The sequence below is a fragment of the Idiomarina sp. OT37-5b genome (genome assembly GCF_002968395.1).
In the GTDB taxonomy this organism is placed as follows: Bacteria; Pseudomonadota; Gammaproteobacteria; order Enterobacterales; family Alteromonadaceae; genus Idiomarina; species Idiomarina aquatica.
Window position 1 is genome coordinate 173,015 of record NZ_CP027188.1, and the last position, 56,071, is coordinate 229,085.

The 56,071-nt window shown below is 51.4% G+C and carries 59 protein-coding genes (2 of these 59 cut by a window edge); 29 read left to right on the forward strand and 30 right to left on the reverse strand.

Annotation, left to right across the window (positions count from 1 at the left end; all coding sequences use genetic code 11):
- The 3 genes from ftsX to C5610_RS00820 all read left to right on the forward strand — a co-directional run.
- On the forward strand, window positions 1-127 hold the 3' end of the coding sequence (gene ftsX / locus C5610_RS00810; RefSeq protein ID WP_105305440.1) for a permease-like cell division protein FtsX. The gene continues 863 nt to the left of window position 1, outside the view; the window shows 127 of its 990 coding nt (coding positions 864-990); the start codon falls outside the window, past its left edge; its stop codon occupies window positions 125-127.
- Between the two features lie 155 nt (window positions 128-282).
- Entirely contained in the window at window positions 283-1,143 is an 861-nt protein-coding gene (gene rpoH, locus C5610_RS00815) for an RNA polymerase sigma factor RpoH (protein ID WP_105305441.1), read from the forward strand.
- Window positions 1,144-1,212: 69 nt separating this feature from the next.
- A complete protein-coding gene (locus C5610_RS00820; protein WP_105305442.1) occupies window positions 1,213-1,464 on the forward strand; it encodes a YkgJ family cysteine cluster protein in 252 nt (83 codons plus the stop codon).
- Here C5610_RS00820 and C5610_RS00825 read toward each other — a convergent pair.
- The 3 genes from C5610_RS00825 to gpmI are packed head-to-tail and all read right to left on the reverse strand — an operon-like array spanning window position 1,432 to window position 4,912.
- Window positions 1,432-2,208 (reverse strand): divergent polysaccharide deacetylase family protein, encoded by a 777-nt coding sequence (locus C5610_RS00825; RefSeq protein ID WP_241970534.1) that lies wholly within the window; start codon window positions 2,206-2,208, stop codon window positions 1,432-1,434. The two genes, C5610_RS00820 and C5610_RS00825, sit on opposite strands and share 33 nt — an antisense overlap.
- A 1-nt stretch (window position 2,209) precedes the next feature.
- Window positions 2,210-3,370 carry a murein hydrolase activator EnvC family protein gene (locus C5610_RS00830; RefSeq protein ID WP_105305443.1) on the reverse strand — a complete coding sequence of 387 codons (1,161 nt, stop codon included), beginning with the start codon at window positions 3,368-3,370 and terminating at the stop codon, window positions 2,210-2,212.
- A 6-nt stretch (window positions 3,371-3,376) separates the two neighbouring features.
- Window positions 3,377-4,912 (reverse strand): 2,3-bisphosphoglycerate-independent phosphoglycerate mutase, encoded by a 1,536-nt coding sequence (gene gpmI, locus C5610_RS00835; RefSeq protein ID WP_105307658.1) that lies wholly within the window; start codon window positions 4,910-4,912, stop codon window positions 3,377-3,379.
- A gap of 164 nt (window positions 4,913-5,076) precedes the next feature.
- Here gpmI and C5610_RS00840 point away from each other — a divergent pair, with 164 nt between their 5' ends.
- The 3 genes from C5610_RS00840 to gpsA all read left to right on the forward strand — a co-directional run bounded on the left by C5610_RS00840 (window position 5,077) and on the right by gpsA (window position 7,115).
- Window positions 5,077-5,508, forward strand: a complete 432-nt coding sequence (locus C5610_RS00840; RefSeq protein ID WP_105305444.1) for a rhodanese-like domain-containing protein — start codon at window positions 5,077-5,079, stop codon at window positions 5,506-5,508.
- A gap of 78 nt (window positions 5,509-5,586) precedes the next feature.
- Complete coding sequence (gene secB / locus C5610_RS00845; RefSeq protein ID WP_105305445.1) at window positions 5,587-6,087, forward strand: protein-export chaperone SecB; 501 nt, start codon at window positions 5,587-5,589, stop codon at window positions 6,085-6,087.
- Between the two features lie 20 nt (window positions 6,088-6,107).
- A complete protein-coding gene (gene gpsA / locus C5610_RS00850; RefSeq protein ID WP_105305446.1) occupies window positions 6,108-7,115 on the forward strand; it encodes an NAD(P)H-dependent glycerol-3-phosphate dehydrogenase in 1,008 nt (335 codons plus the stop codon).
- Here gpsA and slmA read toward each other — a convergent pair.
- On the reverse strand, window positions 7,112-7,702 hold the full coding sequence (gene slmA / locus C5610_RS00855; protein WP_105305447.1) for a nucleoid occlusion factor SlmA: 591 nt from the start codon (window positions 7,700-7,702) through the stop codon (window positions 7,112-7,114). The two genes, gpsA and slmA, sit on opposite strands and share 4 nt — an antisense overlap.
- An 18-nt stretch (window positions 7,703-7,720) precedes the next feature.
- Window positions 7,721-8,935: a bifunctional phosphopantothenoylcysteine decarboxylase/phosphopantothenate--cysteine ligase CoaBC gene (gene coaBC, locus C5610_RS00860; protein WP_105305448.1), complete on the reverse strand. Its 1,215-nt coding sequence runs from the start codon at window positions 8,933-8,935 to the stop codon at window positions 7,721-7,723.
- Between the two features lie 115 nt (window positions 8,936-9,050).
- Between coaBC and radC the strand changes: the two genes are divergently transcribed.
- From radC to rpmG, 3 genes are all read left to right on the forward strand, one after another.
- Complete coding sequence (gene radC, locus C5610_RS00865; RefSeq protein ID WP_105305449.1) at window positions 9,051-9,725, forward strand: RadC family protein; 675 nt, start codon at window positions 9,051-9,053, stop codon at window positions 9,723-9,725.
- 542 nt (window positions 9,726-10,267) lie between these two features.
- Window positions 10,268-10,504: a 50S ribosomal protein L28 gene (gene rpmB / locus C5610_RS00870; RefSeq protein ID WP_053953199.1), complete on the forward strand. Its 237-nt coding sequence runs from the start codon at window positions 10,268-10,270 to the stop codon at window positions 10,502-10,504.
- Window positions 10,505-10,516: 12 nt separating this feature from the next.
- A complete protein-coding gene (gene rpmG / locus C5610_RS00875) occupies window positions 10,517-10,672 on the forward strand; it encodes a 50S ribosomal protein L33 (protein ID WP_008489399.1) in 156 nt (51 codons plus the stop codon).
- A 66-nt stretch (window positions 10,673-10,738) separates the two neighbouring features.
- Here rpmG and C5610_RS00880 read toward each other — a convergent pair whose 3' ends face one another.
- Window positions 10,739-11,368: a 2OG-Fe(II) oxygenase gene (locus tag C5610_RS00880; RefSeq protein ID WP_105305450.1), complete on the reverse strand. Its 630-nt coding sequence runs from the start codon at window positions 11,366-11,368 to the stop codon at window positions 10,739-10,741.
- Window positions 11,369-11,453: 85 nt separating this feature from the next.
- On the opposite strand from C5610_RS00880, the gene C5610_RS00885 reads away from it, so the two are divergent.
- Together C5610_RS00885 and mutM are read left to right on the forward strand one after the other, a co-directional pair.
- Window positions 11,454-11,948, forward strand: a complete 495-nt coding sequence (locus tag C5610_RS00885) for a hypothetical protein (RefSeq protein WP_158682634.1) — start codon at window positions 11,454-11,456, stop codon at window positions 11,946-11,948.
- 9 nt (window positions 11,949-11,957) lie between these two features.
- Window positions 11,958-12,770, forward strand: a complete 813-nt coding sequence (mutM, locus tag C5610_RS00890) for a bifunctional DNA-formamidopyrimidine glycosylase/DNA-(apurinic or apyrimidinic site) lyase (RefSeq protein WP_105305452.1) — start codon at window positions 11,958-11,960, stop codon at window positions 12,768-12,770.
- Here mutM and bioH read toward each other — a convergent pair.
- Complete coding sequence (gene bioH / locus C5610_RS00895) at window positions 12,767-13,534, reverse strand: pimeloyl-ACP methyl ester esterase BioH (RefSeq protein WP_105305453.1); 768 nt, start codon at window positions 13,532-13,534, stop codon at window positions 12,767-12,769. The genes mutM and bioH overlap by 4 nt on opposite strands.
- A gap of 36 nt (window positions 13,535-13,570) precedes the next feature.
- Between bioH and C5610_RS00900 the strand changes: the two genes are divergently transcribed.
- The 3 genes from C5610_RS00900 (at window position 13,571) to C5610_RS00910 (ending at window position 16,422) form a co-directional block, all read left to right on the forward strand.
- Complete coding sequence (locus tag C5610_RS00900; protein WP_105305454.1) at window positions 13,571-14,260, forward strand: ComF family protein; 690 nt, start codon at window positions 13,571-13,573, stop codon at window positions 14,258-14,260.
- A 68-nt stretch (window positions 14,261-14,328) separates the two neighbouring features.
- A complete protein-coding gene (gene nfuA, locus C5610_RS00905; protein ID WP_105305455.1) occupies window positions 14,329-14,907 on the forward strand; it encodes a Fe-S biogenesis protein NfuA in 579 nt (192 codons plus the stop codon).
- A 117-nt stretch (window positions 14,908-15,024) separates the two neighbouring features.
- Entirely contained in the window at window positions 15,025-16,422 is a 1,398-nt protein-coding gene (locus C5610_RS00910) for a DUF4397 domain-containing protein (protein ID WP_105305456.1), read from the forward strand.
- Here the strand turns inward: C5610_RS00910 and C5610_RS00915 are convergent.
- The gene (locus C5610_RS00915) at window positions 16,393-17,709 is read right to left on the reverse strand and encodes an MATE family efflux transporter (protein ID WP_262339939.1); all 1,317 of its coding nucleotides are present in this window, start codon (window positions 17,707-17,709) and stop codon (window positions 16,393-16,395) included. The genes C5610_RS00910 and C5610_RS00915 overlap by 30 nt on opposite strands.
- Before the next feature lie 37 nt (window positions 17,710-17,746).
- Between C5610_RS00915 and C5610_RS00920 the strand changes: the two genes are divergently transcribed.
- Window positions 17,747-18,838, forward strand: coding sequence for a polysaccharide deacetylase family protein (locus C5610_RS00920; RefSeq protein WP_105305457.1), 1,092 nt, complete (start codon window positions 17,747-17,749; stop codon window positions 18,836-18,838).
- Window positions 18,839-18,844: 6 nt separating this feature from the next.
- Here the strand turns inward: C5610_RS00920 and C5610_RS00925 are convergent, their stop codons facing one another.
- From C5610_RS00925 to C5610_RS00945, 5 genes are read right to left on the reverse strand one after another with little or no spacing between them, the layout of a single operon-like run.
- Window positions 18,845-19,462, reverse strand: a complete 618-nt coding sequence (locus C5610_RS00925; RefSeq protein WP_105305458.1) for an SCO family protein — start codon at window positions 19,460-19,462, stop codon at window positions 18,845-18,847.
- Between the two features lie 20 nt (window positions 19,463-19,482).
- Entirely contained in the window at window positions 19,483-20,379 is an 897-nt protein-coding gene (gene cyoE, locus C5610_RS00930) for a heme o synthase (protein WP_105305459.1), read from the reverse strand.
- 11 nt (window positions 20,380-20,390) lie between these two features.
- Entirely contained in the window at window positions 20,391-21,380 is a 990-nt protein-coding gene (locus tag C5610_RS00935) for a COX15/CtaA family protein (RefSeq protein WP_105305460.1), read from the reverse strand.
- 5 nt (window positions 21,381-21,385) lie between these two features.
- The gene (locus C5610_RS00940) at window positions 21,386-21,928 is read right to left on the reverse strand and encodes a hypothetical protein (protein WP_105305461.1); all 543 of its coding nucleotides are present in this window, start codon (window positions 21,926-21,928) and stop codon (window positions 21,386-21,388) included.
- A 2-nt stretch (window positions 21,929-21,930) separates the two neighbouring features.
- Window positions 21,931-22,602 (reverse strand): SURF1 family protein, encoded by a 672-nt coding sequence (locus C5610_RS00945; protein WP_158682635.1) that lies wholly within the window; start codon window positions 22,600-22,602, stop codon window positions 21,931-21,933.
- Window positions 22,603-22,651: 49 nt separating this feature from the next.
- On the opposite strand from C5610_RS00945, the gene C5610_RS00950 reads away from it, so the two are divergent.
- Window positions 22,652-22,867: a DUF2909 domain-containing protein gene (locus tag C5610_RS00950; RefSeq protein WP_105305463.1), complete on the forward strand. Its 216-nt coding sequence runs from the start codon at window positions 22,652-22,654 to the stop codon at window positions 22,865-22,867.
- A gap of 20 nt (window positions 22,868-22,887) precedes the next feature.
- Here C5610_RS00950 and C5610_RS00955 read toward each other — a convergent pair whose 3' ends face one another.
- The 6 genes from C5610_RS00955 to lexA form a co-directional block, all read right to left on the reverse strand.
- Window positions 22,888-23,763 (reverse strand): cytochrome c oxidase subunit 3, encoded by an 876-nt coding sequence (locus C5610_RS00955; protein WP_105305464.1) that lies wholly within the window; start codon window positions 23,761-23,763, stop codon window positions 22,888-22,890.
- A 12-nt stretch (window positions 23,764-23,775) separates the two neighbouring features.
- A complete protein-coding gene (locus C5610_RS00960; protein ID WP_105305465.1) occupies window positions 23,776-24,351 on the reverse strand; it encodes a cytochrome c oxidase assembly protein in 576 nt (191 codons plus the stop codon).
- Window positions 24,352-24,356: 5 nt separating this feature from the next.
- On the reverse strand, window positions 24,357-25,943 hold the full coding sequence (gene ctaD, locus C5610_RS00965; protein ID WP_105305466.1) for a cytochrome c oxidase subunit I: 1,587 nt from the start codon (window positions 25,941-25,943) through the stop codon (window positions 24,357-24,359).
- 10 nt (window positions 25,944-25,953) lie between these two features.
- The gene (gene coxB / locus C5610_RS00970; protein ID WP_105305467.1) at window positions 25,954-27,075 is read right to left on the reverse strand and encodes a cytochrome c oxidase subunit II; all 1,122 of its coding nucleotides are present in this window, start codon (window positions 27,073-27,075) and stop codon (window positions 25,954-25,956) included.
- Between the two features lie 316 nt (window positions 27,076-27,391).
- Window positions 27,392-27,844, reverse strand: coding sequence for an SOS-response cell division inhibitor (locus C5610_RS00975; protein WP_105305468.1), 453 nt, complete (start codon window positions 27,842-27,844; stop codon window positions 27,392-27,394).
- Window positions 27,841-28,458, reverse strand: coding sequence for a transcriptional repressor LexA (gene lexA / locus C5610_RS00980; protein ID WP_105305469.1), 618 nt, complete (start codon window positions 28,456-28,458; stop codon window positions 27,841-27,843). The genes C5610_RS00975 and lexA overlap by 4 nt, the downstream gene beginning before the upstream one ends.
- A 153-nt stretch (window positions 28,459-28,611) precedes the next feature.
- Between lexA and plsB the strand changes: the two genes are divergently transcribed.
- Window positions 28,612-31,080, forward strand: a complete 2,469-nt coding sequence (plsB, locus tag C5610_RS00985; RefSeq protein ID WP_105305470.1) for a glycerol-3-phosphate 1-O-acyltransferase PlsB — start codon at window positions 28,612-28,614, stop codon at window positions 31,078-31,080.
- Here the strand turns inward: plsB and ubiA are convergent.
- Window positions 31,073-31,927 (reverse strand): 4-hydroxybenzoate octaprenyltransferase, encoded by an 855-nt coding sequence (ubiA, locus tag C5610_RS00990; RefSeq protein ID WP_105305471.1) that lies wholly within the window; start codon window positions 31,925-31,927, stop codon window positions 31,073-31,075. The two genes, plsB and ubiA, sit on opposite strands and share 8 nt — an antisense overlap.
- Entirely contained in the window at window positions 31,920-32,507 is a 588-nt protein-coding gene (locus C5610_RS00995; RefSeq protein ID WP_105305472.1) for a chorismate--pyruvate lyase family protein, read from the reverse strand. The genes ubiA and C5610_RS00995 overlap by 8 nt, the downstream gene beginning before the upstream one ends.
- Before the next feature lie 118 nt (window positions 32,508-32,625).
- On the opposite strand from C5610_RS00995, the gene C5610_RS01000 reads away from it, so the two are divergent.
- On the forward strand, window positions 32,626-33,006 hold the full coding sequence (locus C5610_RS01000; RefSeq protein ID WP_241970533.1) for a flagellar basal body-associated protein FliL: 381 nt from the start codon (window positions 32,626-32,628) through the stop codon (window positions 33,004-33,006).
- Here the strand turns inward: C5610_RS01000 and C5610_RS01005 are convergent.
- Genes C5610_RS01005 through C5610_RS01020 form a run of 4 tightly spaced genes read right to left on the reverse strand, consistent with a single transcriptional unit; the run spans window position 33,000 to window position 36,399 of the window.
- Window positions 33,000-33,815, reverse strand: a complete 816-nt coding sequence (locus tag C5610_RS01005; RefSeq protein ID WP_105307660.1) for a rhomboid family intramembrane serine protease — start codon at window positions 33,813-33,815, stop codon at window positions 33,000-33,002. The two genes, C5610_RS01000 and C5610_RS01005, sit on opposite strands and share 7 nt — an antisense overlap.
- A gap of 5 nt (window positions 33,816-33,820) precedes the next feature.
- The gene (gene glpE, locus C5610_RS01010) at window positions 33,821-34,129 is read right to left on the reverse strand and encodes a thiosulfate sulfurtransferase GlpE (RefSeq protein ID WP_241970569.1); all 309 of its coding nucleotides are present in this window, start codon (window positions 34,127-34,129) and stop codon (window positions 33,821-33,823) included.
- Window positions 34,130-34,162: 33 nt separating this feature from the next.
- A complete protein-coding gene (gene tdh / locus C5610_RS01015; RefSeq protein WP_105307661.1) occupies window positions 34,163-35,188 on the reverse strand; it encodes an L-threonine 3-dehydrogenase in 1,026 nt (341 codons plus the stop codon).
- Between the two features lie 20 nt (window positions 35,189-35,208).
- Window positions 35,209-36,399: a glycine C-acetyltransferase gene (locus C5610_RS01020; protein ID WP_105305475.1), complete on the reverse strand. Its 1,191-nt coding sequence runs from the start codon at window positions 36,397-36,399 to the stop codon at window positions 35,209-35,211.
- Between the two features lie 149 nt (window positions 36,400-36,548).
- On the opposite strand from C5610_RS01020, the gene coaD reads away from it, so the two are divergent.
- Entirely contained in the window at window positions 36,549-37,037 is a 489-nt protein-coding gene (gene coaD / locus C5610_RS01025; RefSeq protein WP_105305476.1) for a pantetheine-phosphate adenylyltransferase, read from the forward strand.
- Window positions 37,038-37,150: 113 nt separating this feature from the next.
- Here coaD and C5610_RS01030 read toward each other — a convergent pair whose 3' ends face one another.
- Window positions 37,151-38,467 (reverse strand): sodium-dependent transporter, encoded by a 1,317-nt coding sequence (locus C5610_RS01030; RefSeq protein WP_105305477.1) that lies wholly within the window; start codon window positions 38,465-38,467, stop codon window positions 37,151-37,153.
- A gap of 203 nt (window positions 38,468-38,670) precedes the next feature.
- On the opposite strand from C5610_RS01030, the gene pckA reads away from it, so the two are divergent.
- From pckA to C5610_RS01045, 3 genes are all read left to right on the forward strand, one after another.
- Complete coding sequence (pckA, locus tag C5610_RS01035) at window positions 38,671-40,272, forward strand: phosphoenolpyruvate carboxykinase (ATP) (RefSeq protein ID WP_105305478.1); 1,602 nt, start codon at window positions 38,671-38,673, stop codon at window positions 40,270-40,272.
- Between the two features lie 116 nt (window positions 40,273-40,388).
- Entirely contained in the window at window positions 40,389-41,321 is a 933-nt protein-coding gene (locus C5610_RS01040; protein ID WP_105305479.1) for an ABC transporter ATP-binding protein, read from the forward strand.
- The gene (locus C5610_RS01045; RefSeq protein WP_105305480.1) at window positions 41,318-42,517 is read left to right on the forward strand and encodes an ABC transporter permease; all 1,200 of its coding nucleotides are present in this window, start codon (window positions 41,318-41,320) and stop codon (window positions 42,515-42,517) included. The genes C5610_RS01040 and C5610_RS01045 overlap by 4 nt, the downstream gene beginning before the upstream one ends.
- A 54-nt stretch (window positions 42,518-42,571) precedes the next feature.
- Here C5610_RS01045 and C5610_RS01050 read toward each other — a convergent pair whose 3' ends face one another.
- A complete protein-coding gene (locus C5610_RS01050) occupies window positions 42,572-44,599 on the reverse strand; it encodes an alpha/beta hydrolase family protein (protein ID WP_105305481.1) in 2,028 nt (675 codons plus the stop codon).
- A 47-nt stretch (window positions 44,600-44,646) separates the two neighbouring features.
- Window positions 44,647-45,201, reverse strand: coding sequence for an HTH-type transcriptional repressor FabR (gene fabR / locus C5610_RS01055; protein WP_241970568.1), 555 nt, complete (start codon window positions 45,199-45,201; stop codon window positions 44,647-44,649).
- Window positions 45,202-45,450: 249 nt separating this feature from the next.
- Here fabR and C5610_RS01060 point away from each other — a divergent pair, with 249 nt between their 5' ends.
- The 3 genes from C5610_RS01060 to C5610_RS01070 all read left to right on the forward strand — a co-directional run bounded on the left by C5610_RS01060 (window position 45,451) and on the right by C5610_RS01070 (window position 47,875).
- Complete coding sequence (locus C5610_RS01060) at window positions 45,451-46,584, forward strand: fatty acid desaturase (RefSeq protein ID WP_105305483.1); 1,134 nt, start codon at window positions 45,451-45,453, stop codon at window positions 46,582-46,584.
- Between the two features lie 87 nt (window positions 46,585-46,671).
- The gene (locus tag C5610_RS01065) at window positions 46,672-46,983 is read left to right on the forward strand and encodes a flagellar basal body rod C-terminal domain-containing protein (protein ID WP_105305484.1); all 312 of its coding nucleotides are present in this window, start codon (window positions 46,672-46,674) and stop codon (window positions 46,981-46,983) included.
- Between the two features lie 31 nt (window positions 46,984-47,014).
- Window positions 47,015-47,875 carry a putative metalloprotease CJM1_0395 family protein gene (locus tag C5610_RS01070; protein ID WP_105305485.1) on the forward strand — a complete coding sequence of 287 codons (861 nt, stop codon included), beginning with the start codon at window positions 47,015-47,017 and terminating at the stop codon, window positions 47,873-47,875.
- Between the two features lie 9 nt (window positions 47,876-47,884).
- Here the strand turns inward: C5610_RS01070 and C5610_RS01075 are convergent, their stop codons facing one another.
- Both C5610_RS01075 and greB read right to left on the reverse strand, forming a co-directional pair.
- The gene (locus tag C5610_RS01075; protein WP_105305486.1) at window positions 47,885-50,221 is read right to left on the reverse strand and encodes a Tex family protein; all 2,337 of its coding nucleotides are present in this window, start codon (window positions 50,219-50,221) and stop codon (window positions 47,885-47,887) included.
- A 63-nt stretch (window positions 50,222-50,284) separates the two neighbouring features.
- The gene (greB, locus tag C5610_RS01080) at window positions 50,285-50,764 is read right to left on the reverse strand and encodes a transcription elongation factor GreB (protein WP_105305487.1); all 480 of its coding nucleotides are present in this window, start codon (window positions 50,762-50,764) and stop codon (window positions 50,285-50,287) included.
- Between the two features lie 183 nt (window positions 50,765-50,947).
- Here greB and C5610_RS01085 point away from each other — a divergent pair, with 183 nt between their 5' ends.
- The 4 genes from C5610_RS01085 to C5610_RS01100 form a co-directional block, all read left to right on the forward strand.
- Window positions 50,948-51,331, forward strand: coding sequence for a hypothetical protein (locus C5610_RS01085; protein WP_105305488.1), 384 nt, complete (start codon window positions 50,948-50,950; stop codon window positions 51,329-51,331).
- 129 nt (window positions 51,332-51,460) lie between these two features.
- Complete coding sequence (locus C5610_RS01090) at window positions 51,461-52,654, forward strand: GGDEF domain-containing protein (RefSeq protein WP_105305489.1); 1,194 nt, start codon at window positions 51,461-51,463, stop codon at window positions 52,652-52,654.
- 155 nt (window positions 52,655-52,809) lie between these two features.
- A complete protein-coding gene (locus C5610_RS01095; RefSeq protein WP_105305490.1) occupies window positions 52,810-53,847 on the forward strand; it encodes an efflux RND transporter periplasmic adaptor subunit in 1,038 nt (345 codons plus the stop codon).
- A protein-coding gene (locus C5610_RS01100; RefSeq protein WP_105305491.1) for an efflux RND transporter permease subunit crosses the window boundary here: on the forward strand, window positions 53,840-56,071 show its 5' portion. 981 nt of this gene lie beyond the right edge of the window; the window shows 2,232 of its 3,213 coding nt (coding positions 1-2,232); its start codon is at window positions 53,840-53,842; the stop codon falls past the right edge of the window. The genes C5610_RS01095 and C5610_RS01100 overlap by 8 nt, the downstream gene beginning before the upstream one ends.

The window sequence follows — 56,071 nt, forward strand, 5'->3', positions numbered from 1 at the left end:
GCAGTTTCAACTGGCTGGCCTAAGCTTCAATGAAATGTTGTTCGTCTGGCTTATTGCGGTGGTGTTGGGATTAGCCGGCTCGTATTTGGCGGTGCGCCGTCATATTCGAAGTATTGAACCGCAATAGGGTTGCGATCGTACTGATCTTAGATATACTAAATTTTTGGCGAGCACAAAGAAGTGCGCCGAAAAACGGAACTTTTCTGTCAAAAAAGGGTCATAAAGGGCAGTTAAAGTAGCTATAAGCGTCTTTATACCGAAGTTTTAGCATAGAGGTAGTCGATGAGCACTGAATTACAAACCATGGCGTTGTCAGTCCCACAGGGGGGCGGTCTTGACGGTTACATTCAGGCTGTAAACCGCATTCCGATGTTGACTGCGGAAAAAGAGAAAGAGTTGGCAACTCGGTTGTATCACGAGGGCGATCTGGATTCAGCGCGAGAACTGATCATGTCGCACCTGCGTTTTGTGGTGCATATTGCCCGCGGCTATTCTGGCTATGGTTTACCGCAAGCTGATTTGATTCAAGAAGGTAATATCGGCTTAATGAAAGCGGTAAAACGTTTTAACCCTGAAGTTGGGGTTCGCTTAGTATCTTTTGCTGTGCATTGGATAAAAGCAGAAATTCATGAATACGTGCTGCGCAACTGGCGCGTTGTTAAAGTGGCAACCACCAAGGCGCAACGTAAATTATTCTTTAATCTTCGTAAAATGAAGAAACGTCTGGGTTGGTTCAGCCAGAAAGAAGTGGAAACAGTGGCGGAAGAACTGGGCGTATCAACCAAAGAAGTCATGGAAATGGAAGCTCGAATGAGCGCTCATGACCAGGCATTTGAGTTGAGCTCTGACGACGATGATGCGAAAGAAGGCAGTAATTATACGCCGGCCATGTATCTTGAAGACAAACGTTCTGATCTGGCAGAAGAAATTGAAGCGGAAGATTACGAAGCTCATACTCAGAAAAAGCTGTTTACGGCGATGAGTCAGTTGGACGAACGCAGTCAGGACATCGTGCAGTCACGTTGGTTAACGGACAATAAAGCCACCTTGCACGATTTAGCCGCCAAATATCAGGTATCGGCGGAACGTGTCCGTCAGCTTGAACAAAATGCGATGAAGAAGCTACGCACAGCAATGGCGTAATCACTAAACGTATTGTTAAAAGGCGCTGCATTGTCAGCGCCTTTTTCATATCTGCAGTAAGGAGTTCCTATGCAATGCCGAATGGGCTGTGGCGCATGCTGTATTGCTCCGTCGATAAGCTCACCCATTCCCGGCATGCCCGCGGGCAAGCCGGCCGGTGTGCGCTGCGTGCAATTGGATGAGAACAACCTATGCAAACTCTTTGGTCACCCGGATCGTCCGGCTGTCTGTGAACAGTTTGCTGCAGACCGTGAGGTGTGTGGCGATGATCGTGATCAGGCGTTGATCTTACTCACTGACCTGGAAGACGCGACGGGGTAATAACCCCGGTTGTTCGGTGGCCAGTTCACTGGCAAACACCAGCTCTATCCCTTGCTGTTTCAAGCGCGGAATCTGCTGTTTTAGAAACGCCAACGTTTCGGGGTAGGGATGCCCGATGCCCACCGCGTGCCCTTGACTCAGTGCCGCATCCAGCAGTAATTGCCATTGCTGTTCGAGGTACTCCGGAGTGATGTCATTATCCAGAAAAACGTGCCGGTGTGCGGTTGGGACACCAAAGTCCAGGGCGGTTTGCTCGGCGACACTAAACTCAGAGGTGCGACTGTCGATAAAGAAAAGTTGCCGGTGTTGCAACGTCTCCATAACCGCCTGCATGGCGTCTTCAACCTGAGTAAAGTAGCTACCCATATGATTATTGACGCCCGCTACATAGGGGATATCGTCTAACGCCCGCTGCAACTCAAGTTTGATCTCTGGCAGCGACATTTCGGTGGTTAACGCGCCAGGGCCTAGACGGTTGCCCCGAACGGCCTGCATCGGTGCGTGCAGCATAATTTGCTTACCCTGATGGTGGGCGCGCAAGGCAAAGGCGCGGCCATGAGGGGTAAAAGGCAACACCGCAAAGGTTAATCGGCCGGGTAACAGCGCGGCGTCAAGATCGGCACGACTGTTGCCCATGTCATCAATGATGATGGCAATTTTAGCCGGTTGTTTAGCGGCCTCGACTGTTGCCGAAAAGAGCACGATTAAAGCGAGGATAGACAGCAATAACCAACCGAGTCGCATACTAGTTAATCCATCGAGTTGGGTTTTGTGCATTGCCCCGGTATCGGATTTCGAAGTAAAGCGCTGCATCCGAGCGACCTCCGGACTGACCCATTAGCGCAATTTCCTCACCCATCTTAACTTCATCACCAACGTCTTTTAATAACGTTTGGTTGTGCCCATAGAGGCTCATATAACCTTCACCGTGGTCAATGACGGTGACTAAGCCAAAGCCGCGCAGCCAGTTGGCAAATAATACCCGGCCGTCGGCGATGGTGCGAACGGCCTGTCCGTTTGCGCCTTCGATCATCACGCCTTTCCAGCGCAGTGGCCCCTCACGGGACTGGCCAAAGAGTTTTCTCACGCGGCCTTGCGTTGGCCATTGTAAGCGAGATTTAACCGGCTCTAAACCGACCAGACGGACATCAGCCTTGAGCGCCTGTTCAATCGCTTCAATGACTTGTTCCAATTGCTCCCGGCTTTGCTCTAATTGCTGCAAGCGAGCCTGATCAGAACGCTGTCGTTGTTGCAGCTTGGCCAACAGCGTTTCCTGTTCCGCCTGCTGTTGCTGTAACGCGGTTCGTTGCTGCTGTTGTTGCTCCGCCAGACTGGCTAATGCCTCGTGTTGTTGCTCCAGAGTTTGCTGCAGCGCACTCAGTTCCCGCGTGACCGCTTTTAAGCGTTCGATTTGTTCAATACGAGCTTGGTTAAAATAGTGATAGTAACTGAGCATACGCTCGATATCGGCGGGATTCTGCTGATTCAGCAGTAGTTTTAAAAAGTCGTGTTCGCCGTTGGTGTAGGCATTGGCGACCTGTTGCTCGAGCGCATCGGCCTGCTGCTTCTGCTGTTGTTGCAGTTCGCTTTGTCGGCTTAGATTTGCATCAATGCGCTGTTGTAACTCGGCTTGTTCGCGACGTGTCTGTTGCAGGCGTCTGGCCAATTGTGCGGTCTTTTGTTCAAGTTCCTGCAGCTCACGTTCGCTACGAGTGAGTTGTTGTTGCCGCTGTTTCAGCGTATCCAGACGCTCCGCTATTTGCTCCTGAATCGCGTTTAATTCGGCCTGTTTGCGTTCTTTCTCTGCTTCGCTCGGCGTGGATTGTAGCCAAGCGTTTGCCCCGGTCGATATCAGCCACAGCGATACCGACGCAAGACAGCCAAGTAGGTTGCGGGGCAAACGCATGATGGCCTAGTCGCTCTTGAGTTGCATTAAGGTCTTGCCAGTCATTTCCTCGGGTTGCTCCATGCCCATCAGGTGCAACATGGTTGGTGCCACATCCGACAAAATACCGTCGCGTGCTGTTGCTTCGCGGCCGACATAGATAAACGGCACCAGTTCACTGGTATGAGCGGTATGTGCCTGCCCGGTGTTGGGGTCGTTCATCTGCTCAGCGTTACCGTGGTCTGCGGTAATCAGGGCTTCGCCACCAACCCGTTGCAGCGCATCGATGACACGGCCGACAGAACGGTCGACGGCTTCGCAGGCTTTGACCGCCGCATCAAAGTTGCCGGTATGACCCACCATATCACCATTCGGGTAGTTGCAAATGATGGCATCAAATTCACCGCTTTCGATGGCTTTGATGAGCTCGTCGGTAAGTGCCTCCGAACTCATTTCAGGTTGTAGATCGTAGGTTTTGACCTTGGGTGAGGGGATGAGCACACGTTGTTCGCCGTCGAACTCCTGCTCCCGGCCACCGCTAAAGAAGAAGGTGACATGGGCGTATTTTTCCGTTTCTGAAATGCGTAACTGGGTTTTATTATGCTTGGCCAGCCATTCGCCAAACACGTTATTCAGCGGCTCAGGAGGAAAGGCTACGGCCGCGTTTAAGTCATCAGAATATTCCGTCAGCATAACAAAGCCACTGAGCTTCTTACGCACGCCACGTTCGAAGGTGTCCAAATTGTCGTCGGTAAAAGCGCGGGTCATTTCGCGGGCCCGATCAGCGCGGAAGTTCATGAAGAAAACCGCATCGCCATCGTTGATCGCGACCGGCTCGCCGATGGTGACCGGGCTGACAAACTCATCGCTCTCATCGCGTTCGTAGGCTGCGGCCAGAGCTTCCAACGGGTTTACGGCAGAATAGGCCGCGTGCCCATGATAGATAGCGTTATAAGATTGTTCGATACGCTCCCAGCGATTGTCGCGGTCCATCGCATAGAAGCGTCCGCTAAGGCTGGCAAACCGACCCACGCCCAGACGCTCAAACAGGGCTTCGATACGTTCAATGGACGGTCGAGCCGACTTTGGCGGTGTATCGCGACCGTCCAGGAATGCGTGCAGGTATATCGCTTTCGCGCCTTTTTGTGCGGCCAGTTCGATCATTGCCATGATGTGGTCTTCGTGGCTGTGAACACCACCCGGGGAAAGCAAACCCATGATATGTACGGCACCGTTGGCAGCAACGGCCGCGGTTACGGTGTCGACCAGGGTCGGATTACGGAAGAAATCGCCATCCTGAATACTTTTTGAGATACGAGTGAAATCTTGAAAAACTACGCGCCCGGCACCCAGGTTAACGTGACCGACTTCGGAGTTGCCCATTTGACCGGCAGGCAGACCTACGGCACCACCAGAGCCATCAACCAGACAGTGGGGGTAGTTTTGCCAAAGCTTATCCATGACTGGAGTATTAGCCGTTGTAATGGCGTTGTCGGGAGCGGCTTCGCGATAACCCCAACCATCTAAAATCATCAAAACTAACGGTTTTTTGCCTTGGCTCATGAAATTCATCCTTTGTCGCGTTTGGAACAACTCGAGCCTGTTAGTTTACGCGATTTTGAGGGTGTTCGCATCCGTTTAAGATTTTACTGGCAACTGAAATTTGTACAGGTATACTTTGGAGCCTTATTGAAATTCGCACACCTCAACAGAAAGCAATTTATATTATGCAGGAAATTCTTGAGTTTGCTCGTCAAAACGCTTTTATGAGCGGTCTTTGGGTGGTTCTATTGGTGGCACTTATCGTTACCTGGATTCGCTCAAAATCTTCACCGGTTAAAGACTTGTCAACGCATCAGGCAACCATATGGGTTAACAAAGAGAACGGTGTCTTTGTTGATATTCGTAGCCAGGATGAGTTTCGTAAAGCGCATATCCACGGTGCTAAGTCGTTACCGGCGAATCAAATTAAGCAAAAAAGCGTGACGGCGATTGAAAAGTATAAAGATGCCCCCATTGTAGTTGTATGCAACTCAGGTGCGACCGCTCGTGGAGCGGCATCGCAACTTTCGCAGCAAGGCTTTACAAAGGTAGCTGTGTTAGCGGGTGGTATGAACGCCTGGCGCAACGAGAAGTTGCCTGTGGCATCCGGAAAGTAGTTTTTGTTAAAAAAATTCGGTACAGTCTGACGACGTAACCCGACATTATAAGTTCATTAAGTAATAGGAAGTAACATCATGGCTGAAGAACAGCAAGCAAATGGCGCAGCTGCCCAAAACGAACAACAACCACAAGTGCAGTTTGCTATCCAACGTGTTTATACCAAAGACGTTTCTTTTGAAGCACCGAATTCACCTGCGATTTTCCGTAAAGAGTGGAAACCAGACCTGAAACTTGACCTGAACGTAAAGCACGAGAAAATCGAAGATCGTGTTTACGAAGTCGTACTGACGTTGACGGCAACCAACAAGGTTGAAGATGAAGTGGCGTTCCTGTGTGAAGTTCACCAGGCTGGTATCTTTACTATCGGTGAAGAAGTACAAGACGGCCAGTTGGCTCACATGCTGGGTTCGTTCTGCCCGAACATCTTGTTCCCTTACGCTCGTGAGTGTGTTTCTAGCCTGGTTAACCGTGCGACTTTCCCACAACTGAACCTTGCACCGGTTAACTTTGACGCTATCTTTGCTCGTCACATGCAGCAACAAGCTGAGCAAAACCAAGCTCAAGCGGACGCGTAAGCGCCGCGCTTAAGACGTTCATGAAACAAGCAGACGTTGTAATATTAGGGGCGGGCTCTTATGGGACCGCCCTTGCTATTTGTTTTGCCCGCAAAGGCATTACGACAACGCTTTGGGGGCGGGATAAAACCCAGGTTGCGGCGATGCGCGAGGCGCATGAAAACGCCCATTACCTACCGGGGTGTCCGTTTCCTGAATCGTTGCAGGTAACGGATGATTTAGCCGCGGCGGTAAAAGGCGTGCGCAACGTATTGGTGGTGGTACCCAGTCACGCGTTTGCCGAAATGCTTCGCAACATCAAGCCGCTGTTAGCGGATCATGCCCGGGTCGCCTGGGCAACGAAAGGACTTGAGCCCGAAACCGGCCGCTTACTCTATGAGGTAGCTGAGGAAGAGCTCGGTACTGATCATCCGCTGGCCGTGCTGTCCGGGCCAACGTTTGCCATCGAAATGGCAAAAGGCCTGCCGACCGCAATTTCAATGTCATCGACCGATGAGCAGTTTGTCGATGAACTTTCGGAAATGCTCCACTGCGAACGATCCTTCCGGGTTTACACCAATGATGACTTCATCGGTGTACAGTTAGGCGGTGCCGTAAAAAATGTCATTGCGATAGGTGCCGGCATGGCGGATGGCATTGGCTTTGGGGCAAATGCGCGGACCGCGCTAATAACTCGTGGACTGGCTGAATTAACCCGACTGGGTCTTACCTTAGGTGCTAAAAGCGAAACCTTTACTGGTATGGCCGGGTTAGGCGATCTGATCCTGACCTGTACCGATAACCAATCGCGTAATCGTCGTTTTGGTCTGGCGTTAGGTCAGGGTAAATCGGTGGACGAAGCGTTAGCGTCAATCGGTCAGGCAGTAGAGGGTTATCGCAACACCCGCGAAGTGGTTGCCCTGGCAAAGCGCAGTGGCGTCGAAATGCCGATCTGTGAACAAATCTACAAAGTGCTCTACGCCGGCAAATCGCCGCGGCAGGCGGCGATTGACCTGTTAAGTCGAAGCCGGAAAACCGAGAGCGATTAACTTAACGATAATTGCTGTGCAATTGACTGCCACTGGGTACTGAAGTGCTCAGTAGGCAGGCGTTTAAAGTTAGACCTTACAAACTGGGCAATTTTGCCATCGGCAAAGCTCAGCAGCATATTCGCCAACACACCTTCGTCGATAGTAAACTTCTGCTTTTCACGCAATGCTTTTTCTCGTAGCACCTGTTTAAGTTGTGCCTCGATACGATTGAATAAGTCGTCGATGCGGCCGCGTAAGCGATCGTGTTCGCCCATCAATGCATCACCGGTCATGACCCGGGTGATGCCCGGATTACGCTCGGCAAAAGTCAACAATAGCTGTAAAATCGCCTGACAGCGCACCAGCGTGTCTTTTTCCTCAGACATGATCAAATTGATGCGAGTTAACAAGGTATCTTCAACAAACTCAATTAAACCCTCAAACATACGGGCTTTCGAGGGAAAATGGCGATACAAAGCCGCCTCCGAAACGCCTAGGCTGGCCGCCAGTTTTGCGGTTGTAATGCGTTGACCGGGACTGGTTTCCAACATGGCGGCAAGCGCCTGTAAAATTTCCTCACGACGATTACGCTTTTGCTGTGCCATTCACATTCCTCGTTATTCTTACGGTTTGTTCTTAAAGTAATGTTGCGCGAACAGCTCATTCAGAGCGTTAGCTAAATTCTGTTTACTCTGCGCCGCAAAGGATTGTTCACCATCCTGCCAATAGACCGTAACGGCATTATTATCGCTGTTAAAACCAATCTGCTTGTCACTGACGTCGTTGGCGACAATCAGTTTAAGCTGCTTGCGTTGCAGTTTATCGAGCGCATGTTGCCTGACTTTTTCGGTTTCTGCGGCAAAACCAATACAAAACGGCGGTTGTGGTTGCGTTGCAATGGTCTTCAAAATATCTGGATTTTTTACCAACGTCAGTTGTGCGTCGTTACCCTTTTGCTCTTTCTTGATCTTTTGCTGTGAAACTTCCGCAGGGCGATAGTCCGCAACGGCTGCACAACTGACAAAGACATCCATCGTCTGCGCTTGAGCCGCTGCAAGCATCTGCTCAGCGGATTCAACGTGAATGACGTTAACCCCTGGTGGGGATGGCAAAGTCACCGGACCGGAAATCAGCGTAACCTCAGCGCCTAATTGCTGTGCTGCCGCGGCAAGCGCATAGCCCATTTTACCGGAACTGTGGTTGCTGATGTAGCGAACCGGATCAATGGCTTCGCGGGTTGGTCCGGCGGTAATGGTTATCCGGGTGCCTTGCCAAACATTGGTGCGATGGGTGTCAAACAGTTCAACGACCCGATCGCGCAGTTGCAGCGGTTCGAGCATGCGCCCGGCGCCGACATCTCCGCAGGCCTGTGAACCGCTGGCCGGTCCCCAGATATGCACGCCACGGTCATTAAGGCGTTGCACGTTCTCTGCCACCACTTGTGCTGCCCACATTTGCTGATTCATCGCCGGTGCGATGGCAATCGGCGCCGGCGTTGCCAGTGCCAGGGTCGTCAATAAGTCATCGGCAAAGCCATTTGCCAGCCGCGCGATAACGTTAGCACTGGCCGGAGCCACTAATACCAGATCGGCCCATTTCGCCAATTCAATATGGCCCATCGCGGCTTCGGCTGTAGGATCAAGTAAGTCGCTACTGACCGGATTTGCCGACACAGCCTGTAAGCTCAAAGGCGTTACAAAGGCTTCGCCGCCCCGCGTCAGAACAACACGTACGTTAGCGCCCACTTCTTTTAAACGCCTTACAAGATCGGGTGTTTTGTAGGCAGCAATACCACCAGAAATGCCAAGCAAAATATTTTTATTGTGCAGGGTTTGCATCGCCAAAACGAACTCGCCATTGTTTGGGTAAAGAGTTGTAAAGATAACATGCTCCCGAGTAACAGGGTAGAGCCAGACTATACTGGAGGTTTGATCGGTAACAGGAGTCAGGTGGATGAAATTGAAGGAGTGGCCGGAAACAGAGCGCCCAAGGGAGAAGCTACAGCAATTGGGAGCGGCGGCGCTGAGTGATGCTGAACTGATTGCGATTTTACTCGGTAGCGGACAAAAAGGGGTAGACGTGGTGTCTTATTCACGGCAATTATTGGCAACCTTTGATGGCGTCGGACCCTTGCTGTGCGCGCCGGCGGAGAAATTACTCAAATATCACGGCATCGGCCCGGCCAGAGTCAATCAGTTGCAAGTTGTGTTGGAGCTATCGAGACGCTATCTCCAATGGCAATTAAAGCGTGGAGATGGTTTCACCGAGCCCGCCATGGTGAAAGATTACCTGACTACCCAGCTACGCCACCAATCACGCGAGGTGTTCGTGGTCCTGCTACTGGACAGCCAACATCGCCTGCTGCGCTACGAGGAAATGTTTCACGGCACCATTAACGCCGCACCGGTATACCCCAGGGAAGTATTGAAAATGGTCATGCAGCACAACGCCGCCGCGGTTATCCTTGCCCACAATCACCCCTCCGGTATCGCCGAACCCAGCCAAGCCGACCAACGCGTCACCGAACGCCTGAAAAAAGCCCTCAGCCTCGTCGACGTCGCCTTACTCGATCACTTTATCATCGGCAGCGGCGACCCTGTCTCGTTCGCCGAACGCGGGCTGTTGTAGGAGATTCAGGCAGGTCGGTTGTGCTTTGTTCTGAACTTTGGGGGCGCGCCTCAGAAACCGCTGCGAGCACGTCCGTGTGGCTTGTGTCCGGGCATCCATGCCCTCCCACATTTCTGAGTCGCGCCCCCACAACCCAACACGCATGTTTCCATTCCTTGCTCTAGGCTTCCGGGCAGTTAGAGCCAAGGTGGTGGAGTAGTAACGCGTAGCAGTTTGAAGGGGGGCTGAGGCAGGAATGTGGGAGGGCATGGATGCCCGGACACAAGCCACACGGACGTGCTTGAAGCGGTTCCTGGCTCAGCCCCCCTTCAAGCTGATAAGAGCGTTACTGCTTCACCACCTTGTTTCTCACTAACCAAAGAAAGCGCTGGAAGATTGAGCGGATTTAGCGTAGAATTCGCCGCGAATGATCGGAAAGGATCAAAAAACCGCCGTTTTAGCTTGATTAGCGGGCCTGTTTGCTGTATAAAATGCGCCCTCGGATTTCTAGGCAAGGTCAAATTGGGCGACAGGCGAGCTTGCAGCAATTTTGGAGTAAAGACATGTCACAAGTATGCCAAGTTACAGGTAAGCGTCCGGTAGTCGGTAACAACCGCTCGCACGCACGCAATGCGACTAAGCGTCGCTTTTTACCAAACTTACAATCTCACCGCTTCTGGGTAGAAAGCGAGAAGCGTTGGGTTAAGCTGCGCATTTCTACTAAAGGTATGCGTATCATCGATAAAAATGGTATCGACTCGGTATTAGCGGATCTCCGCGGCCGTGGTATCAAGGTGTAAGGAACAGATATTATGCGCGATAAGATTCGTTTGGTGTCATCTGCTGGTACTGGTTATTTCTACACCACAGATAAAAATAAGCGTACCATGCCAGAAAAAATGGAGATCAAAAAGTACGACCCAGTGGTTCGTAAGCACGTGATCTTCAAAGAAGCTAAAATCAAGTAATTTAGGCTTCCAACAGAAAATTAAAAACCGGCTTCTGGCCGGTTTTTTTGTGCCTGAAAATTCTGCTTAGCGCGGTGGGTCGACAATGCCTGAGATGCTGGCGTTGATACGGAACCAACCGGTGATGCTGAGGCGGTCGCGGTGGGAGGGCAATACTTCGTGAACAAACTTCTCGCTAAGAAACACCACCAGGGTGCCTCGCTCCGGAGTCACTTGCTCCAGGATCTCGCCGCGATCGCCGTAGATCACCAGTTGACCACCGTGTTGCTCCTGCCAGTCTTCGTTTAAATACATCACTGTCGTCAGGCGTCGATTGCTGCGTCCTTTAAAGGCGTCCAGATGTTTCTTGTAAAATGCCCCTTTGGGGTAATGGGCAAAATGACATTCATAGTCGAATAGACCGAGAAACAGCTGGCGATTGAGTTCGGTGCGTAACTCATCCATCAGCTTAAGATAGGTGTTTTCGACGGCTTGTTCGGCGGATAGCCACAAGATCCGGTCGTTACGTACCATCGTATTAACGGTCTGCTGTGTGGCGCGGCCGATGGCAGCGGTATTCCAGTACTGTTCTGGTATTGCCTGGGCGTGCTGATACAATTGTTGTGATAGGGATTCCGCTAAAAAATTTGGCACGATGCAATAGCCTTTGTCACTGAGGCTATCTAAGATGTGATCAAGCTGAGGGATGGCGGACATATCAGATTACCAATATCACGGACGCTTACGGGAGCCGAAATATAGGTTATTCTGGCGATATCGACAAGCGCTTTATGGGTGTTTCATGAGACGAGAACAAAAACGTACCTTTTTCGGCGTTACGATGAGTAAACGGGCGTGGAACAACGTGCTGGTTTATGTTGTGTTGTTGATCATGTTTCTGCTCTATTTCGTGCTCCCCGGCAACCGGCAGGCATTGACCGAAAACCCGGCGAGCGTTGAGGTGGTTGGGTTGATTCCTGCCGAAATGAGGTTATTGAGTATTCATATCGATGATCAGGTGATTGAGCGTCAGCCGGACGGTTGGGTGTGTGTTCCTGTGTGCGCGATTTCCAAACAACGGGCTGCGGCGTTGGCTGAGACGTGGCAGTCCTTGCGGATGATACCTTCCTCGTTGCAGCCGGAAGCGAAGATTGTCGACGTTTATTTGTATTTTGAGGGTGACCAGCAGGCGCGAATCGAGCTGTATTCAGAGCCCAAACTGTTAATTAAATTGCCGCAACAGGATCGGGTGTTTGAGCCGGTCGATGTTGCTGTAGAGGCTTTATTAGGACGTTAGGAACTAAGTATGCCGGAGTTACCAGAAGTTGAAGTCAGTCGGTTAGGCATCAGCCCTCATATTGAGGGCAAGTTGATAACACAGGTTAGAGTACACGATGCGCGGTTGCGTTGGCCGGTGCCGGAGACGGTTCAGCGGGTCAGCGGTCAGCGGCTGGAAGCGGTGACCCGCAGAGCCAAGTACTTATTGTTGAAGACTGCTGTCGGCACTTTGTTATTGCACCTCGGGATGTCCGGTAAGTTGCGGGTAGTGCCGAATACCACCTCGTTGAAAAAACACGATCATATCGAGATTGAGTTCGAAGATGGGCAGGTACTGAGGCTGAATGATCCGCGCCGCTTTGGCGCCTTACTGTTTTGTGCTGACGATGTCAGTTCGCACGAACTGTTGGCGCGGCTGGGGCCGGAGCCGCTGACGGAGGCATTTACGGCCGATTACTTGTTTGCGGCATCGCGGGGGCGTAAACAGGCGATTAAGACTTTCATCATGGACAATCATGTGGTGGTCGGGGTTGGTAATATTTACGCCAATGAGGCGTTGTTTAAAGCGGGTATTAACCCGAAGCGACAGGCGGGTCAGGTCAGCCGGGCACGTTATCAAAAATTGGTGCCGCTGATTAAGCAAACCTTGCAAGATGCTATCGCACAAGGGGGCACAACGTTACGGGATTTTACCAACGTTGATGGCTCGCCCGGTTATTTCGCGCAACAACTGATGGTGTACGGGCGGGGTGGCAAGCGTTGCATGGTTTGTCAGGCAACGCTGAAAGAAATCCGTCTGGGCCAACGCAGTACCGTTTATTGCACCCGGTGTCAGCGCTAGACAGCGCTCAGGAATTGGCGATAGCGTTCGGCAAACGGTATGCTGGCGGATACGAATGGCGTATGGGCGCAGTGGTTAAACACGTGTTGTTGAGACTGCGGTGCCAGCGCCTGCACCAAGTCACTAACGGCAACCGGAACTAAGCTATCAAGTCGGCCGTAAAAGCGCATAAATGGTTGTTGGATGTCAGCTAACTGAGTCCTTAGATCGGCTTGTTGCAGCAATGACAGACCGTTTTTTAAGCTCTCCGTATTGGCCATCGGTTTTTCAAATACCCAATGACGAACCTGTTTGATCAGTTGCTTGGCATGCGGGCTACCCATTGCCTGCACGGCCATGAATCGTTCAATGGTGGCTTTGAAGTCGGATCTCAGTGAACGTTGAAATTGCTGTAGCAGCACCGGTTTAATGCCGGGCCAGTCGTCGTTTGCGATGAAATAAGGTGACGAGGCAACCGTTGCTAAAGACAGCACACGCTGCGGGCATTGGACGGCGAGTTGCGTGGCCACCAGTCCCCCTAATGACCACCCTAGAACATGAAATTGTTGCGGTAGTGATGGCAGAATGTCATGACAGATATCCTCCAGCGACGGACTTAGGGTTAACGAATGGCTATCCCCGAAACCTGGTAAATCAATTTGGGTAACCCTGAACTGTGAGGTCAGTTCCGGCAGCAGTGGTTGCCAAACATTCGCATTCATTCCCCAGCCATGGATGACAACAATATCCGTGCCTGTACCTTGTGTTGAAGTCCAAATACTCACTATAGTCGCCTGTCTTGTCCGAGTTATAGGGGTGCTATGCTAGCGTCAATCAGCGGCTTCGCCAATAGAATCGGTGCCAATGCCTGTATTCTCTGTCGTATGCACAGCGTACTCGAGCATGGTATCTGCGATGATTGTGCGGTTGCGCTGCCACGATGGTACCCGCGCAGTGTGAAACATTTGGCTCATTTTCCCTCATTGCAGGAACGTGAGTTGACCGCACATTGGTTTGCTCCCCTACGCTGGACACCGCTCACTCAATCGTTAATTTATCGCTATAAAACGGGTGGCCAGGTGCACTTGGCGGGCGCCTTTGCGGCCTGGCTGGCGGCACACCTGATCCATTGTTACCGAAACGAGCAGCAATCCTGGCCGGACTTACTGGTGGTTGTACCGACGACGGCGAAGGTGTGGCAACAGCGGGGTTTTCATCATACGGGTTTGCTGGCGCAACAATTGGCAAGCTATCTGAAGATCCCTTATCAGGCTGGTGCATTGCGCGTTATTCGGCCGCTAGCCAAACAGAAGCAACTCGGGCGCCAGCAGCGTTGGCGACAGCATGCTAAGAGTCTGCATTGCACGGTTGATACGAGCGGACTGAGAGTTGCTGTGCTTGATGACTTGATCAGCTCGGGAGCGACGCTGACGGCGGCCGCTCGAGCGTTGCGAAAACAGGGCGCCAAAACGGTTGACGGGTGGGCGCTGATCTACAACCAGGGTGACTAGCCACATCGATGATATTCAGGTAGACTATACCCTAGTAATTTACTCAGGTATAGCAAGAGGCGAGCAGAATGATTCGTATTACCGAAGCGGCACAACAACATTTTGGTAAGCTCCTGGCGGAACAACCCGAAGGCACAGGCATTCGTGTGTTTGTGGTTAACCCAGGGTCACCGAATGCCGAGTGTGGTGTATCTTATTGCCCGCCGGATTCGGTCGAAGCGGATGATGAGCGGTTACCCTTTAATGGCTTTGACGCCATCGTTGACTCCGGCAGTGCACCGTTTTTAGAAGATGCCGTGATTGACTTTGAAGAGCAGGAGCTGGGTTCACAGCTGACGCTGAAAGCACCAAACGCTAAAGCGAAAAAAGTTGCTGATGACGCGCCGTTAATTGAGCGTGTTGAGTACGTGATTCAGGCGGAAATTAACCCGCAGTTAGCCAACCACGGTGGTCACGTCATGGTCAATGACATTACTGACGACGGTTTAGCAATTCTACAGTTTGGCGGCGGCTGTAATGGTTGCAGCATGATTGATGTCACGGTTAAGAACGGCATTGAAAAAGAGCTGAAAGAGCGTTTTCCGAATGAAATCACCGGGGTGCGCGATATCACTGAACATGAGCGTGGCGAACATTCTTATTACTAGAGTTTGGCGCTATACAACTTGATGTTTTGTTCGATTTTTTGATGTTAAAATAATGTGATCCCTCGCACATATCTCCTGCGTAGTGATATTTGCCCTAATCATTACGAGGAAATTATTATGCGAGGAATCACAAAACTCAGTGTACTCTCTTTATCCCTTGTTGTCTTGTCAGGTTGTTGGCTGGATGATGATGACAATGATACTACCACCGTTACGCCACCGCCTGAGCCCGAGGTTCAGTCAACCTATGTGCGCGTGCACCACACTTCTGCTGACGCGCCCAATGTTAATGTTTTGGCGGACGGTAACGCGGTTCTAGAAGATGTGCCTTACCATGCGTCATCCAATGTACTGGAACTTGATGAGGGGACTTACTCCATCACGGTACAAGGTATTTTACCGGATCAAAGTACGGCGGATGTGATTGGCCCGGCGGATCTTGAATTTGCCGCGGATACCCGCTACGAAATCTTTGCCATCGGTGATGTCAGTGACGAGACGCTTGAACCCCTGGTGCTGTCAAACCCAGTCACTGCAGTAGCTGATGGCGAAAGCCGCATTCAAGTTGTACACGCGGCTTATGGTGCGCCAACGGTTGATGTTTATCTGACGGCTCCTGACGAAGAGTTGGCCAGTGCATCACCGGCAGTGACCCTGGAATACGCGGACGACAGTGGCCAGGTAGAAGTCCCTGCCGGCGATTACCGTGTGCGCTTAACACCGGCCGGTGAAACGACGGTGGTTTACGACTCTGGTAGCGTGAGTCTGGCAGATGGCGGCGACTATATCATCGCGGCGACGAATAATGTCAGTACCGGTAACTCACCAGTGACGCTGCAAATTTCAACCGGTGAGGAAACCCTCGTGGTGCCTGATGCGAATGCCGGCAGTGACGTACGTGTCGTGCACGCCTCGGCTGACGCGCCAAACGTCGATGTGACGTTGAATAATGCCAGTGAAGCACAAATTCAAGATTTAGCCTTTGGTTCGGTAGCGGGCTATTTGAATGTTGAGGCCGGCGATTACTTAGTCGATGTGGCCGCTGCAGGTGGTTCGCCAGTGGTGTTTGATGATGTTGAGCTGCCATTAGCCTTAGCCACCAGCTACAGTGTTTATGCGGTGGGCGCGCTGGAAAACATTAATCTGCAGGTGTTGACTGAAGAGCGTCGCCGGATTGCGACTGCGGCACAGTTGCAAATCGTGCACGCATCGCCGTCAGCGGGTAATGTTGATATCTACCTGACCGAAACCGATGACATCAGTGACGCGGAGCCGGTATTCAGCGATGTGCCCTTTGATGCGGATGCGTTAGTCAGTACCGGTAATGTTCAGGTCACGCCGGGCGACTACTTTGCAACCGTTACCGCAACGGGTACGAAAGACGCCGCCATTGGTCCGGTGGCACTGACGTTGTCTGCAGAAGGTATTTACACCATAGTGGCAACCGATTCAGCCGGTGGTGGTTTACCTCCGCAGGTCATCTTGTTAGATGATTTGGCGCCAGCGCAGCCGTAACCACAGGGCCTGAAATACCCCACGCATGAGTAAAAAGCCGCTCAGAGCCATCCACAAACCATGGTTCTGTAGCGGCAACCCAAGCCACCATAACGGTAAAAAGCCAAACGCCGCTGCCAAAATCATGGTATTGCGCATGCCTTTACTGAGCGATAAACCGATAAACACACCGTCAAACCAGTAGCTCCAATGACCGATCAACGGTAGCAGCACAATCCACGGCAGGTATTGAGCCGCGGTGGTAATCACCTCGGGTATATCTGTGATGAGGCCAATGATGGCTGGCCCGAACAGCCAGAACAGCAGTGTGTAAGCAATCGCGAAAATACACGACCAGAGCAGTGTAAGCCGGCACCAATAGGCCACTTTGTGCGGATTACGTTGGCCTTTAGCGGCTCCTGTGAGCGCCTCAACAGCATAGGCAATACCGTCGAGTCCCAGCGAAATCAGCATCAGAAACTGCATCAGCACGGCATTCACGGCGACGACGGTAGAACCATAGCGGGCGGCATAACCTGTCATCGTCGCCATGCACAGCTGCAGCACCAGGCTTCGAATAAAGATGTTGCCGTTGACACTGGCATACTGACGTAAGGCGTTAAATTTGATGTGAATGCTGGTAGGCGACCAGTTGAGCGCTCGCGCGCACCAATAAAGGCCAACCGCTGCGGTCACATAGTCGGCGCTGAAGGAAGCCCAGGCGGCGCCTTTAACATTCATACCCAGTCCAAGAATCAATATCACATCCATCACCACATTGACGCCGTTGGTAATGATCGCCAGCCACATCGCCCGTCCGCTTTGCTGCCGTCCGAGTAGCACACCGAGCGTAATGAGGGTAATCAGCGCCGCCGGCGCCGACCATAAACGAATACCGATATAGTCGCTGGCGAGCGGGATCAACTGAGTGTCGGGTTGCACTATCCACATGGCAAAATCAATGATCCAGGGGGAGCCGAGGCCAATAGCGCTACCCAGAAGCACCGCCAGCAACAGCCCGTGGTTAAAGTGCTGACGTTGCGCCGCTCGATCATTTGCGCCGAACGACTGGGCGATATAGCCGGTGGTCGCCATGCGCAAAAACACGGCTAACAGGAAAATAAAGCTCACCACCATAGCGCCAATCGCAACGGCCGACAGGTAGATAGCGTCGGGTAAATGCCCTATGATAGCGGTGTCAACCAAGCCAAGCATGGGGGCCGCGATGTTCGATAAAATCATCGGCAGGGCGATGGCGAAAACTTTCTTGTGATCGGCAAGTGGAAAGCGCAGCAACGTTGACGACAAGGTATTACCCCATTGACAGCAAAATCTGGAGTGTAGCATGAAATTTAAATCACTGGTGCTGGCCACAGCATTGGTTTCGGCCTGCGGGGATACGGCTTCTCAGGAGTCCGTTGCAAACAGCGATAAGATGACCGATAACAGTATCGCGATACTCCAGTATCATCATGTGGCTGAAGACACGCCCGCGGTAACGTCAATTGCTCCTGAGCGTTTTGAAGAGCACCTCAAGTATTTAAAAGACAATAATTTTGTCGTGCTGCCGATAGAAGAAGCTCATCAACGCATTGAGAGCGGCGAGTCGTTTCCGGCAAAAGCGGTGGTGATCACCTTTGATGACGGATACGACAACGTCTATGACAACGCGGCACCTCTGCTAAAACAATACGATATGCCCTACGCGGTATTTGTTAATCCCGATTTAATGCAACAAAGTCCTTCCGCCTATATGAGCTGGGAGCAGCTCAGAACCATTCAGGAGCAAGGCGCAACCATCGTTAACCATGGCCAGACACACGCTCACTTGATCCGCCGTAAGGACGGGGAAAGTGAAACCGAATGGCGTGAGCGCATGAGCTACGATGTCCTGAGCGCACAGCAAGCCATCGACGAGAAATTAGGGCCGCAGCCGAAATATTTTGCTTACCCGTTTGGTGAATACGATGCAGATTTGCAGGCATTGCTGGATGAGTGGGGCTTTCTGGGTTTTGCTCAGCATAGCGGACCATGGAGTCCTTACAGTGACCCAACCGCGATCACCCGGTTTCCAGCCTCAGGTATTTACGCGAACCTGAAGACGCTGGCGCCCAAGCTCAATAGCCTGGCAATGCCGGTGGCAGAGTACTCACCGCAGGAGCCATTGCTTGAGCATCAACAAACGCGCCCCGAATTAACGGTCACGTTGAGCTCAGTGAGTACACTGCAAAAACACGCCTTGCAGTGCTATCAAGGGTCACACGTGCTAAAACCCGAGTGGTTGTCAGAGCGGGTGTTTTCGGTGACGCCGAGTGCTGACCTAGCCATTGGTCGTTCGCGCATCAACTGCACTGCGCCCAATAAAACCGGTCAGGCATACTATTGGTTTTCGGCGGCCTTTATTCGCCCGGACAGCAATGGCAGTTGGCCGGACTGATCACACTTAATCGGCAATAATGGCGAAGTCTCGTTTTAACTGTTGCATGTCAACAACGGGAATTTCGCCCGGCTTATGGTCGGCATTGAATATTGCTTTACGATTACCATCAGGGTCGACAAGAATGATCGCTGCACTGTGATTAACCAGATAATTCTCTTCGTCCTCTTCCGGTATCGAGTACATTAAACCGAGATCCCGCACGAACGGAAACAGTTGTGGGTGCTCTGCGCGGACACCAACAAAAGCGTCACCAAAATAGCCGGTATACTGAGTCAGGCGTTCCAGTGAGTCTCGTTTAGGATCGACTGAGATAAGCCAGACTTTAACCGGTTGGTCGGTGTGTTGCTGCAATTCCGGCAGGATACGTTGTAAGTCGGATAGTGTGGTCGGGCAAATATCCGGACAAAAGGTGTAGCCGGTAAACAGCAAGGTCCATTGGCCTTTTAAAGCGTCATTATCGATGGTTTGCTGGGTTGCCGTTGACTCAATCTGGAACGGCGCCAGCGCACGCGGAGGGTTGTATACCAACGCCTCTGGCTGCGGTTGAGGCCAGAATTGATAAGTGGCAATGCCTACCGCAGCGGCGATAATGGCGGCAATCACGATCAATGCTTTTTGCATAAACGGCTCTCTCGTTGTGGCTAAACGTAATGATCGACCAATAGGATGACGAACAGCAGCATTAGGTGCCAAATAGAGAAGGCAAACATATTAAATGCGGTTTTCTTATTGGGTGCGTACTTGAGCTTCCAGGCGTAGCCGAGGAAAATGGCATTAAGCACACTCACGCCAACCAAATAAATCACGCCGGACATACCAACCAAATAGGGCAAAAAGCAAACCACACTGAGCAATACCGTATACAGCAGGATGCAGGTCTTAGTGAACTCTATGCCGTGAGTGACCGGTAGCATTGGCACCTTGGCTCGTGCATAGTCCCGTTCACGGTGTACGGCCAAGGCCCAGAAATGCGGTGGCGTCCAGGTAAATATGATCATCACCAATAAAATGGCATGGGCGTGAATATCATTAGTAACGGCGGTCCAGCCTAACAGCGGAGGGGCTGCCCCAGCGAGACCTCCGATAACGATATTTTGTGGTGTGGCGCGCTTTAAAAACATCGTGTAAACGACCGCATAGCCAACCATACTGGCAAAAGTCAGCCAGGCTGTTAAGGCATTGACCCAAACGTACAGCGTGGCAAAACCCAGTAACCCGATGATGCTGGCAAAGGTCGATACCTTAAATGGCGACAGGTTGCCCTGAGGCAACGGTCGACGCAACGTGCGAGCCATTTTCGCATCGATATGACGGTCTACCAGGTGGTTGATGGCGGCAGCGGCTGCCGACATCAGGCCAATGCCTGTCAACGCCGGTATCAGCACACTCAACGCCACCCATTCGGTCTGCGCCAGAGCCATGCCGACAACCGCGGTTAATAAAAGTAACGCGACTACCCGCGGCTTGGTTAATTCGAGATAATCTCGCCATGGCGCGCTGCGTTGTTGTAGTTTTTTTGATGCAACGTAAGCTGGCATAGTGAACTCCTTCAAGCCTTTCTGGACAAGTTGTAATTAAGTGCGACCAGAGACAGCAATAACAGTGCTCCCACAGCATTATGGGATACAGCTACCCAAAGCGGTAGGCTAAAGACTACGTTACTCACACCGAGCGCAATTTGCAAAATTAATAACAATCCGATAACAACCAGCGATTGGCGGAAAAAGCCAGAAACCGCTTTGCGCCAACATTTAAACAGCAACCACCCGACGACTAACGTCGTTACGATCGCACCAAAGCGGTGGACAATGTGCATGGTCATGCGGTCATCGTAGTCATGTGCGCCAAATTGATAAGTGGAGGCTTCAGGAATACTGAATGCACCGCTGAAATCGAGGTTAGCGGTCCAGTTGCCTTCACAAAATGGTAGCTCGGTGCAGGCAACCGCGGCATAGTTGGCTGCCACCCAGCCACCCAGCGCAATTTGACCCAGCACCACAAACAGAGTGAACAGCGCCAAGCCGCGGTAACGTCGTAACTCGGGATCGCCGCCGCCAACCCGGTAGGGTTCTAACCTCAGCTTCAGCAAGTACAGCAGCGACAGTATGGAAAAACCGCCCAGTAAATGTCCCATCACAATCAGCGGCTGCAGATTCATGGTAACCGTCCACATGCCCAGTGCCGCCTGAAAAATAACCAGCCCCAATAATAACGTTGGTAACTTGACCGGCGTCGGCTTTTGGCTCGGCACGCGTTTTTTAAACCACGCGCTGACAGCAATAAGTAAAATCATCAAACCCAGCGCGCCGGCAAAATAGCGATGGATCATTTCGTTCCAGGCTTTGTCCTTTTCCACCGGTGCATCGGGATACAATGCTTCTGCCTGCGCGATATGTTCTGCTTTTGAAGGCACAGATAAAAAGCCATAGCAGCCGGGCCAGTCAGGACAGCCGAGTCCAGCTTCCGTTAAGCGCGTAAACGCGCCGAGTACGATAACGCAGAACGCCAGAACCACACTGATTCTTACAAGTGTACGCATACCCTTTATCCTATTCTCGATAGTTTTAATAATTTTCTCAGGTCGGCGAGGACGTTCTTGCCTTCCAGAATCATGGTTTGCTGATCGTCATGTGAAGGGTAGTAAAGCATGACGTTGTTTAACGGGTCGATAATAAACAAAGAGCTGGCCGGTAAACCGTTCAGCTGGTCGATGAGCTGTGGTTGTTGCAGTTGTGTGAAATGAAACTCGGAGTGAAATTCTCGTACGTCGGCTGCCGCTGAGTTGGTCAGTACCACCGGCGTGACACGGTCGGTGTCTTTGCCCAGGGCAACGTCAATCTGATTCATCACAAAGAGCACATTTTGACAGCGCTCCTGACACTGTTCGGGCGCAATATAAGCCAACTTCCAGCCATCGGGCAGCTCATCGGCCTGGCTCAGGGTAACCGGCTCAGCTAATAGAGTGCCTTTATTGGTGCCGGCTTGATACCAATGTTGATCGAGAATGATCCAGGCGATAATAACCGGCAATAGGAAGGCTATCAGGACTATGATCAGTGTTCGTCGTGAGCGATTGAGGGAGCTCATGATTACTCCTCTTGTTTTTGTTTATTTATTCTTATAACAGCAATTGTAAAAATCACCAACGCTGCAACCGCTAAACTGAACCATTGCAACGCATAGGCCTGATGCTTTTCAGGTGGCATCACATTGGGTTTCCAGTCGCGAAGATAGCCAAATGAGGCGTTCTTACTCAGCAGCAATAGAAAGGGCGCGATGTCGAGCTGAAAGTTGTCAGCAACAGCTGACGGCACAAATTCCGGTATACGCTGTGGCCAAATACCCAGAGGTTGTTCCTGAACATCATTAATAAACACGTTTTCCTGCGGATACTGTGTTAATGCCGTGAATGACACGGTTCCGGAAGGCAGACGAATATCGGGTAGTTCGGAGCGCAATGTAGGTGCCTCTATCCAGCCAAGGTTTACCGCCACCTGCTGCTCCTGATTAGCGATGTTCAGCAAGCCAACCACATGATAACCGGGTGTCCGTTGGTGCAGTTGGTTGTCGATAAGAAAGTAGCGTTGTGGGTCGAATTCGCCGCTGACCGTAACGGCTTCAAACCGTTCTGGCTGTCGCTCCAGTAAATTGAGGTTGGCAGCCGGTCGAGACTCACTGTGCTCGGCATACGCTTGATAGTCGTTAAACAGGGCTGCTTTCTCGGCGGCACGTTCGAGCTGCCAAAATCCTAACTTGACCATTACTGCCACAGCTAGCACAGTAAGAGTTCCGGCAATTACAGGAATTTTTATGTTAGCAATTTTTAAGCTCATTATCGTTGCGCTACTGCTCTATATGGTGTTTAACCTGTTTCGGGCACTGTTTGTCATGCTTCGAAACGACCCCAACAAACCACCGATGACGCATTACCTGGGTAAACGGGTAGGAATTGCAGCCTTGGTTCTCTTGGTCTTAATCATCGCTGCTTACAGCGGGCTATTACCGCTTAACCCGCGCCCCTATTAAGAGGCGCGAGTTGTTTACGGTTAAATCACATAAACCACAACAAACAAACAAATCCACACCACATCGACGAAATGCCAGTACCAACTGGTCGCCTGAAAGGCAAAGTGATTGTCGGGTGTAAAATGACCTTTTAGCACACGCAGGAACATGATGATCAACATCAGTGTGCCAAGTGTTACGTGCATGCCGTGGAAGCCCGTCAGCAGGTAGAAGGTGTTACCGTAAATACCGGACTGCAAGGTTAAACCAAGCTGCTCGTACGCGTGAATGTACTCGGCTCCCTGGAAGTACAGGAAGATGCAACCAAGGATGATGGTGATGGCCAGCCAGGCGGTCAGTTGCTTACGGTTGTCTTTTTCCAGGCCAACGTGCGCCAAGTGGCAGGTGACCGAGCTAACCACCAGAATGACGGTGTTAATCAACGGTAGACCGTACCAACCCATCGCTTCGGTTTCAGTACCTCCGGGGGTTTTCGTCAATGGCCACTGAGCAACAAACTGCGGCCATAATACCTCGGCGGTCATGGCATTATTGCTGGCGCCATCAAGCCATGGTACAGCGATTACCCGGGCATAGAATAAGGCGCCAAAAAACGCCGCAAAGAACATGACTTCGGAAAAGATAAACCAACTCATGCCTTGTTTATAAGAATTACCAAGCTGCTCGTTGTACAGGCCCTGCATGGATTCATTGATTTGATCCCGGAACCAGCCAAACAGCATTACGGCCATAACGATAATGCCCGCGATAAGCACGGTGCTACCATAACCATCTTGTTCATTGGTCATGTCTATAACGGTGTTTCCTGCACCCCAGGCGATAAGCCCTAAGCCGATGGCGCCAATAATGGGCCAGGGGCTGGAAGCAGGAACATAATAACTTTGATTCTCTGCCATAACGACGTTTCCTTATTCTGATGATTGTAGCTGAGCTAATGTCTCAGCCGTCGCATCGGCTGTCATATCATACAGCGTGTATGACAGTGTTAATGTAGTGATGTGAGCCGGAATTTCCGGGTCGAGATAAAATTGCATTGGCATTTCGGTGTCGTCACCGGCTGCAAGCGGCTGTTGATTAAAACAGAAACATTCCACTTTATTGAGGTACAACGATGCCTCCGCCGGGGCTACCGATGGAATCGCCTGAGCCACCATGTCTCCACCGGTAGGGTTGCCCGCCAAAAAGTTAACCACACGGACTTCACCGGGGTGTACTTTGACTTGCTTCACCGAGGGTTCAAATTTCCAGGGAATGCCTTTCGCGTTGCGAGTAATGAACTGCACGGTCACGGTTCGCGACGTGTCCACCTCCTGGTGGACAGCCGCGACCGCTTCGTTCTTTGTGCGTCCGTTAAAGCCGGTTACCTCGCAAAACACGTCATACAGAGGGACCAGTGCGAAACCGAAAGCGAACATCCCGGCAACGGTCAGTAGCAGCCGTTTAACGATGGTCGCGTTGTTTGCACGTTGTTGCGAGTCAGACATGGCTGTTACTCCACTTTAGGTGGCTTTTCGAACGTGTGGTAAGGCGCTGGTGAAGGCACCGTCCATTCAAGCCCTTCAGCACCTTCCCAGGGCTTAGCCGCCGCTTTCTCGCCACCACGAACACATTTGATCGCCAACCACAGGAAGATCAGTTGCGATAAACCAAAGGCAAAGCCGCCAATACTGGTGATTTGGTTAACATCGGCAAACTGCACCGAGTAGTCCGGAATCCGCCGAGGCATGCCCGCCAGGCCGGCAAAGTGCATTGGGAAGAACAGCACATTAACCGAGATCAGCGAGGTCCAGAAGTGCAGTTTGGCGAGGGTTTCATCGTACATATGGCCGGTCCACTTCGGTAACCAGTAGTAGGCCGCCGCCATGATCGAGAAGACGGCTCCGGTAACCAGCACATAATGAAAATGGGCCACCACGAAGTAGGTGTCATGGTACTGAAAGTCAACTGGCGTAATGGCCAGCATCAGACCCGAGAAACCACCGATGGTAAACAGAATGACAAACGCCAGCGCAAATAACATCGGTGTTTCGAAGGTCATTGCTCCGCGCCACATGGTCGCCACCCAGTTAAACACTTTAACCCCGGTCGGCACGGCGATCAGCATGGTGCAGTACATGAAGAAGAGCTCGGCGAACACCGGCATACCGGTGGTAAACATGTGGTGTGCCCAAACCAGGAACGACAGAATGGCAATGGATGCGGTGGCATAAACCATCGACGCATAACCGAATAGTCGTTTACGGGTAAAGGCCGGGATGATGGCCGAAATGATACCAAAAGACGGCAAAATCATGATGTACACTTCAGGGTGACCGAAGAACCAGAAAATATGCTGGAACATGACCGGGTCACCGCCTCCTGCCGCATCAAAGAAACTGGTACCAAAGTATTTATCCGTTAACACCATGGTGACTGCCCCGGCCAGCACCGGCATCACTGCGATCAGCAGGAAGGCGGTAATCAGCCAGGTCCAGACGAACAACGGCATTTTCATGTAGTTCATGCCGGGCGCGCGCATGTTCATGATGGTAACGATAACGTTAATTGCGCCCATGATGGATGAAATACCCAAAATGTGCATGGAAAACACAAACAGCGCTGTTGAATCGTTGCTGTAGGTGGTTGATAACGGTGCGTAGAATGTCCAGCCAAAGTTAGGACCACCGCCTTCCAGGAACAACGAAGACAGCAGAATCGCAAAGCCAAATGGCAGGATCCAGAAACTCCAGTTGTTCATTCGCGGCAGCGCCATATCCGGCGCACCAATCATCATTGGAATCATCCAGTTTGCCAGTCCAGTGAAGGCCGGCATGACCGCGCCAAAAACCATGATCAGGCCATGCACGGTGGTCATCTGGTTAAAGAAATTGGGTTCAACCAATTGCAAACCAGGCTGGAACAGCTCTGCACGGATGACCATGGCCATCGCGCCGCCAATGAAAAACATGATTAAACTAAACCACAGATACAACGAACCGATGTCTTTGTGGTTAGTGGTGAACAGCCAACGAGTAATGCCCGACGGCTTGTGATCGTGGTGTTCTTCGTGATGGATATCGTCCACAACTGTACTCATCACCGTCTCCTTATTGGTTCATTACTGCGTTGATATCTGCCGCTTGCACGGTGTCGCCGGTGTCGTTACCCCAAGCGTTACGCTCATAGGTAATAACCGCTGCCAGTTCCTGCATGCTCAACTGCTGGCCAAACGCCTGCATGGCAGTACCCTGGACACCGTTGACAACGATATCAATGTGTTGATCGCGAGCTTCCGGATCGACTGAAACGCCGGAGCCGGCGAGTGCCGGGAAAGTGCCTGGAATACCCTGGCCATTTGCCTGGTGACAGGCTGCACAGGTACTGTTGTAGATTTTTTCACCCATGGCCATCAGCTCATCCATTGACATTTCCATGTCCAGTAACTCTTGCTCACGCTCGCGTGCGGCAATTTGTTCGGCTTCGGTTTCTTCAACCCATTTCTGATACTCAGCGGGCTCTTTGGCGATGACAACAACAGGCATAAAGCCATGATCTTTACCACAAAGCTCAGCACATTGACCGCGATAGATTCCGGGCTCCTCGACACGCGTCCAGGCTTCGTTAATAAAACCGGGGTTGGCGTCCTTTTTGACCGCAAAATCCGGCACCCACCAACTGTGAATCACGTCGTCAGACGTGACCAGAAAGCGAACTTTCTTACCGGTAGGGATGACCAGCGGATTATCCACCTCTAGCAGGTAGTTTTCGCTTTTCTCAAATTTATTTTGAATTTGTTCCTGTTGCGTCGCGAGGCGGCTGAAAAACTCAACTTCATGTTCGAAGTACTTGTAATGCCATTTCCATTGCGAGCCGGTAATTTGTACAGTGACATCGGCGTCGCTGGTATCTTCCATCGCGATCAGGGTAGATGTCGCCGGTATTGCCATGCCGACCAAAATAAGGAAGGGGATGATGGTCCAGGCAATTTCGACCTTCACACTTTCGTGGAACTTGGCAGGCTCTCGTCCTTTTGACTTGCGGTGACGAATCATAGAAATGAACATCAGGCCGAAGACAATAACTCCAATGACACAACATATATAAAAAATGGTCATGTGGAGGTCATAGACACGGTTACTGACGTCGGTGACACCTTCCGTCAGATTGAGGCGATTTTGGGCTTGCGCAGAAAACCCAAACAAAGCCAGTAGTGCCAACAGCGGCTTCATTTTCACGTGACTTCTCCTCTTATTCTTCTTCTAGCACGGCTTTTTGTAAAAACACGTGCGGGCGATGAAGAACAAAGAGGTAAGCAGAAAAAGGAACAGCTTCTCCCCAGAAATCACTTTCTCTACCAACTCTTTGTTGTAGTTTCGTTGTTATATTAATTTATATAGTTGGGTAGTATCATTTATTAACGAATTTACACACAAAGATCCAGATCAATCTTACCGATTGCTTGAAAAATAATCAAAATTGTAAAAAAAAGGCTACCCGAGGGTAGCCTAGATACATTATCCAATGGTGGGGATACTGAGATGGGGCTCAGTGAAGGTGAGGGAATAATGTATCTTCTTCAAACAGGAAGCTTTTTGTCTGACTAAGGCGGCAGGCCATTTTAATACGTTGACAAAAGCGTTGCTCCAGTCCGTCCAACCAGCCAACAATCACCGCGCTGGTGCCTGCAAGCGTGGCTTGCTCAAGCGCCCATTCACGCTGTGTGTGATCGCCTGTGCGCAACCAGCGAATGCGCTGTTTTGGAATGCCGGCCGCGAGCAGTTCTGCAATAAATTCACGGCTGCCGCCCACGATGGTTATCCATTTCTCAGACTCGCCGTTTACACAGGCAGCAACAACTTCCGCGTGCTGGTCGTTAGTCGGATTAAAGGTAGCCTCGGATGCGATGACCGATGAAACCGCCGCCTGTTGGGAGGCTGTTTGACCGGCACTTTGCCACAGGCCGGGGTGATGTATTTTGGTTGTATGCTGAAACTTCATAGTGATGCTCCATTACGAATAACACCGACAGCTAAGCCCTCGATGGCAAAAACTTGAGAGGATAAATCGACAATAATGGTCGAGAATTCCTCATTTTCTGGATGAAGTAGCACTTTTCGACCTTTTTGCTCAAATCGTTTAACCGTAACTTCATCCTCGACACGGGCGACAACCACCTGCCCGTTTCGTGCTTGTTCGGTTTTGTGAACCGCTAACAAGTCGCCGTCCAGAATGCCAATATTACGCATACTCATGCCGTTCACTTTCAACAGAAAGTTGGCAGCGGGATAGAACATATTTTCATCGACCTTAAAGTGGCCTTCGATATGCTCTTGCGCGAGAATCGGCGAACCGGCTGCCACTTGCCCGATGAGCGGCAGACCCTCTTCAATTTCAAAATCGTCGGCCACCAAACGAATACCGCGTGACATGCCTGGCAGTATTTCAATGACGCCCTTACGAGCCAGCGCCTTGAGGTGCTCCTCTGCGGCATTAGCTGAGCGAAATCCTAATTTCGCTGCGATTTCGGCGCGCGTAGGGGGCATGCCAGTCGCCTGCAAATTGTCCTTAATTAATTCAAGGATCTCGGATTGTCGTGGTGTTAATGGTCGCATAAGAGTACCTGTTTATTCGTACAGTATACTGTGAGTATATACAGGTATTTTTATTTGGCAAGAATTTTTCTTTGTGTGTTTTTTGTCGTTGCCCAAGATCCTGTATACTCTACCGTTCACTACTGTTTTAAACGCTTTACGCTCGGGAATCGAATGGCTAATCAGAGTTGGATTTATGCAGTTATAAAACACCCTTTACGCTGGCTAACGCGTTTTATTGCGATCGCCGATGAGGCAGAGGCTGGTGACGCGAGCGTAAAGGATAAGCCCATCGTTTATGTGATGCGCTCAACCTCACGCGCTGATTTTTCCATTTTGCAACGGGCCGCAGCCAGTAAGTCGCTGCCGGATCCGCAGCAGCCACTAACCATTAACGGTAAGTCATTTGCGCGGGTGATGTATCTGGAAGAAACCCATTCTGATTCTTCTCAACGAGCGATAGGACAGTTTCAGGAACTGCTCGAAGCTCACCAGGCCGATCCAGAGCTGGACATTCAGCTATTGCCGGTCGGTATCTTCTGGGGACGCAAACCGGGTCAGGAGGCACGAGCTGGCTCGGCGATGACCGGTGATCTGGACAATCCGGGACATCTGCGCAAGTTCTGGCTGGTACTGTTTTCCGGCCGGCAGGTGTTGTGCCGTTTCTCACGCAGTGTCAGCCTCGGCACCATGGCGCGGCAAAGTGGCAGTGATTTTAAGATAGCGCATAAATTGGCGCGCGTGGCGCGGGTTCATTTTGTTCGTATGCGACACGCGGTGGCCGGACCTAAGCTCAGTGACCGCAACCAATTGATGCAGGAGCTGATCCATTCGCCGGCATTAAAAAAAGCCATTGCCGATGAGCAGCGCAGCAATAAAGTGTCTGAGCAGGAAGCGCGCAAAAAGGCGCTCAGCTACATCAATGAGATCGCGGCAAATTACAGCTCAACTCTGGTGCGCGTGCTGGATCGATTCATGACCTGGATGTGGAGCCGAATTTATAACGGCATTGATGTGCGCGGCGGTGACCGAATTCGTAAGCTGGCGCAGCAGGGGCACGAAGTTATTTACGTGCCTTGCCATCGTAGCCATATGGACTACTTATTACTGAGCTATGTGATTTATAAAGAAGGCCTGGTGCCACCTCACATCGCGGCCGGTGTTAACCTGAATTTCTTCCCGGTGGGTGGCATATTCCGCCGTGGTGGTGCGTTCTTCATCCGGCGCAGCTTCCGCGGCAATAAATTGTATTCCGCGGTCTTCCGTGAATACCTATGTTGGCTGTTTCAAAAAGGCTATCCGGTCGAGTATTTCAGCGAAGGTGGGCGCTCACGTACCGGCCGCCTGCTGCCGCCAAAAACCGGTATGTTAGCGATGACGGTGCAGGGTATGTTACGTGGCCAGCAACGTCCCATTTCGTTGGTTCCTGTTTACCTCGGTTACGAGCACATTATGGAAGTTGCCACGTACCTGAAAGAGCTGAAAGGAAAAAGCAAAGAAAAGGAATCCATGTGGCAGGTACTTGGTTCGTTGCGTAAACTGCGCAACTTCGGCCAGGGTTACGTTACCTTTGGCAAGCCAATTGACCTGAAAAACTTTTTGGATGAGGAGGTGACCGATTGGCAGGCATCGATAACCCGTGGCGCGGAAGAACCTGAGCGTCCGAACTGGCTCACGCCGACCGTGAACCGCCTGGCAGAGACTGTTATGCGTGGAATCAATGACGCTGCAGCCGCCAACAGTGTCAACCTGACAGCGCTGGCGATTTTGAGTTCTGAGCATCATGCCTTGACGAAGGAAGAGCTACTGCAACAATTGTCAGTTTATCAGGGTGTATTACGTGAAGTGCCTTATACCAGCGAAGTTAACGTGCCCTCGGACAGTGCGGAAGCGTTATGGCAACAGGCACAGCGGACCGGTAAGTTTAGCGTTCAAGACGATACTATGGGGCAGGTTATCTCGCTACAGGACGTTAATGCGATAGCGATGACCTATTATCGTAATAATATTCTGCATTTAATGATCATTCCCGGTATCGTTGCGACGATTATGGTGGCCAAAAAGCAGCAGACGACGGCGCAGTTGGCAGAGCGCGTGCAGCAAATTTATCCGATGCTGCAAAAAGAACTGTTTTTATCCCATGAAATTGACGATGTGCCGCTCTGGGTTGCTGCTGTTATCGAAGAACTTCAGCGTCAGGATCTCGTTACACAAAACGGCGAAACCTGGCATATGGCGTCGCGCGAATCGGCACAGTGGATGCAACTGCAATTGCTGGCGCGCAGTGCCAGCGAAACGCTGCAACGCTACAGTATTGTGTTGGAATTGTTGCAGCAGGCACAACCGATTCAGCGGGCTGAACTGGAACGCCATTCGATTACTCTGGCCGAGCGGCTAAGCGCCATTCACGGCATTAACGCACCGGAGTTTTACGATAAGAAGGTGATGACCACCTTCATCGCCAGCCTCAAGGCGCAGGAACTATTACAGGTGAATGATGACGGTCAGCAAATAGCGGCTCCAGCCATTGGTGAGCTGAGTGACGCTATTGATGAACTTATCGATCCACCGGTGTTACAAACCATTCGTCAGTCGGTACAACAACTGCTGGTGGAAACCGGTAAGACCGATAATACTAAATAAACCAGTAGTGCCAGGCAAGACCGATGGCGAAACTCATGCCGACATAATGATTGTGGAGAAAAGCGCGAAAACACTTGCTGGGTTCGCGCTCTTTTATCAGCCACTGCTGATAGCCGAATAATCCGACGATAATCAGCAACGCCAGCACAATAGGCCAGCTCCAGTCGAACCAATGAGTGACATAAGCGAGCAACAACAGCGTGATGAGCTGTAACAGGCCTATGATCAGTTTATCGTGGCGGCCAAACAGTATTGCCGTGCTGCGAATACCGATTTGCAGGTCGTCCTCTCGATCGGCCATCGCGTACTCGGTGTCATACATCACCGTCCAGATGACGTTGGCGATGAATAAGACGCCGGCAATAAACCATTGATTCGCGTCCTGCGCGCTGAATGCCATCAGGATACCAAAGCTAAAGGCTATCCCCAGTACCACTTGTGGCAGATGCGTCCAGCGCTTGCAGAACGGATACAAGGCGGCAACGCCGGCGGCAAAAAAGCTTAACATCACGGTTTGGGTGTTAAATTGCAACACGATGATGAACGCGGCAAATAGCAGTAACGCAAACACCAACACGGCTTCGGTCGGAGTCACTTCGCCGGCCGGCAATGGTCGTTGATGCGTACGACGCACATGGCCGTCGAGATTGCGATCCGCAAAATCGTTGATGACACAACCGGCCGAGCGCATTAAAAACGTACCCACCATAAACAGTACAAATACTTTCAGTGACGGGTAGCCATCGGCGGCTATCAGTAATGCCCAGACGGTAGGCCACGCTAATAAATAGGTACCGATAGGGCGGTCTGCCCGCATTAAGCGCCAATAGGCATCCAATTTATTCATCTTGACTCCCGTTATTCTGCCGACCATAAAAGGGCAAAGGCGACAAAAACAGTTCGCTGACCAGCACGCGTTGTCCTGCGGTAAGAAAAAGGCTGCGGCGTCCCCATAACGAATGTGCTTTTCCGTGTAGTGTCTGATTAAGTTTAGCGAGCGGATGCGAGCTGTCCAGCCGTGTCACATCGAAAGGGCTGCGTAACAGATCCGCTTGATCAAATAACGACTGCCCGAGTGACGAGCAGCCCAGCGAGGATAAATTTAGGTTTTTATGCTGCAGTGCCGATACAGGGAAAAGACTGCGGGCAAACACCCAGGGCTTGCCGTCACAGCACAGCAGCACTTCGCGTACCGTGGCTTCGAAAGGGACACGGGTATGATGCCGGCGAAACAGTTCAAACTCGCTGTCAAAAATGGGCGCTGCTTGCTGGCCAATGAGCTCGACGGTAAACTGCTGACAGTGTTGTTTCAGCTTTTGTGTTAGCGAACCTTCCTCGAGGAGCCATTCTTTCGCCGCAGCGGGGATGCTCAGACGATCAGGGCGAGTCCACTGGCATGGCTGAGCAACAGGGAATTGAAGATCCATATGGGTTTTAATTAATTAAGTCCTGTCAGTATCATAGCAAAGCTACAGGCGATACGCAGTAGCATAACAGCACCAAGATGAGAGGCGATAACAGCGAATGAGAAAACTAGGGATAGCAATGGCCGTTTCCCTCATGCTGATGATGACGGCACCGGTAAAAGCCTGGCAGAGTAATGTGTCCTATTATGGCTTTGAACCGGATATCACCACCAATTTTATTAAAGAAGGTAATGACTACCGGCTTGGCTTTATTCGTGTCGCTATCGAAGTCATGGTGCCCGATCCCCAATATGTGGGGGTTGTTGAGCATCATGCACCACTGCTGCGTGATGCGTTTATTCGCATTTTAAGCTCGGCACCGGAGCGGCAGATAAAAACCATGACCGGACGCGATCAACTGCGTTTAAAGTGTCTGGAAAAAGCGCAGGAACTGATGCGCGAAGAGACCGGTAACCCGGTAATACAGGAAGTGCTCTTCACCAAATATATTTATCAGTAAAGCGGCTGCTTTGGTGTCGGATTGAGTACCCGCACGACAAAACCGGCGAGGCAGCCCGAGAGCAGACCCGCCAGGTGTGCTTCGTTGGCAATATTGACCCAGAGCACACCGGTATACCCTAACAACAACCAGCCGATCATAAAAACGATTAACCCGGGCGGGAGCCACAGGGCAGTGCGGCGTCCGAAGCTGTATATCCAACAGAACCCGAGCAGCCCGTAGACCACGCCAGATAAGCCACCAAAGTTGGGACCACTGACGGCGTATTGTGCGACGTTAGCGGTAACACCACTGAACAGCAATAAGGCCAGTAGCCAGGAGGTTCCCAGGTAGCGCTCAATGCGGCCGCCTAGATACCACCACCAGAACACATTGAATACCAAGTGCATCAAGGAAAAGTGCAACAGTACCGGTGTTAAAAATCGCCACGGCTGCGCAAACGGGTAGGCATCGTAATAATGACTGATGCGGAGGCTTCCGAGTATCGCTTCCGGTGCCATATTGAGCAGCAAGAACATCAGTACCGCGATACCCGCCGTGACACGGGTCAGCCAGCCGGTATTGCGCAACAGATCCGACAATAATGATGAGCGTGTCTGACCTTTTGATGGCGTTGTCTGTGACGTTGACGGGTTATTTTTGAAGGTCTGAATCAGTTCTTTGGCTGCGGCTTCGTAGCTACTTTGGTGCAGCCAGAGTTCTAATTGCTGACCTTGCTCAGTAACACTGACGGGGATGCCGTGCTGGCGCAGATACTGGTATAGCTGACCGATGAATTCACTGTCGGTAGAGGTCAGTAATCTGCGCATGGGCATTAGCTCGTCTCGATATCGGTGGTGAACTGAGTTTGCCAGGCGGTGAAGCCTCCCTGCATACTCAACACCTTGTTGAGGCCGTGTTGCTGCAATACATCGGCCGCCTGTTGGCTGCTGATGCCGTGATAGCAAACAACGATGACCGTGGTATCGGCGTCAGTTTGATCGATAAACTCGGCGACATTGTCGTTATTAAGCGGCTGTGCACCCGGTATATGACCGAGCGCAAAGGACTGCCCGTCGCGGATATCGACAAATACCGGTGGTTGCTCTGACGCCCATAATTGATGGGCGTCGAGTAAACTGATTTCTTGTGCCAAAAAGCCTCCTGCAGGCGTCGCTTAATCCCAGTTTAAAATCACTTTGCCGGAATGCCCGCTGATCATGGTTTCGAAGCCTTGTTCATAGTCATCGACGTGCATCTGGTGTGTCAAAATCGGTGAAATATCTAAACCTGACTGTAGCAGGCTCGCCATTTTATACCAGGTCTCAAACATTTCGCGTCCGTAAATGCCTTTGATCACCAAGCCTTTAAAAATAACCTGGTTCCAGTCAATGGCGACATTCTCCGGCGGTATACCCAACATGGCAATTTTGCCGCCGTGGTTCATGGTCGCCAACATTTGTGAAAACGCCGACGGTACCCCTGACATTTCCAGCCCGACATCGAAACCTTCTTTCATGCCCAGTTCGTCCATCACGTCGGTGAGCTTTTGCTCAGCCACATTAACCGCTCGGGTAACGCCCATTTTACGGGCAAGGTCCAGACGAAACTCATTAACGTCGGTGATGACGACATGGCGTGCGCCAACGTGACGAGCGACAGCTGCCGCCATGATACCGATAGGACCAGCACCGGTAATCAGCACGTCCTCACCCACCAGGTCAAACGCCAACGCAGTGTGCACGGCGTTCCCGAAGGGGTCCATGATGGCGGCCATGTCATCGCTGACATCGTCAGGCAGTTTAAAGGCATTATCAGCCGGAATCACCAGGTACTCAGCAAATGCGCCGGGACGATTTACACCTACGCCGTAGGTATTGCGACATAAGTGGCGGCGGCCGGCACGGCAGTTACGGCAATGGCCGCAGGTAATATGACCTTCACCGGAGACGCGGTCGCCAATTTCAAAACCACGCACGCCTTCACCCATGGCTGCTACTTCGCCAACGTATTCGTGGCCAACGACCATCGGCACCGGAATGGTCTTCTGTGACCACTCATCCCACTTATAGATGTGCACGTCGGTACCGCAAATCGCGGTTTTCTTAATTTTAATCAGGATGTCGTTGTAACCGTATTCCGGTTTATCAACGTCGGTCATCCAGATGCCGGGTTTATCGTGCAGCTTCGCTAACGCTTTCATAACTTCTCCTTGGCCCGGCATTAAATAATGCCGAGGTCCTTACCGATACGTGTAAAGGCTTCAATGGTGCGATCCAGCTGTGCACGTGTGTGTGCAGCAGACATCTGGGTACGGATACGGGCCTTGCCTTTAGGTACTACCGGGAAGGAGAAACCGATCACGTAAATGCCTTCTTCCAACAACCGGTCCGCCATTTCAGAAGCCAGTCGCGCATCACCGATCATCACTGGGATAATGGCGTGATCAGCGCCGCTTAAGGTAAAGCCCGCAGCGGTCATTTGCTCACGGAAATAACGAGCATTGTCCCACAGTTTACTGCGTAACTCGTGACCGTCCGCGAGCATATCCAAAACTTTGATAGACGCTTGTACGATAGCCGGCGCAACCGAGTTCGAGAACAAGTAAGGGCGTGAACGTTGGCGTAACCAGTCGATGACTTCCTTCTTGCCGGACGTGTAACCACCAGACGCGCCACCCAATGCCTTACCCAGAGTACCGGTAATAATGTCAACGCGACCAATGACGTCGCAATATTCGTGAGTTCCTTTGCCGTTTTCACCTAAGAAACCGGTTGCGTGGCAGTCGTCCATCATCACCAGCGCGTCGTACTTGTCGGCGAGGTCGCAAATGCCTTTAAGGTCGGCGATAACGCCATCCATAGAGAATACGCCGTCAGTCGCGATCAACTTAAATCGTGCGCCATCAGCGTCGGCCTGCTTTAACTGTTCTTCAAGGCTGGCCAGGTCGTTATTTTTGTAGCGATAACGCTTAGCTTTGCTGAGGCGGATACCGTCGATGATGCTGGCGTGGTTTAATTCGTCACTGATAATGGCGTCTTCAGGTCCCATTAGCGTTTCAAACAAACCGCCGTTAGCGTCGAAGCAAGATGAGTAAAGGATGGTGTCTTCAGTGCCCAGGAAGTGACTCAGTTTCTGTTCGAGTTCTTTATGAATATCCTGCGTACCGCAGATGAATCGTACTGACGCGGTACCAAAACCGTGCTCATCCAGACCTTTCTTAGCGGCTGCAATGAGATCCGGGTGATTGGCCAGACCCAGATAGTTGTTGGCACAGAAGTTCAATACTTGCTGTCCGTTAACGGTAATCTCTGAACTTTGATCAGAGGTAATGATACGTTCTTTCTTATACAGTCCCTCGTTGCGGGTGGCTTCGAGCTGTTCGCTTAACTGCTGATAAAATGCTGAATTCATGGATGCTCCATATCGTCCGATAGTGGCAAATTTATGCTCTATTTTACTGATGTTATGGTGTGTTCGCACCCTTAATTTTGAATTAGCGTTTGAGTCAGCCGTTCAATAAGGTGTACTCTTTAGCGAAAATTACGTGACACGAGGCAACCATGCACAGTAAAGCCATTTATCCGGGAACCTTCGATCCAATTACAAATGGGCATTATGACTTGATCGAGCGTGCGGCAAAGCTGTTTCGGCATGTGGTGGTCGGTATTGCCGAAAACCCGAGTAAAAAACCACTGTTTTCGTTGCAGGAGCGAGTGATTCTGGCGCAACAAGTAACTGAGACCTTGGATAACGTATCCGTTGTCGGCTTTTCCGGCTTGCTGGTTAACTTTGCCAAAGAACAGGAAGCCACGGTTCTGGTGCGCGGCCTGCGTGCGGTATCGGATTTTGAATACGAGTTTCAACTGGCCAACATGAACCGCCGATTGTTTCCGGATTTGGAAAGTGTGTTTCTCACTCCGGCGGAAGAAAACTCATTTATTTCCTCCACTCTGGTGAAAGAAGTCGCGCTGCATGGCGGCGATGTCACCGGCTTTGTCGACAATCGCGTCGCCGATGCTTTAAAGCAGAAATTTGCCAACCGCAGTTAACAGCAAGCTATTTGTGGCTTCGCCATGGCTTTTTGCGCTCAAGAGCCGCCGACACCCGAAGCGAGTCGGCAAACAGCCGTGGCGAAGCCACTAACAGCCAGCGCCGATAGACGCTAAAAAGCCGTATTTATAAACACCAACGTCATCAACACAGGACAGATATAGCGCAAATGCCAGCGCAAAGCGGTCAGCCAGAAGCTGCCCTGCGCGATGGTGTGTAAGTGGTTACTTTTTCGCCATAGCCAGCCGACCACGAGCAGATAGAAGATGCCCGAAATCGGTAACTGGAACTGGGTTACTGCTGTCACTACCCAACCGAACAGAGGCTCAAAAAAGATCACTAGACTGAAGGCTAATACGGCGATGGTTGCCAGTGCCAGCAACGTGGCTTTTTTACGGTTCAGGTTTTTTTCTTCAATCAGGTACGAAACTGGCACTTCTGCCTGAGCGATGGTCGAGGTGAGCGCCGCGATGCTGAGCAGGGTGAAGAATGCAAAGCCGACAAATGGACCAACTGCACCCATGCTGGCAAATAGCTGTGGTAAGACGGCGAAAATAAGCTGACCTTCACCGATCAGTTCATCGCCGTTGGTGACGGTGACGCCAAGCTCGATACCGGCATACAGCGCAGGAATGATCAGTAAGCCAGCGAGAAATGCGATGAGGGTATCAAGGCCCGCCACGGACAGACTGAGTTTCCCCAGTTTGGCGCCCGGCAGCAAGTAGGAACCGTAAATCATCATGCCGCCTAAGCCGATCGACAGCGAGAAAAACGCTTGCCCCATGGCAGCCAGGTAAATCGATGGATCGCTCAGTTGAGAAAAATCCGGTACCAGATAAACGGTGAAGCCGTCACTGGCGCCGGCCAGGGTGCCCATGTAGATGATCAAACCCACCAGCAGTAACACCAAGGTTGGCATCAACCGTTTCGACCAGCGTTCGATGCCGTTTTCGATGCCTTGCAATACCACCCAGCCGGTGGTGCACAAAAACAGTGCGGTAAAAATAAGGTCACGCGTTAACGAGCTGTTCATTAAAAACTCGGCAACGGCCGCCAGCCCGAGCCAGCCGGCCACGTAGCCCAACGCATGTACAACCATCCAGCCCGCCACGATATGGTAAAAGCTGAGCATCAGGCACGAGCCGATAACATTCAAAAAGCCCATGGTGGCGCCAACGGGTTGTGCACGGCCTTCACTGAGCTTGGCGAGTGACCGAACCGGGTTGGCGCGGCCATGATGGCCGATTAACATTTCGCTATACAACGCTGGTATGGCCAGTATGAAAATGACGATGAGGTAGACCAATAAGAACGCGCCTCCCCCGTGATTGGCCACTTGAGTAGGAAAGCCCCAAATGTTTCCAAGACCTACTGCAGAGCCGGCGGCCGCTAGGATAAAGCCAAGTCGGGTGTGGAAGGATTCGCGCATACTTGCTCACTTACTACTTGTATAAAAATTAAAAGACAGAGCGCGCATTCTAACGAACTGAGAGAATTTTGCCCTATCTTTTTTAGCCAATAAACGGTAACATTCGCGTCCGAATTTTAATCAAGATCAGCGCTACCAGGATGGCTGCGCGCACTAGTAAGTTAACGTTAACGCAAAGACCGTATTCTCAGGAGCCTTACGTCATGCCAAATTTGGATTTGAGCCGCTATGGCATCAATAACGTCCAGGAAATTGTCCACAACCCGTCTTACGATGTGTTATTTGCCGAAGAAACTCGTGACGACTTACATGGGTTTGAGAAAGGAACCGTGACCGATTTGGGCGCTGTTGCTGTTGATACCGGAATTTTCACCGGTCGCTCACCAAAAGATAAGTACATTGTGCGTGATGACACCACTCGCGATACGGTGTGGTGGTCAGATCAAGGCAAAAACGATAACAAACCGATGTCGGAAGAAACCTGGTCAAGCCTAAAAGGTCTTGTTACCGAACAGCTTTCCAACAAACGTTTGTTTGTTGTCGATACCTATTGCGGTGCTAACGAGGATACTCGTTTGGCCGTTCGTTTCATTACCGAAGTCGCATGGCAGGCTCACTTCGTAAAAAACATGTTTATCCGCCCGAGCGCAGAAGAACTGGAAACGTTCGAGCCGGACTTTGTGGTAATGAATGGTGCTAAATGCATCAACCCAAACTGGCAAGAGCAGGGTCTGAACTCGGAAAACTTTGTCGCCTTTAACTTAACGGAAAAGATTCAGTTAATTGGCGGTACCTGGTACGGCGGGGAAATGAAAAAGGGTATGTTCTCGATGATGAACTACTTCCTGCCACTGCAAGGTATTGCGTCAATGCACTGCTCAGCAAACGTCGGCAAAGACGGCGATGTAGCAATTTTCTTTGGCTTGTCAGGCACCGGTAAAACGACGCTGTCTACGGATCCTAAACGGGCGTTGATTGGTGACGACGAGCACGGTTGGGATGACGATGGCGTGTTTAACTTCGAGGGTGGTTGTTACGCGAAGACCATTAACCTGTCGAAAGAAGCGGAGCCGGATATTTATAATGCCATCCGCCGTGACGCATTGCTTGAAAACGTCACCGTACGCGAAGACGGTTCGGTCGATTTTGATGATAACTCGAAGACAGAAAATACTCGCGTGTCTTACCCGATTTATCACATCGACAATATTGTTAAGCCGGTTTCCAAAGCAGGCCACGCGAAAAAAGTTATCTTCTTAACCGCGGATGCTTTTGGGGTGTTACCACCAGTTTCTAAGTTGACAAAAGAACAGGCCCAGTACCACTTCCTGTCCGGTTTCACGGCGAAACTCGCAGGTACCGAACGTGGCGTAACCGAGCCCACACCAACATTCTCCAGTTGTTTTGGGGCGGCCTTCTTGAGTTTGCATCCAACCCAGTACGCTGAAGTATTGGTCAAGCGTATGGAAGCCGCTGGCGCGGAAGCTTATTTGGTGAACACCGGCTGGAACGGTACCGGTAAGCGCATTTCGATTAAAGCGACGCGTGCGATCATTGACGCCATTTTGGATGGTTCGATTGAAGACGCCGAGTTTGTTCAGCTGCCGTACTTTAACCTGGCGATGCCAACCGCATTAACCGGTGTTGAAGACAGCGACATTCTGGATCCTCGTAATACTTATGACGATAAGGAAGAGTGGGATCTGCGTGCGCGCGATCTGGCGAAACGTTTCGTTGCTAACTTCGAGAAGTTTACCGATACCGATAACGGTAAAGCGTTGGTTGACGCGGGTCCTAAGCTTTAACGTCAAACTTATCGTTATTGACGTCACATTTTGAAACAATAAAAGGCCTGTAACCATCTGTTACAGGCCTTTTTCGTTCGCTATCATAGCGTCAGATCTCATAACAGTCTGGCAACATGAATATAACAATAGATACGGTAACGAAACGTTACAAGACAGTGACAGCCGTCGACGCAATATCTTTGGATGTGCGTTCTGGGCAAATTTACGCCTTACTCGGGCCAAATGGTGCCGGTAAATCTTCCTTGGTTCGGATGCTGGTCGGTTTAACACAACCTGACAGTGGCCGGATTCAGATAACAGACCTGGGGGGTGCCGATATTCAGCTGCGTCCACAGCATTTTGCTTACCTCCCTGAAGACCGCGGTCTCTATCAGGATCGTTCGATTCTCGATAACCTGTCATACGTAGCAAGGCTACGAGGACTCGAGCAGAGTGTGTATTTACCGCGCATTGACAAGTGGTTGGCACATTTTGATCTGACCGATCGCAAACAAGAGCCAATGCGGCAGTTGTCGAAAGGTAATCAGCAAAAAGTGCAGTTAATTTCTACTTTGTTGCACGATCCCGACCTGGTGATTCTTGATGAACCTTTTTCCGGCCTTGATCCGGTTAATCAGGAGCACGTGCTAAAGGTGCTGAGCGATTTGAAAGAACAAGGTAAAACCGTGTTGTTGAGCGCCCACCAGATGGCGCTGGTCGAGCGTTTGGCGGATAAAATGTTACTGATGTCTCATGGTAAAGCCCTGGCGCAGGGATCTCTGGAAGAAATTCGCGCGACATTGCAGCCGCAACGACTCTATCGTGTGCACTGTGATGCCATTGCGGCACAGAGTGTCTGGTCAGATTTTAGCGAAATCGAGCGCCTCCACCCGATCGACAAAAATGAGCTGGAACTCACGCTTGGAGCCGATGTTGACGCATCCATGTTATGGCCTCGGTTAGCCGAACGTTGTGCGATTGAGTCATTTGCATTGCGCAAACCCGGATTGCACGAACTGTATCTGGACACCATCGGACGCTCACAAGCACAGGGAGATGCCGCATGAACCGTTCGCAACAATTGAAGACCATCGCTTGGTGGGAATTTAAACGTTTCTTTAAATGGAAACAGGAACTTATCTCGATTGCGTTGCTGGCGATTATCTTTCTGGTCAGTGCCGGTTGGGGCGTCATCACGGAAGTGTTCTCCGAGCAACATCAGGGCGCGATTTTTTACCAAAACAAAGCCGAGCAAAGCTGGCGTTTCGAGGCACCGGACGACGTGCCGTTGCGTGCTGCAGGGTCGATGGAAGTGCAGCAATGGCAACAGCAATTACCGGACGATTTGGATGTGCTGGTGGTCATTTCACCGTCGTTAGAAGCTGAGCTGGTAGTACGGGAGAAAGACGACTGGCAAGATGGCTTGGTTAAGGCGTTGGAGCAACAACTGCAACAGCAGCGCATCAAACAGCTAACGTTGAGCGACCAACAGCGGCAGGTCATCAATGAACCACCGGCAATCACGACAACGGTGCAAAGTACCGAGGTCAGTGCACAAGACGAGGATGAAGGTGGTTTTAGTGAAGCTTTGCCAATGCTGGTCACGGTGGCGATTACGGTGGGTGTTTTCACTGGCTTTGGTTTGATGATGATGTCGATTACCGCAGAAAAACAGCAACGGGTTACTGAGCAGCTGTTAACCATCATATCGCCAACACAGTGGATGGACGGTAAAATTCTTGGTATTACCTTGCACAGCATCAAGTCGATGGTGTTCCTGGGCTTATTTTTTACCGGTATTGGACTGGTGGCCTCGATGTTCAGTGGCGGCGACAGCAGTGTCAGCTTCGACCGCTACTACGGTGCTGTGTTATCGGTCGTGTTCGTGTTGCTGGGACTGGTGTTGATCAATGCGATGTTGGCCGGTTTTTCGGCCACCATCGATGACCCCAATCACTCGTCACGCAGCTCGGTGATGCTGTTGCCTTTACTGCCGGTATTTCTGTCGTTTAGCATCATCGATAATCCAGACGGTGGATTGGCTCAGGTGATGAGCATTTTACCCATCTCGTCGTTTGTGATGATGCCGGTGCGGTTGTTACAAACTGACGTCACCTGGTGGCAACAGTTGCTTAGTCTGGCGCTGCTGGTGGTGTTCGTGATTTGGATGCGCAACGTAGCCGGCCGGTTGTTTGCGATGGGTATTCAGTTCTACGGCAAAGAACCCAGTTGGAAAGACATCTGGAATGCCATTAAGGGGTAACAACTGCCATTAAAAAAGGCCGGCTTGTGAGCCGGCCTTTTTGTATTCGCAGCATTAGTCGTCTGCTTGCATATGCTCAACATGTGGTAGCTCAAACGGAGGTTTGGTTTCCGCTTTTTCTACCAGGAAGGTGTCCATCCAGCGCATCATCCGCATACCGTAATCCAGCTGCGCTGCCATTTTCCGGTTCCCGTGGCCTTCGCCCGGATAAAGAACCAGTCGTACCGGCACATTACCGTGAGTTTTCAGGTAGCGGTAGAGTTCCATCGACTGTGACGGATGAACACGGGTATCTTCTTTACCGTGCATGATTAAGATCGGCGTACGAGCCTGCTCAGCATAGTAAATAGGACTGCGTTCTAAGTACCACTGCCACTTTTCCCACGGGTAGCTACGAGCGTGAACGGCGTGCATCTCTTTGGCGATGTCCGTCGTGCCGAACTTAGAGATGTTATCGCTGATACCGACAAACATGACACTGGCCGCAAAATGCTCAGTTTGTTTGGTTGCGCCCCAGGCTGAGGCATAACCACCGTAAGAACCGCCGGTGATACCGACACGCTCAGGGTCTGTGATGCCCATTTCTACCAGGTGTTGTTTGGCGTCAACGATATCGTCGAACTCTTTACCGGCATAATCGTTTTGGCTCAGCATTGAGAACTCTACGCCGCGACCAGTGCTGCCCCGATAATTCGGGAAGAACAACGCATAGCCGTTGGCAGCAGCGTGTTTAACCGGTGCGGAATAGCGATCCAGCCAACCATTGCTGTAATGTGACTCAGGACCGCCATGGATGACCATTACGGTAGGATAGCTTTGGCCTTCCTGATAGTCCGTTGGATAAACCAGAATGCCTTCCAATTGCAAACCGTCACGAGCTTCGTAGGTGATGCTTTCCTGACGCGGCATGGTGATTTCATCCAGCCACGGATTGGAAACCGTTAACCGCTCTAAGCCGCTGTCGTCCAGCAGGAAGGCTTCGTTTGGATGTTCGGGGCGGTTACCGCGCAACGCAATTTGTCCAATTCCGGATTCACCGTCAAGACTGGTGAAAATCGCTTCGCCTGGCTCCACCAGCATACGGTTTTCGAGGAACTTTAACGTCAGTGCCTGTACTTCGGATTCGGTACCACGATGACCTAACCAAACCAGTTCCTGGTCGGTACGCCAAGCGAAATCACGGATAGAGCCTTGGTAATCGGGTAAGACGTTGCGCAACTCTTCCGTTTGCGAGTCCCAGACGAGCAGGGTACCCGCCGACGGGTCGTTGTAATTGGCCGCCGAGATCATCGCCAGATAACGGCCGTCCGGAGAGAAGCTTGCTTGTCCTAGCTTGCCGGCAGTTTCGAACGCTTGTTGCAGTTCGCCGGCTTTATTGATGAGCTGATATTGGCTGCTCATGTAGTTATCATCGATCAGCGGCGTTGGCGCAGTACGCACCAGGATGTGGGTGTTGTCGGGGTGGAACTCAGCCGACAAAATATGTTGGTCGTCCGCCGATACCTGAGTCGCCTGTTTTTGTTCGGCGCTTAGGTCAACGTGATACAAATGCGTGTAATCAAGGTCTTCTTCGTAAACCTCAGCTTTAAAGCCTTTCTTAGCCAGCTTCTGTTCATCCGCATCCGGTTTACCGCGTGACGTAAAAATCAGAGACTGACCATCATCACTGATGTCATAAGCGCCGATATGACCTTCAAACTCATAAAATGACTGTACCGCGCCACCGTTAATCGGCAGGCGGTACAGTTCGTTGTATTTGTCATCGTCGCGCTTAGCGGTGAAATACAGGTATTCACTGTTTGGACCAAAGGACACCTGCGAGAACTCATCGTCGCGATTAAAATAGACGGTTTCGTTACCTTGCGCGTCGATTAATACGAGCTCGGTAAAACCGCTACCGTCGTCGTCTTTATACGGCGTACGCGGGATGTATTTTAACACCGCGGTATACTGGCCATTTGGCGATAAATCGACGCTGGCAACAGACTGAGCTGTTACCGTTTCCATCAGCGTCATTTCGCGAGCTTGTCCGGTCACCGCAAGGGTCAGTAAACTGACTGTGCCAAGGGTTCTGAATAACATCGGATTCTCCTGGTTTATTGTGATTTTCTGTTGATTGTAAAACGGTCTTATGTCTGTGCAAGCCGGCGCGTTGCTTCGGCGCCACGTGCGACCAGACGCACTTGCTGAATGGTCGCCTCGGTGATCTGGCGGCGTTCGTCGTCGCTGACGTCAAAACAGTCAGCGCCTGCGCTAAATACGATTTTTACAATGGCATCGGATTGCAGTGACGCCAGCTCGTGGGTAAAGCCCTGTTCCATCACCAGATATTCTTCCAGTTCCGCCTTAAAATGTTCAAGCTCACGCTCCACGGCACTGCGAAACTCCCTTGAGCAACCGGTGCGCTCCTGCAGTAATAACCGAAAGATGGCGGTGTTACTGGCAACGTATTGCATAAAGGTTTCTATCGAAACGCGGATGATGGAACCGCCTTTTTCGATACGCTGGCGGGCCTGCCGCAGTAGTTGTCTGAGCGTCAGACCACACTCGTCGACGAGGGTTAATCCCAGTTCGTCCATATTACGAAAATGACGATAAAACGAGGTTGGGGCAATATTTGCTTCGCGGGCCACTTCACGCAGGCTTAGGCTGGAAAAGCCGGTCTCGGCGCTGAGCTGATTCATCGCCGCATCAATTAAAGCTCGCCGGGTTTTTTCTTTTTGTTGCGCTCTGATACCGTTCGTCGCTTGCTTTGCCACTGTGCTCTCACTTTATGTTTGAGTAAACGTTTTGCCCATTAAACGGTCATAGTATCACAGGATTTTACACAATTATTGCTTGTATTCTGAAGCAAAAACCCGTAAATTCAGCGAACACGTGTACGCTATTTTGGTTTGCACCGTTTTACTCGCAGTTACATGGCAAGAATTTGAATGACCGAATTAAATACCAAACCCCCAATTATCTGGCTTAACACCATTGTCTTTTTATCAACCTTCGTGATTGCTGCCGTCGGCGTGCCGCTGTATGGCTATCTTGTTGGTATTGATAGTGCATTATGGTGGATTATGCTCGGTACAATTTGTTTTGCAGGCATTTCCATTACCGCCGGCTACCACCGTCTGTGGTCGCACAAAACTTATGATGCCAATCCCGTCGTGCGTTTTCTGTTTGCTATCGGTGGTGCACTGGCGTTACAGAACAGTGCCTTGCACTGGTCGTCGGATCACCGCGTTCACCACACCCACGTCGACGATAATGATAAAGACCCTTATTCGGCAAAACGTGGCTTCTGGTATTCGCACATTGGCTGGATGTTACGTGAGTATCAGGCCAGTCGTTATTCGGATTACGACAATGTTAAGGATTTGCAGAAAGATCCCATCGTTATGTGGCAGCATCGTCACTATCTGGCGCTGACATTATTGACCAACTTCGGCTGGCCAATTCTGGTGGGTCTGATGGTGGGCGATGTGTGGGCTGCACTGTTGGTGGTTGGTGTGTTACGTCTGGTACTTAATCATCACACCACGTTTTTCATCAATTCGTTGGCGCATGTTTGGGGCAAGCAACCTTATACCGATAAAAATACCGCGCGTGACAACGGCGTACTGGCGTTCCTGACCTTTGGTGAAGGCTACCACAACTACCATCACATTTTCTCGGCCGACTACCGTAACGGCATTCGCTGGTATCAGTTTGATCCAACCAAGTGGCTGATTCGCGCATTATCCTGGGTAGGATTAGCCTCTAACCTTAAGCGCAGCTCAGGTTATCAGGTCGAAAAAGCGCGTCTGCAGATGCAGTTACAGCGGTTACAGAAGAAAGCGAAGTCTGCACCGCATACGTTGCTCGAAATGGCCCAACAGCATTATGACGATATGGCGGTTCAGTTACGTCAATACTACCAGGCGCGAAAAAAGCTGTTGGACAGTAAAGCCAAACACTTGCGCGAGCAAGTGAACATGGATGCACTGAAAGCCCAGGTCGACGAGCTTAAAGCGTCGTTAGAGCAACAGCGCCGTCACTGGAAAGAACTGGTGTCACAGATTAAGCAGCACGCTTAACGTAAAGAACGCTGACGCTGGCTTGCATTTGCCTGCTTTTTATACAATACTGGTGGCAACATTTTGCCGCAGTCATTGGAGGCAGCTATGGAAATCAATGGTGCAATGAACGCAGGCCTGCAAGGCTTGCAACGAGCCAGCCAGCAAGTTAACGAAGCCAGTGCAGAAATTGCAAATGCGGGTGCACGTAATGATGTGCAACAACAAAGCAATGCACAGTCAAGCGGCGTTAACGCTGCTACGGAGTCGGCCAGCGAAACCAGTCAGTCGGTAAGCGCAAATAACGCCACTGACGGACTGGTGTCTTTACAGCAAGGCGAGACTAATTTCGAAGCCAATACCCGCACCGTCGAAACGGCCGATGAAGTACTCGGTACGTTAATCGATACCAGCGCGTAAGGCTCAAGATAAACTCGCGTATGTAACGGCCATGAATATCACAACCGCACTTCCGACGATTCCTCCGGCACCGATGCCGGCGTCGGATGCTGTTGGCCGTGAAAACCAGCAACGTGCAGCCATTAAAGAGCCTGCATCCTCCCCCCAGACTGGCACATCAACCGATAAACAAGCGCGTAAGACAGACGGCAAAAAAGAGCAACAGAGCGTTTCTGAGTCCACCAAAGCCGACGGTCGCAAAGCGGAAGATAAGCGTGAATCCGAGCGTACTCCCGAAGAACAGCGTGAAATCCAAGAGGAAATCCGGGAACTAAAAAACCGTGATGCGGAAGTGCGCACGCACGAGCAGGCTCACGCCGCTGTGGGTGGTCAGTATGCCGGTAGTCCCAGCTATGAATATGAACGTGGCCCGGATGGTAAATCCTATGCCGTGGGCGGTGAAGTACAAATCGACGTCAGCGTCGTTCCCGGCGATCCCCAGGCAACCATCCAGAAAATGCAGGTGGTTCGGCGTGCGGCATTGGCCCCGGCGGAACCCTCTTCTGCTGACCGCTCGATTGCTGCAGAAGCCTCGGTAAAGGCAGCGGAAGCCCGTGCCGAACTGGCTAAAAGCAACGCTCCGGGTGCCTCTAAGGCGGCAGAAGCTACTGATGGGGAAGAGACTAAATCGTCGCAAGGCCCTAATGATGCCGGGGACGGCAGTCGTATTCAGGGTCCCGTGCGCAAATCGCTCGAAGGTGAGGGTAACGACAGTTCTTCCGTCGGCAGTGCTGGTGAGCTTGCCGGAACACAGCGAAAAACGCTTTCCGCTGCTGAACGCGGTACGCTGATTGCTGATTTTTATAGCCGCCGCGTGAGCCCGTCAGAAACGGGCTTTAGCGCGACCGCCTAAACCGGATTATTATCCCTTCTTAGCCTTTGCAAAGGCATCCGCCAGGGCATTACCCATTGCCGAATTAGCCGGTTGCGGGCGTGACTTGGCTTTACCCGTACCACTGGATTTACCACCCGCTTTGCCACTGCCTTTTTTGGCTGTCGGTTTGGCGCTGGCGGACGATGCGGCGATTTCATCGTCAAGGCGCATGGTCAGTCCGATACGATTGCGTTCGAGATCCACTTCAACCACTTTCACCTTAACAATTTGACCGGCTTTAACGACTTCGCGTGGATCACTGACGAACTTGTTCGACAACGCCGAGATATGCACTAAACCGTCCTGATGCACGCCGATATCGACGAACGCGCCGAAGTTGGCGACATTGGTTACGACGCCTTCGAGCGTCATACCTGGCTTCAGATCGCTGACTTTATCCACACCGTCTTTAAAATTCGCTGTTTTGAATTCAGGACGTGGATCTCGCCCCGGCTTTTCCAGTTCGGCGAGGATATCGGTTACTGTCGGTAACCCAAAACGCTCATCGGTATAGTCCGCCGCATTGAGCCCTTTGATCAATGACTGGTTGCCTATCAGTTCTTGTACCGGCACATTATTTGCGGCGGCGATACGCTCCACCACCGTGTACGCTTCCGGGTGAACCGCAGAGGCATCGAGCGGCTGCTCACCCTTGTTGATGCGGAGGAAGCCCGCCGCCTGTTCAAAGGCTTTGGGTCCCATCCGCGGCACCTCCAACAACTGTTTGCGGTTGGCAAAAGCGCCGTTATTGTCACGGAAGCCGACAATGTTCTTGGCCAATGTTTTTGATAGACCGGATACGCGCTGCAACAACGCCGCTGACGCCATGTTCGCATCTACCCCAACAGCGTTCACACAATCCTCAACCACTGCATCGAGGCTCTGAGCCAGTTGCGACTGACTGACGTCGTGCTGGTATTGGCCAACACCGATGGACTTAGGTTCAATTTTAACCAGCTCCGCCAGCGGATCCTGTAAGCGCCGGGCAATTGATACCGCCCCACGCAGGGATACGTCCATGTCCGGAAATTCCAACGCCGCCTGTTCAGAAGCGGAGTAAACGGAGGCACCGGCTTCGTTTACAATCACCTTACTTGCTTTGATCTCACTGTGCTGCTTGAGCATGTCACCAACCATTTTGTCGGTTTCACGTGAGTGGGTGCCGTTACCAATGCTGATCAGTTCCACTTTGTACTGTTTACACAACGTCGCCAGTGTTCGCATGGCCTTATCCATTTGATTCTGCGGCTGGAACGGGAATACCGTATTAGTAGCAAGCACCTTGCCGGTTTCGTCCACCACCGCAACTTTAACCCCGGTGCGAACACCCGGATCTAAACCCATGGTGGCTTTGGCGCCGGCCGGTGCCGCCATCAGTAGATCTTTTAAGTTACTGGCAAACACTTGAATGGCGGCTTCTTCAGCGCGCTCCCGCACTTTAGCCATCAATTCGGTTTCCATGTGCAACGACAGTTTTACTCGCCAGGTCCATTGAATCACCTGTCGTAGCCAGTCGTCCGCAGCACGCCCCTGATGTTCAAAGTTCAGGAAATCCGCAATAATGACTTCGCAGTGTGAGCCGGCGGTTTTGTCGTCCTTACCGGGATCGGCGTCCATTGATAATTGCAGGAAGCCTTCGTTACGTCCCCGTAACAACGCCAGAGTGCGATGCGACGGAATGGTTTTGAACAGCTCAGAAAACTCGAAATAATCGCGGAATTTAGCGCCTTCCTTTTCTTTGCCCGGCGCAACGGTACTGGTTAAATGAGCCGTCTGCCACAAGTGCGAGCGTAGCCGCTTCAACAGTTCAGCTTGCTCGGCAAAACGCTCCATTAAAATAGCGCGGGCGCCGTCCAGTACCGTTTTGCTGTCGGCAAAGCCTTTGTCAGCGTCAATATAATCTGCCGCGGCCTGTTCCGGCTGTTGCGTGGGATCATTCCAAAGCAGGTCGGCCAGCGGTTCAATACCGGCTTCGATAGCGATTTGGCCTTTGGTACGGCGTTTAGGCTTATAGGGCAGGTATAAGTCTTCAAGCTCGGTTTTTGAGTCGGCGGCCTTGATGCGCTGAGCCAGCTCGTCGGTCAGTTTACCTTGCTCGTCAATTGACTTGAGGATGACCTGGCGGCGGTCGTCCAGCTCGCGCAGGTAGTTCAGGCGCTGATGCAACTGACGCAACTGGGTATCGTCTAGTCCACCCGTCACCTCTTTTCGGTAACGGGCGATAAATGGCACCGTTGAGCCTTCATCCAGCAACTGGATAACGGCTGCGATCTGGCGCTGATCCACCTTCAGTTCATTAGCAAGTATTTGCGGTATCTGGCTCATAGGACATCTCTTGGTTTTAAAACGTTACGACAAATAATGGGGACGAATACTATCACGAATTGGCTACGCGGGCTGTTGGTAACTTATCTTATTAATTAACCAGACCTTAGTGCCTTGCGGTGTGTGAACCTCGGCTTCGTCATCGACTTGTTTTTTAAGCAGCGCACGTGCCATCGGTGAATCAATTGACACCGCATTTTTGCGATCATAAATTTCATCGGGGCCGACAATCTGAAACGCGCGAACATGGCCGTCTTCATCCTCAATTTCCACCCAGGCACCGAAAAATACTTTGCCATCCTGTTGTGGTGAGTAGTCCACAACCTTCACCTGTTCGATACGTTTGGTTAAGTAACGGATGCGGCTGTCAATTTTACGCAATTTCTGCTTATTGTATTTGTAGTCCGCGTTCTCTGAGCGGTCGCCAAGGCTCGCCGCCCAGGACACCTTCTCTACGGTTTCGCGACGCTCCACCCGCCAAAGGTGTTGCAGCTCTTGTTGTAACCGCTCGTAACCCGAGCGGGTGATTAAATTGGTTTTCATACGCTGAAGGGTTTTACCGGCGTTGAGTGATGAGCCGATTTTACTGGGTTCTCGTTTTGAAAGGAATGCTTGTGAAACGAATCTGATAGCGTGCAATTGTTATACGCATGTTATATATGAATTGGTGCTGCCAATAACTATGCTAGTTGAATCTATAAGAATTGTCGTCGATAGGGGTAAGCTGTGAAAAAACTTTTATTTTTACTTATCTGCATCGAGGGAGCAATTCAACTGTGGTTGGCTGGCTCTTTTAGACGTTGGCTGCATGACATTGAGTTCAGTACATTCGATGGGTGGGTGATCATGCCTACCGTATTGTTGCTCCTTAGTTTGCTAGCAAAAAGTAAGGAATGTTTGTTTTCTCGTGTTATCCCAATTTGCGGTATTGCCATGGGTTTGATTGTGATTAGCCTTTATTACAGTGCGCATACCTATGAAGGTGGAGACGGCCAAGCTGCACTCATATACGCTGTGATGCCATTTTATCAGTTGTTGGTGTTATTCGGGGTGTTTGGGGTTGGGTTATTAATAACCCGATTAAGCAGGCGGCGGGAAAACAATACCTAAAGGGATAGCTTATACGTACTTTCAGTGTCATTTGAAGGAAGCGTTTAAAAAACTACTGCAAAGTGGTGAAAAAAGGAGCAAAATCAATCGCTGCTAGATTTACTAAAGTTACCACCTACACAGGACAGAGTGTTGTCACAACAAAAACAATACGGCATACACTGGTTGACAGGGCAGTTTCGCGATCAGAGCAAAGAGATAGAGTATCGGGAGGCTATTGAACCAGGCGTTCGATCGGATTCACGCCTTGCGCTGTTGCTGGTTTCCGTCGTGTTTGCCATGTTTGGCATCACCGACTATAACTTGCTGGGCACAACCACCGACTATTATTGGTTGCTAAGCATGCGCATCACTGTGGTTGGTGCCTGTCTGCTGTTGGCTTTCATCATCGGCCGCCGCGGCGGCTATGCCAGTACGTCGTGGTTGCACGCATTACCGCTGTGGATACTGGCCGCCGGCATTATTCTGATTGTGCCGTTGCGCCCCGAAAGTTTGCCCACCCAAATCACCGCTATTGTGGTCGCCATTATGGCGTTCTATCTGTTGATACCCAACCTACTCACCATCGCCGCTCTGGCGAGCCTCTTTTTGAGTAGTGGCTTTTTGGTTGCCGCCTATATCTACGCAGGCATTTCAGCGGGCGATGTGGTCCGTTTGGGACTGTTACTGATCATGAGCAACATTGTTGGGTATTCAGCATTGCGGCGGCTAGAGAGACTGCAACGTAAGCAATATCTGCTATTGAATGAAGAGCGGAGCCAAAACCGCGTATTGCTGAGCGAAATTAAACACCGAAAATCACTGGAGGCGCAGTTACGGATGGTCGCCGAGCATGACGATCTGACCGGTGTTGACAGTCGCAGACATTTTATGAAACGGGCTAAGGCGTTATTGCAGCGCTCGCGCCTGGAGCAAACACCGTTTTGCTTTTTTATGATAGACGTTGATCACTTTAAGCGCATTAATGACACGTGGGGCCACACTCGCGGGGATCTTATTCTCAGCACCATTGCATCGGTTTGTCAGCAGTCGTTGCGACCATCGGATATCATCGGCCGTTTTGGCGGCGAGGAGTTTGTGGTGGGGCTTCCACATACGCTGCCCGATGACGCCTATGCCGTCGCCGAGCGCTTGAAGCAAAACGTTGCGGCAATTGCGTTATCCGGTGAACTTGCCGGGGTACAACTGAGTGTCACCATCGGTGTTGCAATTGCTACCCCTGAAGATGATCTCGATGACCTGATAGCGCACGCTGATAACCTGCTTTACGTCGGCAAACGGGATGGCAGAAATCAGGTCGTCATGTGTGGTGAATCAACTTAAGCCACATTAATTGCCATTGAGTGCATTTTTTTCACGTCTTAGCTGTATCTGAACCATACTTAGTGCAATTGGGTTACCAAAACATTGCAATGGCACACGATTGGAAGCGGTGATATCATTAATTAAGTTTAAAGCATATTGTTAGGGCAAACACCATGGATACGACGGCTTTTGGTTGTTCAAATCGACTTCACTCCGGGTTTCAGGTTTTACTGATTGTTTTCTCGTTTATCGCGTCTCCCTCGCTATTGGCGCAGCAGTGGATAACCGCTGAGCACCGGCAGATAACCGAGACCTTAGCGCTTGATGGGAAAATTGAGGCAGTGCAGCAGAGCACGGTTTCGGCTCAGACCGCCGGTACGGTGATTGAGCTACCGGTGGATGTGGACGATGCGGTGCAGGCGAACGAGTTGATTGTACGACTTGACGATACCGAGCAACAAGCTCGCGTACATCGTGCCGAAGCGAATTTAGAGAGTGCCGAGGCAACGCTTAATGACGCTCGTCGTCGGTTTAACCGGATACGAGATCTCTATGAACAGGAAGTAGCCTCTCAGTCCGAACTGGATGATGCCCAGACTCAGTTAGAAACGGCCGAGGCGGCGGTCGCCGAAGCGCAGGCCGTTGCCGAAGAAGCCAGCAAACAACTGAGCTATACCGAAGTGCGTGCGCCTTATGCCGGTATTGTCACCGAACGTTTTGTTGAGCTTGGCGAGTCGGTACAGCCGGGACAACCCCTCATCAGCGGATTATCCCTCGAGCACTTGCGAGTGATTACTGACTTACCACAACGATATGCTCAGTACGTTCGCGACAATCGCGGCGCGGAAGTCATTACCGACGACGGTCGCGCACTGGGGATTGCGTCGATGATTTTCTACCCCTACGCCGATGAGGCGTCGCATACTTTCCGGTTGCGGCTCAACCTGACGGATCCTAACGGCACCCTGTTCCCGGGTATGCTGGTGACGGTGAGAGTGGCCGTCGGCGAGAAGTCCGCATTACTGATTCCCTCCTCAGCAGTGCTCATACGCGGCGAACTGCGGGCAGTCTATGTGAAAAATGAGCAAGGGCAAGCACAGCTTCGGCAAGTGCGGCTGGGACGCCAACACAATGGTGAGGTTGAAATCCTGGCGGGCTTAAATGCCGGTGAGCAGATTGCAGTGCAGGCGGAGGCGTTACTGAATGAGTAATACAGAAAAGCCGCTTGGCCCCTCCGGTATTATCGCGAGAGTTTTTCAGCATTCAGAGCTGACACCGCTCATCTGTCTACTGGGTCTGGTGATGGGTATCGTCGCGGTCATCATCACGCCGAAGGAAGAAGAACCACAAATTGATGTCACTATGGCTGACGTATTGGTTGGCTTCCCTGGTGCCTCGGCGCAGCAGGTCGAACAGCTGATAGCCATTCCCGGTGAGCAAATTCTGAGCGAAATGTCTGACATTGAACACGTTTATTCGGTGTCGCGAGCCGGGCAGGCGGTTCTGACCGTTCAATTTGAGGTTGGTGTTCCACGTCAGCAAGCGCTGGTAAGGTTGTACAATAAAATCCAATCGAATGCCGATTGGTTTCCGCAGGGGTTAGGGGTCATGCAACCGGTGGTGAAGCCGCGTAGCATTGATGATGTGCCGATCATGACGGTAACGCTTTATAACCGTGACCAACTGACCAGCGCTGAACAGTTAACGGCGCTGGCACACCGGCTGGAGATAGCTCTTAAACAGATACCCGGAACGCGCGATATTAGAACCTATGGTGCTGCCGGGCAGCACGTTAATGCACGCCTTGAGGCCAGTAAGCTGGCCGGTTATGGGTTGACGGTGCTGGATATTCAACAGGCGATTGAGAGCGCCAATCTTGCAGCGCCCGAGTCACGTATTACCGATCAGGGACTGTCCATTCCATTTCAGGCTGGAGCATTCCTTGCCAGCGTCGAAGACGTCCGTAACTTGGTGGTTGGCACGGTTGAGGGTAGGCCGATTTTCTTTGCCGATATTGCTGAGATTGAAGACAGTGGCAGCGCCAACGAACAGTCGGTATTGATGGGCGGACTTGACGGCGACACAGCTATTTATCCGGCAGTGACCCTTGCGATAGCGAAAAAGCCAGGTGAAAACGCCATTGATATTACCAATGCGGTGCGGGCGAAACTGGTGGATTTACAAAACCAGCTATTGCCGGCCGATGTTGAAGTGAGCATAACCCGCGATTATGGCGAAACGGCGACGGAAAAGTTCGAACAACTGGTGTCCGACCTGATTTCTGCCACCCTCTCGGTGATCATTTTGGTGTTACTCACGATGGGCTGGCGTCAGGCGGTTATTGTCGGTGTCGCGGTGCTGGTAACACTGCTGTTTACCCTGGTGTTCAGCTGGTTCTGGGGATTTACCTTAAACCGTGTGTCGCTGTTTGCGTTGATTTTTTCCATCGGTATTTTGGTGGACGACGGTATTGTTATTACTGAGAACATTCACCGGCGCGTGCGTAATTCCACCAAACCCTTGCCGGAGGTGATTCCGCGGGCCGTGGATGAGGTCGGGTCACCGACCATTATGGCGACTTTAACCATCATTGCGGCGTTGCTACCGATGGCCTTTGTCAGTGGCTTAATGGGGCCTTATATGAGCCCTATCCCGATTAATGCTTCTGCCGGTATGCTGTTTTCCCAGTTGATGGCATTTATTGTTGCGCCTTGGCTGGCGCTACGTATGTTGAATCGTGAGCGGGGCAAAGACAGTGATGATGCCAGTGATTCTGCCGCGGGTACTTCGCCGGCGTTAAAGCAGCTGTTTGAAAAATTGCTGCGGCCGTTGTTAGGCCAGCAACGGCGGTTACGGCGGGCATTATTCGGCGCCGCCGTGCTGGCGCTGTTACTGCTGGTGATGTTGCTGCCAGTCAGACAGGGTGTGATTTTGAAAATGCTGCCCTTTGATAATAAATCTGAACTGCAGATTGTCGTCGATATGCCGGATGACGCAGCGATGGAGGAGACCCAGCGCTTACAGGTGGCGATGGGCAACTACCTGTCGACCGTCGATGACGTTGCGAACTGGCAGGCTTATGCCGGCACCGCATCACCGATTAACTTCAATGGTCTGGTGCGGCAATATTACTTACGTAGCCAACCTAATCAGGGTGATCTGCAGGTCAACTTGAAGGACAAGGAGAGCAGAACGCGTTCGTCTCATGATATTGCCCGGGCTATTCGTGCAGAGTTAACCGCGATTGCTGAGCCCTTTGGTGCGAGTATCAAGGTGGTCGAGGTGCCGCCGGGGCCACCGGTACTGGCGCCGTTGGTTGCGGAAATCTATGGCGGTACCAGTCAACAGCAAATTGAACTGGCGGAAACACTGCTGGAAAAAATAGGCCAGGTAAACGGCTTGGTTGATGCCGACTCGAGCACCACCGATGAAGTA

Bases quoted from the DNA above. Each gene is read 5' to 3' on its own strand.
- C5610_RS01095 (WP_105305490.1), top strand. From the start codon at position 52,810: ATGGATACGACGGCTTTTGGTTGTTCAAATCGACTTCACTCCGGGTTT.
- plsB (WP_105305470.1), top strand. From the start codon at position 28,612: ATGGCTAATCAGAGTTGGATTTATGCAGTTATAAAACACCCTTTACGC.
- C5610_RS01040 (WP_105305479.1), top strand. From the start codon at position 40,389: ATGAATATAACAATAGATACGGTAACGAAACGTTACAAGACAGTGACA.
- greB (WP_105305487.1), bottom strand. From the start codon at position 50,764: ATGAAAACCAATTTAATCACCCGCTCGGGTTACGAGCGGTTACAACAA.
- C5610_RS01075 (WP_105305486.1), bottom strand. From the start codon at position 50,221: ATGAGCCAGATACCGCAAATACTTGCTAATGAACTGAAGGTGGATCAG.
- C5610_RS00920 (WP_105305457.1), top strand. From the start codon at position 17,747: ATGAAATTTAAATCACTGGTGCTGGCCACAGCATTGGTTTCGGCCTGC.
- C5610_RS01000 (WP_241970533.1), top strand. From the start codon at position 32,626: ATGGCCGTTTCCCTCATGCTGATGATGACGGCACCGGTAAAAGCCTGG.
- secB (WP_105305445.1), top strand. From the start codon at position 5,587: ATGGCTGAAGAACAGCAAGCAAATGGCGCAGCTGCCCAAAACGAACAA.
- mutM (WP_105305452.1), top strand. From the start codon at position 11,958: ATGCCGGAGTTACCAGAAGTTGAAGTCAGTCGGTTAGGCATCAGCCCT.
- C5610_RS00825 (WP_241970534.1), bottom strand. From the start codon at position 2,208: ATGCGACTCGGTTGGTTATTGCTGTCTATCCTCGCTTTAATCGTGCTC.
- C5610_RS01005 (WP_105307660.1), bottom strand. From the start codon at position 33,815: ATGCGCAGATTACTGACCTCTACCGACAGTGAATTCATCGGTCAGCTA.
- nfuA (WP_105305455.1), top strand. From the start codon at position 14,329: ATGATTCGTATTACCGAAGCGGCACAACAACATTTTGGTAAGCTCCTG.
- C5610_RS00840 (WP_105305444.1), top strand. From the start codon at position 5,077: ATGCAGGAAATTCTTGAGTTTGCTCGTCAAAACGCTTTTATGAGCGGT.
- cyoE (WP_105305459.1), bottom strand. From the start codon at position 20,379: ATGCCAGCTTACGTTGCATCAAAAAAACTACAACAACGCAGCGCGCCA.
- C5610_RS00935 (WP_105305460.1), bottom strand. From the start codon at position 21,380: ATGCGTACACTTGTAAGAATCAGTGTGGTTCTGGCGTTCTGCGTTATC.
- C5610_RS01065 (WP_105305484.1), top strand. From the start codon at position 46,672: ATGGAAATCAATGGTGCAATGAACGCAGGCCTGCAAGGCTTGCAACGA.
- C5610_RS01060 (WP_105305483.1), top strand. From the start codon at position 45,451: ATGACCGAATTAAATACCAAACCCCCAATTATCTGGCTTAACACCATT.
- rpoH (WP_105305441.1), top strand. From the start codon at position 283: ATGAGCACTGAATTACAAACCATGGCGTTGTCAGTCCCACAGGGGGGC.
- ubiA (WP_105305471.1), bottom strand. From the start codon at position 31,927: ATGAATAAATTGGATGCCTATTGGCGCTTAATGCGGGCAGACCGCCCT.
- C5610_RS00940 (WP_105305461.1), bottom strand. From the start codon at position 21,928: ATGAGCTCCCTCAATCGCTCACGACGAACACTGATCATAGTCCTGATA.
- gpmI (WP_105307658.1), bottom strand. From the start codon at position 4,912: ATGAGCCAAGGCAAAAAACCGTTAGTTTTGATGATTTTAGATGGTTGG.
- pckA (WP_105305478.1), top strand. From the start codon at position 38,671: ATGCCAAATTTGGATTTGAGCCGCTATGGCATCAATAACGTCCAGGAA.
- C5610_RS01050 (WP_105305481.1), bottom strand. From the start codon at position 44,599: ATGTTATTCAGAACCCTTGGCACAGTCAGTTTACTGACCCTTGCGGTG.
- C5610_RS00945 (WP_158682635.1), bottom strand. From the start codon at position 22,602: ATGGTCAAGTTAGGATTTTGGCAGCTCGAACGTGCCGCCGAGAAAGCA.
- C5610_RS00880 (WP_105305450.1), bottom strand. From the start codon at position 11,368: ATGTCCGCCATCCCTCAGCTTGATCACATCTTAGATAGCCTCAGTGAC.
- C5610_RS01030 (WP_105305477.1), bottom strand. From the start codon at position 38,467: ATGCGCGAATCCTTCCACACCCGACTTGGCTTTATCCTAGCGGCCGCC.
- C5610_RS01070 (WP_105305485.1), top strand. From the start codon at position 47,015: ATGAATATCACAACCGCACTTCCGACGATTCCTCCGGCACCGATGCCG.
- tdh (WP_105307661.1), bottom strand. From the start codon at position 35,188: ATGAAAGCGTTAGCGAAGCTGCACGATAAACCCGGCATCTGGATGACC.
- C5610_RS00995 (WP_105305472.1), bottom strand. From the start codon at position 32,507: ATGGATCTTCAATTCCCTGTTGCTCAGCCATGCCAGTGGACTCGCCCT.
- C5610_RS01045 (WP_105305480.1), top strand. From the start codon at position 41,318: ATGAACCGTTCGCAACAATTGAAGACCATCGCTTGGTGGGAATTTAAA.
- ctaD (WP_105305466.1), bottom strand. From the start codon at position 25,943: ATGAGTACAGTTGTGGACGATATCCATCACGAAGAACACCACGATCAC.
- rpmB (WP_053953199.1), top strand. From the start codon at position 10,268: ATGTCACAAGTATGCCAAGTTACAGGTAAGCGTCCGGTAGTCGGTAAC.
- coaBC (WP_105305448.1), bottom strand. From the start codon at position 8,935: ATGCAAACCCTGCACAATAAAAATATTTTGCTTGGCATTTCTGGTGGT.
- C5610_RS00830 (WP_105305443.1), bottom strand. From the start codon at position 3,370: ATGCGTTTGCCCCGCAACCTACTTGGCTGTCTTGCGTCGGTATCGCTG.
- lexA (WP_105305469.1), bottom strand. From the start codon at position 28,458: ATGCGACCATTAACACCACGACAATCCGAGATCCTTGAATTAATTAAG.
- coaD (WP_105305476.1), top strand. From the start codon at position 36,549: ATGCACAGTAAAGCCATTTATCCGGGAACCTTCGATCCAATTACAAAT.
- rpmG (WP_008489399.1), top strand. From the start codon at position 10,517: ATGCGCGATAAGATTCGTTTGGTGTCATCTGCTGGTACTGGTTATTTC.
- C5610_RS00900 (WP_105305454.1), top strand. From the start codon at position 13,571: ATGCTAGCGTCAATCAGCGGCTTCGCCAATAGAATCGGTGCCAATGCC.
- fabR (WP_241970568.1), bottom strand. From the start codon at position 45,201: ATGAATCAGCTCAGCGCCGAGACCGGCTTTTCCAGCCTAAGCCTGCGT.
- C5610_RS00910 (WP_105305456.1), top strand. From the start codon at position 15,025: ATGCGAGGAATCACAAAACTCAGTGTACTCTCTTTATCCCTTGTTGTC.
- C5610_RS00950 (WP_105305463.1), top strand. From the start codon at position 22,652: ATGTTAGCAATTTTTAAGCTCATTATCGTTGCGCTACTGCTCTATATG.
- C5610_RS00885 (WP_158682634.1), top strand. From the start codon at position 11,454: ATGAGACGAGAACAAAAACGTACCTTTTTCGGCGTTACGATGAGTAAA.
- coxB (WP_105305467.1), bottom strand. From the start codon at position 27,075: ATGAAGCCGCTGTTGGCACTACTGGCTTTGTTTGGGTTTTCTGCGCAA.
- slmA (WP_105305447.1), bottom strand. From the start codon at position 7,702: ATGGCACAGCAAAAGCGTAATCGTCGTGAGGAAATTTTACAGGCGCTT.
- radC (WP_105305449.1), top strand. From the start codon at position 9,051: ATGAAATTGAAGGAGTGGCCGGAAACAGAGCGCCCAAGGGAGAAGCTA.
- C5610_RS00975 (WP_105305468.1), bottom strand. From the start codon at position 27,844: ATGAAGTTTCAGCATACAACCAAAATACATCACCCCGGCCTGTGGCAA.
- gpsA (WP_105305446.1), top strand. From the start codon at position 6,108: ATGAAACAAGCAGACGTTGTAATATTAGGGGCGGGCTCTTATGGGACC.
- C5610_RS01020 (WP_105305475.1), bottom strand. From the start codon at position 36,399: ATGAATTCAGCATTTTATCAGCAGTTAAGCGAACAGCTCGAAGCCACC.
- C5610_RS00925 (WP_105305458.1), bottom strand. From the start codon at position 19,462: ATGCAAAAAGCATTGATCGTGATTGCCGCCATTATCGCCGCTGCGGTA.
- C5610_RS00960 (WP_105305465.1), bottom strand. From the start codon at position 24,351: ATGTCTGACTCGCAACAACGTGCAAACAACGCGACCATCGTTAAACGG.
- C5610_RS00820 (WP_105305442.1), top strand. From the start codon at position 1,213: ATGCAATGCCGAATGGGCTGTGGCGCATGCTGTATTGCTCCGTCGATA.
- C5610_RS00955 (WP_105305464.1), bottom strand. From the start codon at position 23,763: ATGGCAGAGAATCAAAGTTATTATGTTCCTGCTTCCAGCCCCTGGCCC.